Source organism: Cerasicoccus arenae (assembly GCF_014651635.1).
Taxonomy (GTDB): Bacteria; Verrucomicrobiota; Verrucomicrobiia; order Opitutales; family Cerasicoccaceae; genus Cerasicoccus; species Cerasicoccus arenae.
Genome location: NZ_BMXG01000002.1, coordinates 173,015 through 230,685 on the forward strand (window position 1 = coordinate 173,015; position 57,671 = coordinate 230,685).

The 57,671-nt window shown below is 54.2% G+C and carries 49 protein-coding genes, 2 tRNA genes and 1 pseudogene (2 of these 52 running past the window's edge); 30 read left to right on the plus strand and 22 right to left on the minus strand.

Annotated elements, in window-relative coordinates:
* From IE065_RS02395 to lpxK, 4 genes are all read right to left on the minus strand, one after another.
* Window positions 1–138, minus strand: the 5' end (the start) of a protein-coding gene (locus IE065_RS02395) for a hypothetical protein (RefSeq protein ID WP_189511466.1). It extends 192 nt beyond the left edge of the window; 138 of the gene's 330 nt are visible here — the first part of the coding sequence; it begins with the start codon at window positions 136–138; the stop codon falls past the left edge of the window.
* A gap of 113 nt (window positions 139–251) precedes the next feature.
* A complete protein-coding gene (locus IE065_RS02400; RefSeq protein WP_189511467.1) occupies window positions 252–1,373 on the minus strand; it encodes a calcium:cation antiporter in 1,122 nt (373 codons plus the stop codon).
* A 52-nt stretch (window positions 1,374–1,425) separates the two neighbouring features.
* Window positions 1,426–1,854: a hypothetical protein gene (locus IE065_RS02405; protein WP_189511468.1), complete on the minus strand. Its 429-nt coding sequence runs from the start codon at window positions 1,852–1,854 to the stop codon at window positions 1,426–1,428.
* Between the two features lie 46 nt (window positions 1,855–1,900).
* Complete coding sequence (gene lpxK / locus IE065_RS02410; RefSeq protein WP_189511469.1) at window positions 1,901–3,139, minus strand: tetraacyldisaccharide 4'-kinase; 1,239 nt, start codon at window positions 3,137–3,139, stop codon at window positions 1,901–1,903.
* A gap of 170 nt (window positions 3,140–3,309) precedes the next feature.
* Here lpxK and IE065_RS02415 point away from each other — a divergent pair, with 170 nt between their 5' ends.
* The 7 genes from IE065_RS02415 (at window position 3,310) to IE065_RS02445 (ending at window position 8,490) form a co-directional block, all read left to right on the plus strand.
* A complete protein-coding gene (locus IE065_RS02415) occupies window positions 3,310–4,554 on the plus strand; it encodes a nucleoside monophosphate kinase (RefSeq protein ID WP_189511470.1) in 1,245 nt (414 codons plus the stop codon).
* Between the two features lie 24 nt (window positions 4,555–4,578).
* Window positions 4,579–4,749, plus strand: coding sequence for a hypothetical protein (locus tag IE065_RS02420; protein WP_189511472.1), 171 nt, complete (start codon window positions 4,579–4,581; stop codon window positions 4,747–4,749).
* Window positions 4,750–4,756: 7 nt separating this feature from the next.
* The gene (locus IE065_RS02425; RefSeq protein WP_189511474.1) at window positions 4,757–5,344 is read left to right on the plus strand and encodes a hypothetical protein; all 588 of its coding nucleotides are present in this window, start codon (window positions 4,757–4,759) and stop codon (window positions 5,342–5,344) included.
* Between the two features lie 91 nt (window positions 5,345–5,435).
* The gene (locus IE065_RS02430) at window positions 5,436–6,215 is read left to right on the plus strand and encodes a hypothetical protein (RefSeq protein ID WP_189511476.1); all 780 of its coding nucleotides are present in this window, start codon (window positions 5,436–5,438) and stop codon (window positions 6,213–6,215) included.
* Window positions 6,216–6,312: 97 nt separating this feature from the next.
* Entirely contained in the window at window positions 6,313–7,428 is a 1,116-nt protein-coding gene (locus IE065_RS02435; RefSeq protein ID WP_189511477.1) for an aminopeptidase, read from the plus strand.
* Window positions 7,429–7,564: 136 nt separating this feature from the next.
* Complete coding sequence (locus IE065_RS02440) at window positions 7,565–7,723, plus strand: small basic protein (RefSeq protein WP_189511478.1); 159 nt, start codon at window positions 7,565–7,567, stop codon at window positions 7,721–7,723.
* 104 nt (window positions 7,724–7,827) lie between these two features.
* Window positions 7,828–8,490 (plus strand): YceH family protein, encoded by a 663-nt coding sequence (locus tag IE065_RS02445; protein ID WP_189511479.1) that lies wholly within the window; start codon window positions 7,828–7,830, stop codon window positions 8,488–8,490.
* Between the two features lie 34 nt (window positions 8,491–8,524).
* Here IE065_RS02445 and IE065_RS02450 read toward each other — a convergent pair whose 3' ends face one another.
* Window positions 8,525–9,313 (minus strand): ParA family protein, encoded by a 789-nt coding sequence (locus tag IE065_RS02450; protein ID WP_189511480.1) that lies wholly within the window; start codon window positions 9,311–9,313, stop codon window positions 8,525–8,527.
* A 139-nt stretch (window positions 9,314–9,452) separates the two neighbouring features.
* Between IE065_RS02450 and IE065_RS02455 the strand changes: the two genes are divergently transcribed.
* The 9 genes from IE065_RS02455 (at window position 9,453) to IE065_RS02495 (ending at window position 18,110) form a co-directional block, all read left to right on the plus strand.
* Window positions 9,453–9,527 (plus strand) — tRNA-Cys (locus IE065_RS02455).
* Between the two features lie 225 nt (window positions 9,528–9,752).
* Window positions 9,753–11,075, plus strand: a complete 1,323-nt coding sequence (locus IE065_RS02460; RefSeq protein ID WP_189511481.1) for an acetyl-CoA hydrolase/transferase family protein — start codon at window positions 9,753–9,755, stop codon at window positions 11,073–11,075.
* Between the two features lie 32 nt (window positions 11,076–11,107).
* Window positions 11,108–11,899, plus strand: coding sequence for a methylmalonyl-CoA decarboxylase (scpB, locus tag IE065_RS02465; RefSeq protein WP_189511482.1), 792 nt, complete (start codon window positions 11,108–11,110; stop codon window positions 11,897–11,899).
* Window positions 11,900–11,999: 100 nt separating this feature from the next.
* Window positions 12,000–12,965 carry a sensor histidine kinase gene (locus IE065_RS02470; protein WP_189511483.1) on the plus strand — a complete coding sequence of 322 codons (966 nt, stop codon included), beginning with the start codon at window positions 12,000–12,002 and terminating at the stop codon, window positions 12,963–12,965.
* 172 nt (window positions 12,966–13,137) lie between these two features.
* A complete protein-coding gene (gene galE / locus IE065_RS02475) occupies window positions 13,138–14,127 on the plus strand; it encodes a UDP-glucose 4-epimerase GalE (RefSeq protein ID WP_189511485.1) in 990 nt (329 codons plus the stop codon).
* 33 nt (window positions 14,128–14,160) lie between these two features.
* A complete protein-coding gene (locus tag IE065_RS02480) occupies window positions 14,161–15,099 on the plus strand; it encodes a UDP-glucuronic acid decarboxylase family protein (protein ID WP_189511487.1) in 939 nt (312 codons plus the stop codon).
* A gap of 464 nt (window positions 15,100–15,563) precedes the next feature.
* Window positions 15,564–15,884 carry an MFS transporter gene (locus IE065_RS02485; RefSeq protein ID WP_189511489.1) on the plus strand — a complete coding sequence of 107 codons (321 nt, stop codon included), beginning with the start codon at window positions 15,564–15,566 and terminating at the stop codon, window positions 15,882–15,884.
* Window positions 15,885–15,990: 106 nt separating this feature from the next.
* On the plus strand, window positions 15,991–17,307 hold the full coding sequence (gene argA, locus IE065_RS02490; protein ID WP_189511491.1) for an amino-acid N-acetyltransferase: 1,317 nt from the start codon (window positions 15,991–15,993) through the stop codon (window positions 17,305–17,307).
* Between the two features lie 2 nt (window positions 17,308–17,309).
* Complete coding sequence (locus IE065_RS02495) at window positions 17,310–18,110, plus strand: FkbM family methyltransferase (protein WP_189511493.1); 801 nt, start codon at window positions 17,310–17,312, stop codon at window positions 18,108–18,110.
* A 28-nt stretch (window positions 18,111–18,138) separates the two neighbouring features.
* On the opposite strand, the gene IE065_RS02500 is transcribed toward IE065_RS02495, so the two are convergent.
* The 4 genes from IE065_RS02500 to IE065_RS02515 form a co-directional block, all read right to left on the minus strand.
* Window positions 18,139–19,575, minus strand: coding sequence for a porin (locus IE065_RS02500; protein WP_189511495.1), 1,437 nt, complete (start codon window positions 19,573–19,575; stop codon window positions 18,139–18,141).
* Window positions 19,576–19,639: 64 nt separating this feature from the next.
* The gene (locus IE065_RS02505; RefSeq protein ID WP_189511497.1) at window positions 19,640–21,079 is read right to left on the minus strand and encodes a UDP-N-acetylmuramate--L-alanine ligase; all 1,440 of its coding nucleotides are present in this window, start codon (window positions 21,077–21,079) and stop codon (window positions 19,640–19,642) included.
* 144 nt (window positions 21,080–21,223) lie between these two features.
* Entirely contained in the window at window positions 21,224–24,079 is a 2,856-nt protein-coding gene (locus IE065_RS02510; protein ID WP_189511499.1) for an FAD-dependent oxidoreductase, read from the minus strand.
* Between the two features lie 129 nt (window positions 24,080–24,208).
* Window positions 24,209–24,763: a hypothetical protein gene (locus IE065_RS02515; RefSeq protein WP_189511501.1), complete on the minus strand. Its 555-nt coding sequence runs from the start codon at window positions 24,761–24,763 to the stop codon at window positions 24,209–24,211.
* Window positions 24,764–24,859: 96 nt separating this feature from the next.
* Between IE065_RS02515 and IE065_RS02520 the strand changes: the two genes are divergently transcribed.
* The 3 genes from IE065_RS02520 to metF all read left to right on the plus strand — a co-directional run bounded on the left by IE065_RS02520 (window position 24,860) and on the right by metF (window position 30,122).
* Entirely contained in the window at window positions 24,860–28,300 is a 3,441-nt protein-coding gene (locus IE065_RS02520) for a pyruvate carboxylase (RefSeq protein ID WP_189511503.1), read from the plus strand.
* 27 nt (window positions 28,301–28,327) lie between these two features.
* On the plus strand, window positions 28,328–29,170 hold the full coding sequence (locus IE065_RS02525) for an LpxL/LpxP family acyltransferase (RefSeq protein WP_189511505.1): 843 nt from the start codon (window positions 28,328–28,330) through the stop codon (window positions 29,168–29,170).
* Between the two features lie 70 nt (window positions 29,171–29,240).
* Window positions 29,241–30,122, plus strand: a complete 882-nt coding sequence (gene metF / locus IE065_RS02530; protein WP_200163162.1) for a methylenetetrahydrofolate reductase [NAD(P)H] — start codon at window positions 29,241–29,243, stop codon at window positions 30,120–30,122.
* 149 nt (window positions 30,123–30,271) lie between these two features.
* On the opposite strand, the gene IE065_RS02535 is transcribed toward metF, so the two are convergent.
* A complete protein-coding gene (locus IE065_RS02535) occupies window positions 30,272–30,763 on the minus strand; it encodes a L,D-transpeptidase (RefSeq protein ID WP_229792039.1) in 492 nt (163 codons plus the stop codon).
* A gap of 52 nt (window positions 30,764–30,815) precedes the next feature.
* Between IE065_RS02535 and IE065_RS02540 the strand changes: the two genes are divergently transcribed.
* Window positions 30,816–31,844 (plus strand): aspartate-semialdehyde dehydrogenase, encoded by a 1,029-nt coding sequence (locus IE065_RS02540; protein ID WP_189511511.1) that lies wholly within the window; start codon window positions 30,816–30,818, stop codon window positions 31,842–31,844.
* Here the strand turns inward: IE065_RS02540 and IE065_RS02545 are convergent.
* Both IE065_RS02545 and IE065_RS02550 read right to left on the minus strand, forming a co-directional pair.
* Window positions 31,822–32,118, minus strand: coding sequence for a GIY-YIG nuclease family protein (locus IE065_RS02545; protein WP_189511513.1), 297 nt, complete (start codon window positions 32,116–32,118; stop codon window positions 31,822–31,824). The two genes, IE065_RS02540 and IE065_RS02545, sit on opposite strands and share 23 nt — an antisense overlap.
* 346 nt (window positions 32,119–32,464) lie before the next feature.
* Window positions 32,465–33,295, minus strand: coding sequence for an AraC family transcriptional regulator (locus IE065_RS02550; protein WP_189511515.1), 831 nt, complete (start codon window positions 33,293–33,295; stop codon window positions 32,465–32,467).
* 83 nt (window positions 33,296–33,378) lie between these two features.
* On the opposite strand from IE065_RS02550, the pseudogene melA reads away from it, so the two are divergent.
* The 4 genes and pseudogenes from melA to IE065_RS02570 form a co-directional block, all read left to right on the plus strand.
* Window positions 33,379–34,656: pseudogene (melA, locus tag IE065_RS18465) on the plus strand (alpha-galactosidase); the annotation flags it as partial.
* 1,029 nt (window positions 34,657–35,685) lie between these two features.
* The gene (locus IE065_RS02560; RefSeq protein ID WP_189511520.1) at window positions 35,686–36,051 is read left to right on the plus strand and encodes a hypothetical protein; all 366 of its coding nucleotides are present in this window, start codon (window positions 35,686–35,688) and stop codon (window positions 36,049–36,051) included.
* Between the two features lie 40 nt (window positions 36,052–36,091).
* Complete coding sequence (gene ruvC, locus IE065_RS02565) at window positions 36,092–36,688, plus strand: crossover junction endodeoxyribonuclease RuvC (RefSeq protein ID WP_189511522.1); 597 nt, start codon at window positions 36,092–36,094, stop codon at window positions 36,686–36,688.
* 55 nt (window positions 36,689–36,743) lie between these two features.
* Complete coding sequence (locus IE065_RS02570; RefSeq protein ID WP_189511523.1) at window positions 36,744–37,682, plus strand: DUF975 family protein; 939 nt, start codon at window positions 36,744–36,746, stop codon at window positions 37,680–37,682.
* A 101-nt stretch (window positions 37,683–37,783) separates the two neighbouring features.
* Here IE065_RS02570 and rpmH read toward each other — a convergent pair whose 3' ends face one another.
* Both rpmH and IE065_RS02580 read right to left on the minus strand, forming a co-directional pair.
* Window positions 37,784–37,945, minus strand: coding sequence for a 50S ribosomal protein L34 (gene rpmH, locus IE065_RS02575; RefSeq protein ID WP_189511524.1), 162 nt, complete (start codon window positions 37,943–37,945; stop codon window positions 37,784–37,786).
* Window positions 37,946–37,966: 21 nt separating this feature from the next.
* Window positions 37,967–38,043: transfer RNA gene (locus tag IE065_RS02580), tRNA-Val, on the minus strand.
* 138 nt (window positions 38,044–38,181) lie between these two features.
* On the opposite strand from IE065_RS02580, the gene IE065_RS02585 reads away from it, so the two are divergent.
* A complete protein-coding gene (locus IE065_RS02585; protein WP_229792040.1) occupies window positions 38,182–39,849 on the plus strand; it encodes a DNA repair protein RecN in 1,668 nt (555 codons plus the stop codon).
* Window positions 39,850–39,951: 102 nt separating this feature from the next.
* Here the strand turns inward: IE065_RS02585 and IE065_RS02590 are convergent, their stop codons facing one another.
* Together IE065_RS02590 and IE065_RS02595 are read right to left on the minus strand one after the other, a co-directional pair.
* Window positions 39,952–40,449, minus strand: coding sequence for a dihydrofolate reductase (locus IE065_RS02590; protein ID WP_189511525.1), 498 nt, complete (start codon window positions 40,447–40,449; stop codon window positions 39,952–39,954).
* Window positions 40,446–40,991 (minus strand): MotA/TolQ/ExbB proton channel family protein, encoded by a 546-nt coding sequence (locus IE065_RS02595; RefSeq protein ID WP_229792041.1) that lies wholly within the window; start codon window positions 40,989–40,991, stop codon window positions 40,446–40,448. Before IE065_RS02595 ends, IE065_RS02590 begins: the two co-directional genes overlap by 4 nt.
* Window positions 40,992–41,019: 28 nt before the next feature.
* Between IE065_RS02595 and IE065_RS02600 the strand changes: the two genes are divergently transcribed.
* The 5 genes from IE065_RS02600 to IE065_RS18245 all read left to right on the plus strand — a co-directional run bounded on the left by IE065_RS02600 (window position 41,020) and on the right by IE065_RS18245 (window position 46,999).
* A complete protein-coding gene (locus IE065_RS02600; protein WP_189511527.1) occupies window positions 41,020–42,378 on the plus strand; it encodes a diadenylate cyclase in 1,359 nt (452 codons plus the stop codon).
* Window positions 42,379–42,490: 112 nt separating this feature from the next.
* The gene (locus IE065_RS02605) at window positions 42,491–43,894 is read left to right on the plus strand and encodes a carbohydrate porin (RefSeq protein WP_189511528.1); all 1,404 of its coding nucleotides are present in this window, start codon (window positions 42,491–42,493) and stop codon (window positions 43,892–43,894) included.
* A gap of 71 nt (window positions 43,895–43,965) precedes the next feature.
* On the plus strand, window positions 43,966–45,084 hold the full coding sequence (locus IE065_RS02610) for an LptF/LptG family permease (RefSeq protein ID WP_189511530.1): 1,119 nt from the start codon (window positions 43,966–43,968) through the stop codon (window positions 45,082–45,084).
* Window positions 45,085–45,155: 71 nt separating this feature from the next.
* A complete protein-coding gene (locus IE065_RS02615) occupies window positions 45,156–46,379 on the plus strand; it encodes a TolB-like translocation protein (protein ID WP_189511531.1) in 1,224 nt (407 codons plus the stop codon).
* On the plus strand, window positions 46,376–46,999 hold the full coding sequence (locus IE065_RS18245) for an acyltransferase (protein WP_189511534.1): 624 nt from the start codon (window positions 46,376–46,378) through the stop codon (window positions 46,997–46,999). The genes IE065_RS02615 and IE065_RS18245 overlap by 4 nt, the downstream gene beginning before the upstream one ends.
* Window positions 47,000–47,137: 138 nt before the next feature.
* On the opposite strand, the gene IE065_RS02625 is transcribed toward IE065_RS18245, so the two are convergent.
* The 6 genes from IE065_RS02625 to IE065_RS02650 form a co-directional block, all read right to left on the minus strand.
* Complete coding sequence (locus IE065_RS02625; protein WP_189511536.1) at window positions 47,138–48,625, minus strand: efflux transporter outer membrane subunit; 1,488 nt, start codon at window positions 48,623–48,625, stop codon at window positions 47,138–47,140.
* Window positions 48,622–51,732 carry an efflux RND transporter permease subunit gene (locus tag IE065_RS02630; protein ID WP_189511538.1) on the minus strand — a complete coding sequence of 1,037 codons (3,111 nt, stop codon included), beginning with the start codon at window positions 51,730–51,732 and terminating at the stop codon, window positions 48,622–48,624. The genes IE065_RS02625 and IE065_RS02630 overlap by 4 nt, the downstream gene beginning before the upstream one ends.
* A 12-nt stretch (window positions 51,733–51,744) precedes the next feature.
* Window positions 51,745–52,806 carry an efflux RND transporter periplasmic adaptor subunit gene (locus IE065_RS02635; RefSeq protein WP_189511540.1) on the minus strand — a complete coding sequence of 354 codons (1,062 nt, stop codon included), beginning with the start codon at window positions 52,804–52,806 and terminating at the stop codon, window positions 51,745–51,747.
* Between the two features lie 129 nt (window positions 52,807–52,935).
* Window positions 52,936–54,234: a sensor histidine kinase gene (locus IE065_RS02640; RefSeq protein WP_189511542.1), complete on the minus strand. Its 1,299-nt coding sequence runs from the start codon at window positions 54,232–54,234 to the stop codon at window positions 52,936–52,938.
* Between the two features lie 345 nt (window positions 54,235–54,579).
* Complete coding sequence (locus tag IE065_RS02645) at window positions 54,580–57,117, minus strand: vWA domain-containing protein (protein WP_189511544.1); 2,538 nt, start codon at window positions 57,115–57,117, stop codon at window positions 54,580–54,582.
* A gap of 36 nt (window positions 57,118–57,153) precedes the next feature.
* Window positions 57,154–57,671, minus strand: partial view of a BatA domain-containing protein gene (locus tag IE065_RS02650; protein ID WP_189511546.1) — the 3' portion only. Its footprint extends 1,231 nt past the window's final position; only the last 518 of its 1,749 coding nucleotides appear in the window; the start codon falls outside the window, past its right edge — the gene reads right to left on this strand; the stop codon is at window positions 57,154–57,156.

A 57,671-nucleotide genomic window follows, 5' to 3' on the forward strand; every position in this document is an offset into this window, starting at 1 on the left:
CCCAGATTCCAAAGCTTCATCAATTCTATCTCTGAGTTCCTTTAAGCCCTTTTCGTTTCCCATGATATGACCTTCTGGATCTCCATGCTTATCATGTATTGATACCCAAGGTTTATCATCTGTGGATTCGCGTTTCATTTAACCCTTAGAACGTGGAGGGGATGTGCGGAGAGTTGCGCGTAGCGCTACTCCAGATTGTCATTTTCAGACATGTTATGGCTTGTTTTGTTTATTTTGTCCAACGAAGTTTCTTAATCGAAGATCAGCAGGCAGTATGTTGCGAACAGGATGATGTGCACGAGGCCTTGGACGACGTTTGTCCGGCTGCTGTTGAAGTTGACCGCGGATACCGCCAGCGTCAGCACGAGTAGGACCTCCTCAGCGGGCGTGAGGCCCAGAACGACCGTCTTGGCAGTCACCATGCCGATGATCAGCACGGCGGGCACCGTCAGCCCGATGGTCGCCAAGGCCGAACCAAGGCAGATGTTCATGGAGCGCTGGAGCTTATTGAAATAGGCGGACTGGAGTGCGGCCATGCCCTCGGGTGCCAAGACCAAGATTGCCACGAGGAAGCCCCCCAAGGGCGCCGGGGCACCTGCGGTGGCGATGCCGTAGTCGATGATGACGGCGATTTTCTTGGACAGCAGAATAATCGGCAGCATCGAGAGCACGAGCAGGACGATGTGGTAAGGCACGCTGCGGATGTCGAGATCGCCGTGGTGATCATCGTCGTCTTCGTCGCCGCGAATGGCGGCCGGAGACATGAAAAACGGCTGATGCCGCATCGTTTGAATTGCTAGAAACGCGCCGTAGAGTGCGATGATCGCCACGATGATGAAGATGGCCTGAGCGGGGGAGAATGTTCCCGGAGCGGTTGCCTGGGTGAAGTTGGGTAGTATCAGCCCGAGCACCGAAAGCGGGATTAGCACCGTGAGGAAGGTGTTCGCTCCTTGCAGGTTAAACTCCTGCTGGTGGTGCTTGATGCCGCCGATAAACAGCGACAGACCAACGAGGCAGTTCAGCACAATCATGACCACGGCGAACATCATGTCCCGCCCAAGAGTCGGGTTCTCCGAGCCGGTGAGCATGACCGCGGAGACCATGATGACCTCGATGGTGATCACGGACAGGGTCAGGATCAGCGTGCCATAAGGCTCCCCCAGCTTGATCGCGAGGCAGTCCGCATGGCGCACGACGCCAAAGCTCGACCAGAGCATGATCCCGAACAACCACGCGAACAGCGCGATCGTCTTGGGCATGTTCGTGAGGTCATCGAGCCAGCCCTTGCCAAAGGCCATGAACAGCCCAGCGGTGACGAGTCCGATGATCAGGCTCAGCTCAGTGCGGTAGAATGGTTTGGTAGTAGTAGACATTTAGCGTGGAGGGGATGCGCGGAGTTTGTCATCGTCCGCCTGGTTCGCTTTCTTACTTTGGACGAACAGTGATAACCAGATTTTCTTTGAGGAAATTGGTGCTTACTGGTTCTGTTCCGTTGAAACGGATTTCTTTAATCGTCTTGGATGGTGAATCGGAATCTAGTGGATATTTGCATTCGATACGATACACGTCGTCCCCCTCCACATGGCGTAGGAACATAGGCGTAACTTCTGCTCTCTCTCCATTGGTGAAGCTTTTTGTAGCCCCCTCAGTTAATGTTGAGAGCCAGATTGTGAACGTAACTGAGGTGTCCTCAACGGTCGTAATATCCATCTCAGCCTCATATTGACGAACGTTCGCTGCACCTTTTTCAGCAAGCTTAGTCGTTTCGATCGTAGAGGTATTGTTGGCTGCTTCGTCCGACGTTTGGTCACAACCAGTAAAGAGAAGGCATAGGAGTAGGGCAATTGATTTCATGTTTTTGGAGGGCGTTGAGATGTGGCGCGTTGAGTTCCGGGGTTGGTTATCCCGCTTTTCTGCCCGTGAACGGCGAGCGGGTGCCGGTGTGGACGGATACCTTGGGGAAGCAGATGCGGGAGACGGCTTCGTCAAAGTCCTTTACGCCGCGGAGGATTTCCACCTCCAGCCGTAGGAAGTAAAAGGGTGCCTGCTCGGGGACCCAATCTTGCTTGATGCGGACGGCGTCCTTCTCGGTGGTGATGACGAGGTCGACTTGGGCTTCGTTGGCTTGGTCGAAATATTGCTCGATCTCCCAATAGGTGAAACGGTGATGGTCGAGGAAGCGGCGGTTATAGACGATCGTGGCACCTAGACGGGTCAGGAAAGCCTCGAAGCTCTCGGGCGTGGCAATGCCGCTAAAGGCCGCCACGCGCTTGCCGCGCAGCCACTCCAGCGGGTGTTGTTCGTCGCCAAAGACTGGCTGAATATACTTGGGCCGGTGGGTGCATTCGATGATTTCGGCGTCGGGCTTGTATTGGTGGATCAGGTCTTCGAGCTCCGGGTCGGGCACGCCGTCACTCTTGGTCAGGAAGACGTAGGAGGCGCGCTGGAGGTGCTTGACGGGCTCGCGGAGGATGCCGCGCGGAAGCAGGTTCTGGTTGCCGAAAGGGTTGTTTTTGTCGACCATCAGCAGGTTGAGCTGGCCGCGCAGCGGGAGGTATTGGAAGCCGTCATCGAGCAGAAGTGTGTCGGCCCCGAAATGGCGGATGGCGTACTCGCCGGCCTTGACGCGATTCTTGTCTACCAGCACGACGACGCCGGGCAGATTTCGGGCGAGCATGTAAGGCTCATCCCCGGCGACATGGGAGTCGAGGAGGATATTTTCGCCGTCGCTGACGATTTTTGGGGGCGGGGCTTGCCGATGGGTGATCCAGCGCATGAAGCGACGGTGCAGCGGTTCTTTTTTACTGCCATAACCCCGGCTGAGGATGGCCACCTTGCGCCCACGCTCTTGCAGGGAGCGGGCAAATTTTTCCACTACGGGCGTCTTACCAGTGCCGCCGACGGTCAGGTTACCCACGACGACGACGAGGCAGCCAAGGGGCTGGTCACGCATAACGCGTTTGTTGTAGAGGAAGTATCGGGTTTGGACGATGGCGCTGAAAATCATGGACAAGGCCCGGAGGAAGCCCCCGTATAACTTCTCAATGCGCCCATGTCGGCGGTCGAAGGCCACGTCGATGGTGAATTCTTCGAGCCGCTCAAGGCGATGTTTCCAGCGTTCTTTAAATGAGAGGTCCATGAGGAGTGCGCAATTATTACCATGAACGAACTGCCTCGTATGGGAAGCTGATTCCGCGACGGATTTTCCGGCACCAATCTCAAGGTTGACCAAAACCTTTTTCTCCGCTTTAAGCTGGCATGGAGCTGCCCATCTGTTACAACCACACTAACTTACCCCCCCATTTAGACATGCCTTCCGCTGACACCGCCCAGGAATCGGTTCCCGCTGCTAGCGGGGAGTCGCCTCCTCAGAAAGAGGTCAAACGCCCGCAAGACCTCGAAATTAAAGACGCCCCCATTATTTTTAATGCGGTATGGCAAGAACTTGTCGAAGAGCATGGCCAGGAGAATTTAATTTTCCCGCGCGAAATCCATTGGCTCAACGGTGCTCCCGGCGCTGGTAAGGGCACGCACACGCGCACCCTCATGGAGTATCGGGATTTGACGGAGCGTCCTATTGTCGTCAGCGAATTGCTCAATAGCCCCGAGGCGAGGAAACGCATCGACGCTGGCATGCTGGTGGGCGACAAGGAAGTGACCTCGTTGGTTTTCCATCGTCTGCTTGAACCGCGTTACCAAAGCGGCGTCGTCGTCGACGGTTTCCCGCGTTCCAAAGTGCAGGTAGAGTGTCTTAAACTGCTTTACCGCCGCCTCAATGAACTGCGCGCTGAGTATCGCGACACGTTGATCGGCACGCGCTTCCGCAAGCCGCAGTTTCACATTATTGTGCTGTTCATTGATGAGGAAGAGAGCGTCAAGCGTCAGCTTTTGCGTGGAGTTCAGGCTGCGGAGCACAACCGCGAGGTTGATGCTTCGGGCATGGGCGAGCTCAAGGAAATCCGCAAAACAGACCTTAACGACGACGCTGCCCGTCGCCGTTACCGAACCTTTAAGGACGTCACTTACGAGGCACTGAAGTCCCTGCGTGAAGTCTTCCACTACCATTATGTGAATGCGTATGGCACGATCCGCGAAGTCCGTGAACGTGTCATTAACGAGCTTAAATACCAGAGCACGCTGGAGCTTGAGCAAAAGACGTTCGACATCCTTTCGCATCTGCCGCTGGCCAGTGAGATCATCACGCATGCGCGGCAAGAGCTGGTCAAGCGGCTTGATGGCTATCAGCAGCAGGAGAGCGAGCTGTTCTGTGAAGTGGTAAAACTGGTCGCCGAAAAATTCATGCCGATTATTGAGCGGCATTCGATTTCGGGCTACGCAATCGTCAATAGCGAAAGCGACGTCTTCGCCCATCCGCTCGCCTCGGCTATGCTGTTGGACATCTTTTCGGAGCGGGGTTATCACGCCACGGTGGACATCCAGCGCGATGAAATTCCTTACAAGATCGACCCCAAGACCTTTAAGATTGAAACCAAATTGAAGCGCGTCGTCCGCGTCCACGTTCGTTACCCTGGTTCGGAGATCCGGCGCGGCTAAACTCCTGCTTTCAATACTCCGATCATGCGTGACCCCAACAATGTGATCGTACCAATGGGCCTTACGATAAGCCACCCCTCCGAGCGCAAGCGCCAGGAGCCGTCGGTTGTATTTTACCATCCGATCTGCGCGGTGAGTTTCTTGATTGGATTTTTAACGATCGGCGCTGGCCTGTCGTTGTATTTGGTGTCTTGATGACCGGATGAAGTTACTGGCGCTTTTTTTTATTTTTCTTGGACTCACCCTTTCTCATGCCGACATCCCGTTGCGCGAGTGCACGCTTCAGGCACCTGCCAGTGCCGTCAAGCTGTCGTCCGCGCAGCTTAAGCCCTATTTCAAAGGCAGCGAAGTAGTGCTCCAAGCACAGGGGTTTCTTTTCCCACGTGGCACGGATAAGAGCATCGACGCTGCGCCCACCGACAAGAACGACACCGCCTTTCGCGCGGCGATCAACTACCACCGCAGCCTGCGAACGCAGGGTGTCGACGAGATTGTTACCTATTGGCACCCAGCCTTGCAGGACAGTAAACGCCAGCAACTGAGCCAGCCAGCCGTCATGGCATCGACCAAGGAAATCTTCTCCAATTTGGAGCATGTCGAGTTGCTCGGAATGCTGGTGCTAAATGGCCGCGAAGTGGTCTTTATCCGCTACAACGGTAATACCTACGCCTACGTCACGGTGTCGATGGAGGGGGTGTATTATTTGGTCAGCGACCCCGGTCTGGAGCCACAGACGGCAATTGCCACGGCTGCCTTTGATTCCGGCAAGGCGACGATGGCTAGTCGTTAGCTCGTGGGCGGCATTCGATTATTGCATACTCGAAAAGATTAGCTTTTAAAGACGCCACTTATTCTGTGCTGCTCTAACTGACTTAAAAACCATGTCGAATTTCATTGCCATCTTTCGTGCGCGCTGGCGCAAACTACACGAGAACGTCGCTAATTTACAGAGGTCAAACGAGGAGCTTACTGCTCGTGTCGGACAGCTGAGTCACTGTATTAATGCTATTACAGGCAATCCGGAATATGTTAGTGGCCTAGATACTGGCTTTAATGGACAGGTGATTCGTAAGCAGGTTTTAGAGTCCCTTCACGAAATGATTTCGTTTCAAACCGTGCTCGAAACTGGGACTTTTACTGGTAATACGTCTGGTTATCTTGCAGAAGTTACCGGTGCGCCTATTTATACGGCGGAGGTGAATCTGAATTTCCATAACGTGTCGAAAAGTCGATTGAGGAAATTTCCCAATATACATTTTTTCAATACTGATTCTCGTTTGTTTTTGCGCTCCTTGATTGGAAATCAGGATATTAATTTCCCAATCTTTATCTACTTGGATGCTCATTGGCTGAAAGACCTTCCCTTGCGGGAAGAACTTGCGTTGGTGTGTCAGAATTGGCCCAAATCGGTCGTGCTCGTAGACGATTTTGCTGTCCCAAGTGATCCGGACTATGGTTATGACGACTACGGACCAGACAAGGTTCTCAATGTGGATCACATCCGAGATGAAATGAAGAAATATGGTCTCTCGGCATTTTTCCCGAATAAAAAGGCGTCCGAAGAGACAGGTGCGCGACGTGGATATATTGTGCTCGCCTCTGATGCTGAACTGATCGCCAAGATTGAGCAGTGTCCTTTGCTCGATAAGCATAATTTATAGTCTGTTCCTTTAGGAGAAGGAGACTGGAGGAGAAAAGGCTAACAGCACTAGGACGATTTTCCTTTTCCCAGTCAGTCGATTGTAGTTTTCTGGAAACATGGATCCCCGTTACATTGATCTGGCTAAGGTGCTCGCTTCCTTTTCGACCCGGCTTAAGCCGGGCGAACGTGTTCTTATTGACGCCTACGATATCCCGGACGAGTTCGTGCTCGCGCTGTGCCGCCAGGTGCGTGCGCGTAAGGCCGAGCCTTTCGTTGCCCTGCGCGATGCGCGCATCGTGCGTGAGCTAATTATAGATGGCACGCCCGAGCAATTTGAGGCCATCGCTGACTTCGAAATGCATCGCATGAAGCAGGTCTCGGCCTACATCGCAGTGCGCGGTAGTGACAATATTTTTGAAAGCTCCGATGTGCCGCCCGAGCAAATGAAGGCCTACATGAAGGCCATGCGTCCGGTGCTCAACCACCGCGTCAACAATACCAAGTGGGTTGTGCTGCGCTGGCCAACGGCATCCATGGCCCAGCAGGCGCTGATGCCCACCGAGGCGTTCGAAGACTTTTTCTTCCGGGTGTGCACACTCGACTACGCCCGGATGAAGCCCGGTATGAACGCGCTCAAGCGCTTGATGGATCGGACGGATAAGGTCCACCTCAAGGGCCCCAATGTAGACCTGCGTTTCTCGATCAAGGACATCCCGGCGGTCACTTGCGGCGGTCAGTATAACATACCTGATGGCGAGGTCTTCACTGCGCCAGTCAAGGACTCTGTCGAGGGCGAGATCACCTACAACGCGCCGACTGTTTACCAAGGCACATCGTTCGACAATGTTCACCTGAAGTTCAAGAAAGGGCGGATCGTCGAGGCTACGGCCAGTGGAAATGTCGACAAGCTCAACGCCATTTTTGACAGTGACGCCGGTGCTCGCTACATCGGCGAGTTCGCCATCGGCTTCAACCCGCATGTCCTCGAGCCGATGCGTGACATTCTCTTCGACGAGAAAATTGCCGGTTCGTTCCACTTCACGCCAGGGCAGGCTTATGAGCAGGCTGACAATGGGAATCGTTCGCAAGTGCACTGGGATCTCGTCAATATTCAGCGCCCGGATTGGGGGGGGGGAGAGATCCACTTTGACAACAAAGTCATTCGTGAGGACGGCATTTTCATCCCGAAGTCCTTACATAAGCTCAATCCCGAGTATTTGTTGGGCAAGTAAAACAGCGTTCTCGATCCAAAATAATCGGGCTACGCTCACGTTATTTGGCTTCTGGCAAGGTGCATTTTTTCCTTGCCAGCTAGCCTAGAAGCAGGATTATCAAGCGCTTTTTCAAATTCCTACAACCAAGAGAAACATGTCTCAGCATCCAAGTTTTAAGAAAGGCGCTTCTGCAGCGCTCAAGAAGCGTAGCGTCCTCAAGCGTTTTGAACGCGTTGATGTACTCCGTGAACGCGGTGAGTGGAAAGAAGGCGACCGAGTAATCGGTCTGCGCAAGACGCGCGCCGCTGACTAAGGAAAATTTCCTATCCTCCCCCTCTACGAGGCCCTTTGCGTAATTGCAGGGGCCTCGTTCTGTTGCGGCTTGTCACTTGCCAATGGATCGCATCCAATTAAGGCATGGAACTCGATTTTAGTCCTGAAGAAATCCGCGTGCTTGGCTGCCTCATCGAGAAAGAGCGCACCACGCCGGAGCATTATCCTCTTTCGCTGAATAGCTTGCGCCTGGCCTGTAACCAGAAGACAAGTCGTGAGCCAGTTGTTGATTTTGAGGAGGAGCAAGTGACCGCCGCGCTGGAGTCTCTGCGTGAGCGTAAACTGGTCTATTATGTGCGTCAGGCGGGTGCACGCGTTACGAAGTATCGGCACGATGTTACGGTGACGCTCCAGCTTCAGCCAGACGAGCTGACGGTGTTTGGCCTATTGCTCTTGCGCGGAGCGCAAACATTGGGCGAACTTCGCAACCGTAGCGACCGTATGTATGCTTTTGAGTCTATCGAAGAAGTCGAGCAGACCGTTCAGCGGCTGATCGAATACGAGGGCGACGGTTTGGCCCGCATCCAGCCCCGGCGTCCCGGCCAAAAAGAGAAGCGCATTGAGCACGCTCTGATGCCCGCCACGGAGCCATCTGAATATGAAGTGGATGCCATTGCCCTTGAGCCGTCTCCGCGCGTGTCTAGTGCGACGGAGGCTGCTTCATTGCGATCCGAGGTCGAGGCGCTTACGGCCCGTGTTGCCGAGTTGGAGGCCCGCTTTACTGCATTCCAGCAGCAGTTCGAATAAGGTTGGAATCGGGTAAGTGGACTTACGTAATGCGCTAGGACGCTTTTTCCAGCTTGAAACGCTCGATGACTTCCTTGGCGAACTTGCCGTAAGCGAAGGCACCGGGGTTCAGGCGGGCGTGCTCGAAGATCGACTTGCCGAAGCTCGGTGCCTCACTCAGGCGGACTGTGCGCGGGATGATCGTCTTGAAAATCAAGTCAGGCCGATAGTTACGGACCTCGTCGACGACTTCCTTGGAGAGTTTCGTGCGCGAGTCATACATGGTCATTAGGATGCCACCAACTGCGAGGTTTGGGTTAACCTCCGCTTCTTTGAGCTGCTCGACGACGCTGAGGATCTGGCCGAGGCCTTCCAGGGCGAGGTATTCGCATTGGAGCGCGACCAGTAAGTAGTCCGCCAACGCGAGGCTGTTCATGGAGATCATGCCAAGAGCCGGAGGGCAATCAAGGATGATTGCCGAAAATTTGCCACTGTCGATTACTGGCTGGAGCACCTGCTTGAGCTGGACGAGATAGTCCTCCTTCTGGCCGAGTTCCATCTCGATCGCAGCTAAGTCGACTTCCGAGGGGATGACCGAGAGATATTTTTCCCGGGTGCTTTGGATTTTGTCCATCGCAACTCCTTCGCCATGCAGAGGGTCGTAGAGGCTCCCTCCCGGGACCTTCTCGAAGCCGAGACCGCTCGTGGCGTTGGCCTGCGGATCAAGGTCAATGAGCAGCGTGGGAACTTTGCGGCGGGCGAGGCCCACAGACAAATTAATTGCGGTCGTGGTCTTGCCCACGCCGCCTTTTTGATTGGCGATAGAAAATACCTTGGTCGGCATTAGAATGGGTTTAGAGTAGATTGGCCTGCGGAGAAAGTAGAAAGTGTCAATAGGGGGCGAATTACTGCGATAAACATAAAAACGCAAAATGCGCTTGAAAGCGCGGCCAAATTACGTTCCCTTGCAATCTTCGATTAATGGTGCGGTAGCCAAGTGGTAAGGCCCGGGTCTGCAAAACCTGTATTCGGCGGTTCGATTCCGCCCCGCACCTCCATTTCCTACAACCCGCATCGTTATGCGGGTTTTCTTGTTTTTAAGGTGAGTTGAATGGGAGACGCCGCGCTTTATTTGTCCGTGACTGTCGTGCTGAAGCCGGGGATTTTACGTTGTTGGCAGCTATGGCAGCTGGTGTTGCCTTCCTGTTACGTTGTCGCCAGTGAGACCGATTTCCATACTATTTTACATTGACTAAGGATCTAGGTTGTTTTCTTTATTTCTAATGAGTGGTAACCCTTATTCTGCGGACTTTGATTCTAAACTTAAAGCCGCGGATCAAGCGGTTGCCCCCATTGCAAATGGGGAAACGATAGCGGTTGCTATGGCGATTGGCCAGCCACCGGCCTTGCTCGCCGCGCTGGCAGATCGCTTACGCAGCGATGACTTGAAATTCATCAAGCTCTATTACAAGATTGCGATGCAGCCTCTTGCTGAGACGCTGTTGGCACCGGATGTAATTGAGAAGGTTGATGCGCATACTTTTTTCGTTGCTGGTGCCGACCATGCGATGATCAAAGAACAAGTTGCGACGGGAAAGAAAGTTTTGAGCTTTTGCCCCGTTCACTTCAGTCAATTGCCACGTCTTGTTTCAGAGGTCATTCCGCTCGACACGTTTTTGGTCACGGTATCGCCGATGGACAACGGAGGCTATTTTTCTCTGGGGACCAACAATGATTTTGCATCGACGGCTGCTCGCCACTGCAAGCGTCTGATTGTAGAGGTCAACCCGAACATGCCGCGTGTCTTTGGCCAGTCCCAGATCCATGTGAGTCAGGTGGACACGATCATCCAGAATGACGTCCCATTGATGGATGTTCCAGCGGCTGCGTCCAATGAGGAAGGGAAAACAATTGGTAGTTTGGTCGCTCCGCTTGTGCCAAATGGTGCCACGATCCAGCTCGGCATTGGCCGGGTGCCATCTGGCATCGCGGAGTCCCTTGTGAACCACCAGGATTTGGGAATCCATACGGAGCTGTTTTCACCCAACATGGTGGAGCTGATTCGCAAGGGCGTTATCACCGGTCGTAAGAAAAGCCTTCACCCGGAAAAGCACGTTTTCACGATCGCGATTGGCTCCACCGACACCTATGGGTTTATGAATGAAAATAGCGCGTTCGAGAGCTATGCATCTTCATACGTCAACGACATTCGGGTGATCGCTCAACACGACAATTTTATCTCGATTAATACGGCGATCGAAATCGATCTCTACGGCCAGGTAAACTCGGAGTTTATCGGCAACCACGAATATAGTGGTTCAGGTGGGCAATATGATTTCGTAAAAGGTTCATCTTTGTCCAAGGGCGGTAAGTCGATTCTTGCGCTTCAGTCCACCGCGATGAAGGGGGCTACTTCGACAATCGTCCCGCGTGTGAGCATGGTGACAGATCTGCGGATGGACGTGGAATACGTCTGCACGGAATATGGCCTCGTTAACCTACGCGGTAAATCAACTAAGGAACGCGCGCTGGCGCTAATCAGCATTGCACATCCAAGTTTCCGTGAGGAATTGATAGCTGCCGCGCGTAAGGTGACTCTCATCTAGCTTGATTCAGAAACCACTAAAGAATTTATACAATGGCGCTTATCCAGACAACTTTTGCTGACTCCGTTGGCTCGATTTCATTAGACCACTATGAAAAACGGAATGCCCTGAGCGAGTCGATGGTCAACGAAATCATCGCTTCTCTGGACAAATTTAAATCTCAGGGGGCGCGGACGGTTATCCTTCGGTCAGCCAGCGCTGAAAAGGTTTGGTCTGCGGGCCACAGCGTCGATGAACTGCCTCGGGCGGATATCGACCCCCTGCCTTACGACGATCCGTTGGAGCGTTTATTGCAGGCGGTGCGAACTTTCCCGGCTCCAGTGATCGCTATGATCCAAGGGTCTGTCTGGGGCGGTGCCTGTGATTTGGTGATCAACTGCGATATTATCATTGGCGACGAAACGGCGGCGTTCGCGATCACTCCGGCTAAGCTTGGACTGCCATACAACGTTTCTGGCTTGTTGAATTTCATGAACCGTCTGCCTTTGGTGGTGGTTAAGGAAATGTTCTTCACGGCTGATCTGATTGGCGCTGAGCGGGCCGAGAACTTGAGCTTGGTCAACAAAATCGTGCCAGCGGCAGAGTTGGAAGCTGAGGTGAATAAAATGGCGCAAACCATTGTTTCCCGCTCCGCAACATCGATTTCGGTGGCCAAAGAGGCGCTGCACGCGTTGAGTGAGGCCAGCTCGATTAGCCCGATTCAATACGAGTACATTCAAAGCCTTCGCCGCAACGCCTACTTTGGCAGCGACTATTTGGAAGGGATCCAAGCTTTTACCGAGAAGCGTGCACCCAACTTTTCCAAACCAGCTCCCAAGGCCTAGCTAAAAGAAACGGGTGCTCACTTTTTAGGGGGGGGGGAGCGTGATGGGGAGTTTTTATGTTTTTTGCGTAAATACGATTGTCTCCAAAGCTTTTTAATAATTGCGTATCGATATTATTAAAGCGGAAACAACACCAAAGCTGACACACAGCCCATCATTTCTTGGACTGATCCTCGCCAGCTCGTATGTTGGGCTATCGGGAACTTACATCATTTTATCCACAATGATGGCGGGCAAGGCGGTGGAAGATGAAACCGCCCTTGTTCAGCTCGAATTAGCGAAGGGGCTGCTTTTCGTGTTGATCACTGGTATTGCGCTTTATTTTGGTGCGCGTTTTCTGTTGGCGCACATTGTTAAGAAAGATCGGAAAATCGAAGAGCAACGTCGATCGATTGAAGAACTTGATCGGCGAGCGGCGAGCGGTTTGCTTGCCAGCGCAATTGGCCATGACGCCAATAATTTGCTGACTGCGATTCGTATGTCGGTTGATATGCTTAAGCTCAATATTACGAATGAGAGGCGAGTAGAGATGACCCAATCTCTGAGCAAGATTGTGGACGAGCTAATGGTCTTGAATCGGCGCTTGGTCGAAGGTGGACGAGCTGATCAACCCGGTGAATTAAAGGTACTATGCCTCAAAAGTGAGTCCGAGCGGATCATGGTATTTCTCGACGAAAGCCATCCGGTTTCACGCCTTGATCTGTCTTTTACTGGTGATGACCGAGCGGAGACCTTGCTTAACCGACACCTTTATTTTCAGGTGTTACTTAATTTGCTGACCAATGTCGTTCGCCACGCAGGGGAATGTGCTAAAGTTTGCGTTCATATTGAGGATTTCGAGAACAAGGTGGAGGTGAGTGTCGAAGATAGCGGGCCCGGCGTGCCGAAGGAAATTCGCGAGCGTATTTTCGAGCCTTACTTTTCACGGCATGACGAAGGCTCTGGCTTGGGCTTGTCGTCTGTCCGCGCAATTATGCGTATGCACCAGGGGGAGGTTCGTTGTGAGGATTCCAGCTTGGGCGGTGCGAAGTTCTTGCTCATTTTTCCCAAGCGGTCATCAAATTGAGCAAAATTCGTCGATGAGCTAGCATGTGCGCTTATCAATGACAGCAAGAGGCAACAATTACGTAACAGGCGGTCTGGCCCCCGTATTTAGCGCCGTTTAAAAAGCTGATCCCAGTGCGAGGCGCTGCTTTGGGGTTGCCTTGAGGGCGGGCTTTGGCATTCACTCGCAGCTTATGAAAGTATTGGTCGTTGGAGGTGCCGGTTATATTGGTAGTCATTGTGTTCGTCAGTTGATCGCTGCGGGACATGAGCCGGTCGTTTTGGATAATTTGGTCTATGGCCATCGGGGCGCGCTGACGCCCGAAGTTCCCTTCTATGAGGGTGATCTGGGCGACAAGACCTTCGTCCGTTCGGTGCTCGACGGCGAGTCGATCGAGCTTGTTATGCACTTTGCTGCCTACTGTTACGTGGGCGAGTCCGTTACGGCACCGTTCAAATATTACGAGAACAACGTTGTCGCGACCCTGCGTTTGCTGGAGACAATGCACGAGGCCGGCGTCAGCAAGTTCGTCTTCTCCTCGACCTGCGCAACTTATGGTGTGCCTGAGAGTTTGCCGATGACTGAAGACCTGCCGCAAGCTCCGATCAATCCCTACGGCCAAACCAAGCTCGATGTTGAAAACATCCTCAAGGCCTTGAGCCACGCCCATGGGCTGTCATTTGCGGCCTTCCGCTACTTCAATGCGGCAGGCGCTTCGGTGGATGGTGTTATTGGCGAGGACCACAAGCCGGAAACGCACCTGATCCCGCTCATTGTTGACGCCGCCGTTGGCAAGCGTGCGAATATTAAGATTTTCGGCACGGACTACGATACGCCTGATGGCACTTGCCTACGTGATTACGTTCATGTGGACGACCTTTCACGCGCTCATATCGCCGTATTCGACAAGCTGGATAAGCCCGGTCAGTCGTTCTTCTACAACTTGGGGACCGGCACGCCGAACTCTGTCCGCGAAGTGATTTCAGCGGTGGAGCGTATTACCGGCAAAACGGTGCCAGTCATCGAAGATGAACGCCGACCTGGCGATCCGCCTGCGCTTTTTGCTGATTCCACGAAGGCAAAGACAGAGCTTGGCTGGACGGTGGAATTCGACACCATCGATAAGATTGTTGAAAGCGCTTGGCGTTGGCATTCCTCTCACCCCAATGGTTACGGCGACTAAGCCGAATTTTATTTCACTATTACTACCACGACTATGCGAGTACTTGTAACTGGAGGTGCCGGATTCCTCGGCAGTCATCTCTGCGAACGACTGATTAATGCGGACCACGATGTCATCTGTATGGACAACTGCTTCACTGGCCGGAAGAAGAACATCGACCATCTGCTGGGCAATAAGCGGTTCGAGTTCATGCGCCATGACGTAGTGGACCCTTTCAAGGCTGAGGTAGACCAGATCTATAATCTCGCCTGCCCGGCTTCGCCTGTGCACTACCAATATAACGCGATCAAGACGATTAAGACTTCGGTCATGGGCGCGATCAATTGCCTAGGCCTGGCGAAACGTGTGGGGGCTCGTGTGCTTCAAGCATCGACTTCGGAAATCTACGGTGATCCGTCGGTTCACCCTCAGCCGGAGTCCTATTGGGGGAACGTGAACCCGATCGGTATTCGTTCGTGCTATGACGAGGGTAAACGCTGCGCCGAGACGCTTTTCTTCGACTACCATCGTCAGAACCGGGTCGACATTCGCGTGATGCGAATCTTCAACACCTACGGTCCACGGATGGACCCGCAGGACGGCCGCGTTGTCTCGAACTTCATTTGCCAAGCCTTGCGCGATGAGGATATCACCATCTACGGCGATGGCTCGCAGACGCGCTCTTTCTGCTACGTTGATGACAACATCGAGGGCATGATGCGCTTGATGAACAAAGACGGGATTACCGGCCCGGTTAACATTGGAAACCCAGGCGAATTTACCATTCTTCAGCTCGCAGAGAAGGTCATCGAGTTGGTTGGTGGGAAGTCCAAGATCGTCAACAAACCGTTGCCGTCGGATGACCCCAGACAGCGTCGCCCGGACATCTCGCTTGCTAAGGAACTCCTTGATTGGGAGCCAGCCATCGCCCTTGAGGCAGGTCTCAAGAAGACGATTCCCTATTTCGATAAGCTCCTGAGTAAGGGGAAATAACGGGTCAGGGCCTTCATGGCCTATCTGATTTTTAGCAGGGCGGCGGAGTTTTCTTCGTCGGCCTTTTTGATGCCTTTTTGGGCACCCTTATTGCGCGAAATTTATGTGCGTCCTTCCGCGCCGGGGGGGGGGGGGGCACTGAATCGGGGAAATTTCATATGTCAAAGAACAAGATGGTTGCCCGTTCGTCAATGGCATGGCGCAGGTCAGGGGCAACGTCTGTATTACGGATAACAAATCATGGCTCTGGTAATACCCGGAGGCGCAGATTGACATCAGTTCAGATAAATGTAGCAAATGTCCGGCGTCTCACAAGAAAAAATAGTGCTATTTTGTATATTAATATTTTCCTGCAACAATTATTATCGTTTTGTTGATTGCCAAGGTCTACGCTTGGGCGTGTTTGACTAAATTATCCGTGCCGTCCTGTTCTCGTCACAGAGAAACTCTCGATTACTAGAGCTATGATTATCGAAAAACTAACTCCCATGAGGCCATTGTTCCTGATCGCTGCGATATTCGGATTCCTGGCAATCAATTGTCCGTTTCTCTACTTCGCGCTCATTGACAAAGAAACTTATGCGGTGGCGATGGGGAACGGCATGGCGTTACTTTTCATTGGTGAGGCATTCCTCTTGATGCTGTTTTTCGCCTACATCATTGCCAAAAGTGGCTGTCGGAAGCCGGGCTGGTTTTTCTTCATTGTAATGTCGATCCTAGGGAGTTTGGCGTTCAGCGTTCCCCTCCAGCTTTACTTGATGACCAAGCCGAAAGAGGGGCAGTGAGCCGATTCAGACAATGCGGATAGCTCCGGACTTGGAGGCGTTGTTCGCTTTCACCACGATTTTTATCGTTTACCGGAGTGTGTGGCGCGATAGTAGTTAGTTCATAATGAGTGACTTGCCACTGCCGCCTATCACCCCACTGAAACCCTCGGACCTCCGTGGCATTCTGGAATATGTCCCGATGTTTCGTGGACAGGTTTTCGTGGTGGCGATCGATGGCTCGGTGGTAGACGACGATAATTTCGGCAACGTGATCACTGATTTGGCCGTGATGAAGAGCCTGCACATTCGCATTGTGCTGGTGCACGGTATTGGGCGACAGCTCAAGACCTTATCCGAGGAGCGTGGTATTCCCATTAGTGACGCCTATGGCAGTGCGCCAACCGACGATGCCACCTTAAAGCTCGCGACGAAGGCCTCGGCTGAGGTCGGCCAAAGCCTCGTGCGGCAGCTCACCCGGCACAATCTGAAGTGCGCGTTGACCAACTCCATCCGCGCGACCGAGGTCGGCGTTCTTGGTGGCGTTAACCACCAGCACACGGGCAAGGTTGACAAGATCGACTTCGACGTCATCAAAAGCCTGCTGGAGCGCGACATTGTGCCCGTTTTCAGCCCGATTTGCTTCGATCGCGACGGCGACCCGCTACGGGTCAATTCCGACCTTTTGGCCACGGAGTTGGCGACGGGACTTCAGGCCTCGAAACTCATCTTTTTGACGCCTCATGCGGGTCTGATGATTAAGGGCGAAACGCTGGTCAATCTTCCCCTCGGCGAGCTCCAGAATACCTTGAAAAAGCATCCGCAAGATGTGGATACGCGGCTGCTCAGCAAGGCCAAGGAAGCTTGCATTGCATTGGAGGGTGGGGTGCCGCGGGCACACATTCTCGACGGACGCGTCTTCAGTGGCCTGCTCACGGAAATCTTTGATAAGGTCGGCCTGGGCACGATGATCCACGCCAATGACTATCAGCAAATCCGCGTTGCCCGCAAAAAAGACGCCCAAGGCATTTACCAGATTCTGCGCAACGCAGCCAACCGGACCGAGGCTGTCGTTCAGCGCACACGGCAGGAGATAGAGCAGCACATCGACACCTATTATGTTTACGTCGTGGACGAGAGTATTATCGGCTGTTGCTGCTTGCAGAAGCTTGCTGGTACGCAGTCCGTGGAACTCGCCGCGGTACTTGTGCAGCCATTTTATCAGGGCAAAGGCGTCGGCAAAAAATTAGCCGAATTTGCCGTTCAGGAAGCTCAACGGTTGGGCTATAAGAAGGTCATTGCCCTGAGCACTCAAAGCGCGCGTTTCTTCCAAGACGTTGCTGGCTTCGAGGAGGGTTCCCCGAAGGATTTACCCAAGACCCGTCGCGAGAAATACGAGAAAACGAAACGCGGTTCCAAGGTGCTGGTGCGCAAGCTGGTTTAGCCATGGGGACGCTCAAGAAATTTACCGATCCGATTCTACGAGCCATCAACGGCGTCCCATTCGTTAATCGGAAACTGGGCACACTTGCTTCGCACTATCTGGCCATTCACCAGGCACCCAACTACGATTCGGACATCAATGGCGAGCGCTGGTTACTGGAGACGATTCAAAAACAGACACCAATGGGCCTTTGCTTCGATGTCGGCGCTAATCGCGGTGGATGGGTTCAGATGATTTTATCGGTCGCTCCAGAAACGCGGGTGCATTGTTTTGAGCTTTCGTCACCGACGTATGAGTTTCTGGCCAAGCGCTTCGGCAACAATCCTCAAGTGGTTCTTAATGCGCATGGCTTGTCGAACCAGGCTGAAACGGTGACCTTTAAGCACTGTCACGATGGCGATGGGCTGACATCCATGATCGAGGTCGTGAGCTCTAAGAATACTGAGGAGATGACGGGCCGTGTCATGCGTGGTCTCGATTATTGCATGGGGCATAAGATTGAGAAGATTGATTTTCTCAAAATTGACGTTGAGGGTGCCGAAAATCTAGTTTTGGAAGGCTTTGGTGAATTGATCCGGCCTGAGCTGGTTCCAGTTATCCAGTTTGAATACGGTTACGTGAATATCGTTAGCAAGTTCTTGCTGCGGGATTTCTATGCCTACTTTGAGGGGAGGGGATACCGGATTGGTAAGCTCTGCCGTGACCATGTTGATTTCAGTCCATACGGTTTCCATCAGGAAGATTTCATTGGCCCGAATTATATCGCTGCCGCTCCTCAATACGCTGCTTGGCTAGGGGCCTGAGAGATTCATTGGTGGGTCAGCGGTGCGCTTAGAACACGATTTGGGCGCGGATGCGGATCACGTCTTCACTGGCGTCTGGGCCATCGAAGCCAGCGCCGTCCCAGCGACCACCAAACTGCACGCGCTCGTAGCCAGCGCTGATCTTGGCGTTGTTGCCGAGGATATACCAATTGAGGCCAAAGTAATAGGACTGAGCGGCATTGAAGAAGCCAATGCCCAACGGGGACAAGACCGGAGATGCCGTGCCAGGGGCCACGCCAGGAACCGCACCACCGAAGGCTGGGCCTTGGCTGACCACACTTGGGTTTACACCCGCTTGGTCAGAGTCAATCATGGAGAAGCGGAAGACTGGCTCGATGGTGTCGTTGAAGAGATACATCAGGAAGACGTTCGCGCCCAGAGGGGTCGCGCTACCGGAGTTGTAGCCACTGACTGAGAGGGGGCCACTGGTGCCAGTTGCGCGTCCGTTTTCTACATAGGCACCCAGAAATTCACCGATGGCTTGGAAATCGCCAACCTTCAATTGCACAAAGGGGTCGATGGCAGCAATGGCGTTGGACTTGTTCAAGAAGGTAACTGCGTTGCGGACTGCCAGGCTGTTGCCCTCGGGCATGTAGGTGCCATTGACGCCGACGGTCACCTTGCCGTCGTCCCACTTGGTGCTGTATTGCACGCCGCCGGAGTAGCCCAGCTGATTTTGCGTGCCGGTGGTTGCGGGGGCAGAGAAGTTTTGGAAGCCCTGCGTGATTTCTGCAAAATACTCCAACCCATCAACACCAGGGATTTCGCCCTCCCAGAAAACACCAAGACGGCGTGCACCCAACCCGAGGCGTGTGGTGCCGAGGCCACCAGTGCTCAGCGGAAACATGCCCGCGCCAATGCGGCTATAGCTGCTGGTAAAGTAACTCGTAGCAATGGAGCGGTCGGTCGCTGGGATGTAGCGCGAGGAGGTATATTGCTCCAGCCCAAAGTGCGCCTTGTTGTAGCCAATGCTAACGGCACCGATGTCATCAAATTTCTTTTCGATGAAGGCTTTGTCCAAGTAGTTACGCGACGAAAAGCCTGAGCCAAAATTTGCCGTAATGTTGGTGCTCCAACCAGAGCCTAAATCAGCGGCGACGCCAAACGCCAGATTTGGTACATAAAAGGTGCTGGTGCTGGCTGGGTTTGGCAACGCTTCGTCGTGCGGTGCAATGTAAGCGTAGGAAAATTGTGAAAAGCCGGAAATCGTCAGACTCTTGACGAAGGATTTGCTCTTAACCTGTGGTTCTATGCCAATGGCACCACCCTTGATCTTATTTGCCTGTTCCTGCGTGATGACGCCTTGGCGCACCAACTCAGAGAGCGGTACGACACCAGTAAACTCGTTGCTCAGGTCGGGCATCGGAGTTGGGGCTGCGTCCTGGGCCAGGAGAACGCCACCTATTAAAAAGGAGGAGAGGAAAAGAGTTGGGAGGAGTTTCATCGGGTTTTGAAGAAGACGAAAGGCTTTTGTTACAATCGTAACAATTCAAGCTCGAATGTGCCGCCTATGTTACGCTGGTGTTACTTTTTGCGCTTTTAGCGTAAGTGTGCTGGATTCCACCGAACCCGCCGTTGCTAAAAAAGACTACGCAGCGCGGTTTATCTGTTTTTGAATGAGTGGCTTCGAGTAATTCTGCGAGCAGGGAGTCAAAATCTGAAAAGGCAGCACTGCAGATCCCTTTTTCATTGAGTCGGGAGGCCATCTCACTGGTATTCAGGCGTTTGTCTTCGGCATAGCGTTCTCCGCGAAACACTGGCCCGAGATAAACTGCGTCGGCGAGCGCCAGTGCATCAGTAAAACGATCCTGGAAAATGTTTGTTGCGCCGGTGTTACTCCGTGGTTCGAAGCATGCAGTTAGCTGGTGTTCAGGATAGCGTCGGCGGAGGGATTCCAGCACCTGCGCGACCGCAGTTGGGTGATGCCCAAAGTCTTCCAGAATAACGAGTTCCGTCTCGTTGCAGAGGTTCTCTTGCCGGCGCTTCACGCCTTGATAATTGGCTAAGACACCAGGGCTGAGTGCGCAGAATGGGTCTTCAGGCTTGATCGCCAAACCTGCAGCGAGCAGAGCGATTGCCACATTGCGCGCATTGTAGAGACCGTGCATTGGCCAAGCAATTTCTTCCCACAATGCCCCGCGCCAACGCAGGCGGAATCGTGCGCCCGTCGGGCTTTCAGTAAAGCCTTCGATCCGCAAATCACAGCGCTCGCCCACGCCCACCGAAAAGCATGAACACCAGTTAACGGGTAGCAGTGGGGCGAGATTTTCGTCGTCTCCATTGTAGAGGATAAAGCCGTTCTGCGGCACTAGGCGGATTACGTGACTGAAGCTGCGCTGGATGTCTTGCAGGTCACGAAAGATGTCACCGTGATCAAACTCCAGATTGTTAACTGCTAGAATGCGCGGCTGGTAATGGATGAATTTGCTGCGCTTGTCGAAAAAGGCGGAGTCGTATTCGTCGCCTTCAATCACGAAGGGGCGACCAACTGCGCCAACATGCGCGCCGGTTGGCAAATCGCGTGGCACACCGCCAATTAGCCAACCTGGGTCAGCCCGATGCTCACGCAGCAGATAGGCAGTCAGCGCGGATGTGGTGGTCTTGCCGTGCGTGCCAGTGATCACGATTGGCTGGCGCGTTGAGAGCAGCGTTTCGGAGAGCAGAGCGGGCAGGGAAACGATTGGTAAGGCGCGTGTGGTCAGCAGCCATTCAATCTCAGGATTGCCTCGACTGATCGCATTGCCGACGACGACACGGTCAGGCTGGAGTTCAGCGAGACGCTCAGCATCCCAGCCGTCCAAGATTTCAACGCCTGCATCGATCAGCAAGTCGCTCATTGGCGGATAAATTCCGGTATCGGACCCGCTCACGCGATGACCGCTCTCCCGCAGCATCAGAGCAACATTGCCCATCGCGGTTCCGCAAATTCCCATGAAGTAAAGGTGCATCAGTGCGACCTATTGGGGCGAATTTCGACAGAAGTCGCAACCCCATATACGAAATGTCACGGTAGATTTACGTATGGGTATTTGCCGCCGCAATGGCACCTAGTCGTTGCTTTTAAATGGGGGGGGAGACGTTTTGTCCGCTGTTCAAATGTCGCCAGTTGAATCTACGACGAATTTGAAGAAGACTACTCTGGCGATCGGCAAATTCATCATTTGGATCATGGAGCGATCACCGTTGTCGGGTGACCAGCTAATGGTTTCTATAGGGGTGAGCAGTGGCTGCCAGGAATCGAAGGTTAGGTCGTTCGAATAATAAACCTGAAATGCCATATCACGGGCCGCACCTGGGCTGTGCCAGAGCAGCCCGATCGAGCTTTGGGTGCCCTCAATGTTCCACACAATTCGTGGTTCCTGGTTTGGTTGCCTCATACCGTTGTTGGGGTCTGTGCCAAAGTAGCGCTCCAGTCGGTTATTCCAAGAATCGCCATCGGGGTCGGCGTTTGGTGCGCTGAGGCTGGAGTTTTCTTCGCCAGTTGGTGAAAAGTGCTGGTAGCGCCATTGATCAGCGGGCTTATCCTCGATGGCAATGTCGAGGCTGTTGCTCGTGCCCAATTCGTAACCGATGACGGGCTCGATAGAAATGGTCAGTTGGCGAGTTCCTTGGGGCACGTCATCAACGATGGGGTATATCCAGATTTCGGCGCTCGATTTCCCTGTGGGAATGGTGACTATACTGGGAAAGGCCCTGTAATCCACGTCTGCGACGGCGTCACCTGCTATAGACAGGTTCACGTCGATTGCGGCTTGGTTGGATATGTTGTCACGTACGATCTGAATGCGGGCTGGTTTGCCATTTTGTTCGCGAGCAATTGGATTAGCTGCGACGAGACTAATGATGGGGGGAGTAGTGGAGGCGGTTGAGGCAAGCTTCACTGCATCAACAATCACGTAGCCGTTTGCTCCAGTGGTAGAGACCTTGATTGTGCCTGTGGAGCCAGCGTCGAAATACCATTCGCCTATCGCATACCAGGATCCGCCGTTGACCTGTTGGTTTACCGTTATCTGATCCACGCCGTTGGCATCGGTGACTTCAATGGGTACGTTGGTCGCCCGATTGGAATGAGAGGTCCAACGCAGGAAGACTTGATAACTATCGGATTTAGGAACGTCTGGTCGGAATATCACACTCTTTTCCTTTGCAGCGTTATCGTTGTGCAAATAGTCAGTACCGCTGTAGCCCGGTGTGCTTTGGCTGGATAGCCAGTCGCCATCGATTTCCACGTAGTCCGAGTCTAGATTATCAATGATTAGCGGATTTTCAGACGTTGGCCGATCGCCGAGTATTTGGCCGGCAGCCAGCAAACGCGGCCGTAGTTCTTCGTAGTCCACTTGTTGGACACTTTGTTTTTTGGCGATGGCGAGACCGGCGGCGATGGTTGCGGATTGAGACAACGCCATTAAGCAAGGCTCCATCCGGATGGAGCAAAAGGCGACATGCGATGCAGAGAGACACCACGGTACAAGCAAGTTCGATGCTGTTTTCTCAGGCGGAACGAGTGCCCGGTAGGGGATCTGCCAAGGCGTTGTGATATTACCGCCGGTGTCGCCTTCCACACGCACGGTTCCAGTGGTTGAGACAAAGCGTCGGTTATGGTGGGCGTCCGCCCGATAATTGGCCATGCCCACGCTGTCGACGACCGGCAATTCACGGTTGTAGTATTGTTGGGTGACGACGAAATCGGAGACCATACGTCGGGCTTCACGGACGTAGAGTTCGTGTGGCCAACCATCCGTTTCGGGATATTCGCCAAGAGGCAAGCCGAGCTGCTGGGACTTGCTAATTAAATTGGCAATATTGGTCTGTGTTGCGGCTGGTAACGAGTTGTCGGTGGCTAATGCGGCGTATCGTGGATCGTTCTGGATGTACCACAGCATGCCGAGTTGCCAGCCAACATGGCTCTGGTAAATTAGTTCACGAATGGCGTAGCTGGCCTCACACCAAGGGGTGTAGTTGAGGCCATCTTCTGTCCAGCGATTACCGCCAATATGGTCTGTCGAGACGCCACGGTTAAACATCTCATGGTTGTTGATGTCGTTGCCAACCTGCATTGACGTGCTGCCGCCGTTACGGTGATAACGGTAGAGAATCTCAAAATCGTCGGCGTTGTAGGTCGGGGGTTGCCAGAACGGTTGAAGCTTGGTCGGGTCCGTATTCTGCACAGTGTACATACGGAAATTATAGGCCTGTATATGTTCGTCGGCTTGGCCATGTGTGTCCTCAGTTTCATTTGGCAGAATGTTGGCAATCAGGCCGCTGGCTGAGTCGCCGGGGACGACATACGGGTCCACTCCTGGTAGCGAGACCGACGCTTCGCGGCCGGCCAGAGATTCTCCATACTGTGTCTTAGCTTCTCGGCCAAATGTGTAGGGTACATCCGCCATGGCCATCAGATCGCCTTCGTATGTGCAATCAATGAACATCCGGCCGCGAAAGACGCTGCCGTTCTCCATACGGAGTGAAATGATTCGCGGGCCATCTTTTTCGACTTCAGCGAGGCGTTGTTCGTAATAAGTTGGAATCGGCGTGTCCCAGTCTGCGCCGGGGACCGGGTCTGCGAGTAATTCCTCAAATGCAGCTTCGGCTTTGGAGGGCTTAAAACCGGTATTGCCTGTTTTATCAAAATACTCCCGAGTGATGCCGCCTTGAACGTTGGCGTCCACGCCATCGGTCGCCGTCAGTCCGCCAGAGGTTAGCCCGCCGACATGGCGCCCAAATACCACTAGAGCCACGGAGTTGCCTTGCCGGGCAGCTTGAACTGCCGCCGTGACGCCGCCTGAGGTTCCACCGTAGACAATGATGTCGGCTTCGACATCAACTATTGGGGCATCCGGGGCTGGGTAATAGTATTGGAGTCCTGGATTGGGGGTGTCAGCAGCGCCATAGGCGGAGCCACTGATTGCCAAAGAAAGAATTGATAGGGTTAGCTTACGAGAAATCATCAGTCTCTATGAAGACAGTTCGCCGCGATGAGTTAAAGGGGATAGTCTTGGATACATGATGCAAAAACTTGTAGATTTTGCAATTTTTGCCAATCGTTTCCGCTCTCAGGTCAGGGTGCCTCTGGTTAATCACTCCTTGGCTTTACTAGGATCGAACAGGACGAAGCCCTGCATTTCCTTGTAGATAAGCTCGGCTTCAGGCCAAGTGCTTTCTGGAGCACCGAACATACTGACCACGACCATGTCGGCGTCGTCGTTCCAGAAAAAGGAATAAATCACATGGTAATCGTCTGCGGCGTTGTGGGGGTTGGGCTGGATGGCTTCCAGACAGCGGACTCGGAATGGACCTTGATCATACTCATCGCAGACCTTAATGACGGATTTGGCGTTGGATTTAAATTTTTCCAGATTCTGCGCTGCTGCTTCGCTTGGCTTGAAGCCAGCTTCACTGACTTTGAAGAAACCCTGAATGCGGAAGCCCGTTTCGTAGCCTTCCCCCGTCATTTCTTCTTTGGAGAAGACATACATGAAGCCGTTATCCAGCCCACCACCCTCGTAATGCCAATCCTTGGGCATTAGTGCTTTGCCGCCCATGGGAAGCTTCTGCACGCGGAAGCCCTCCGGGATTTCCTGGGCGTGAAGGGCTGCGATGGCAGCAAAGAGAATCAAGGCTAGGCGAAGCATGCGCATAAGGTTTGATTCCCAAAATAACACCTGTTTGGCCAGCGAAAATGCCGGTAAGCCTTGACAGAAACAGCCTCGTATTAGTCTTTCTAACACATGGATAAGCTTCTTGTTGCCAACCGTAGTGAAATCGCCGTCCGTATTTTCCGTAGCGCCACCGAGCTGGATTTGCGCACGGTCGCCATTTACGCCGACGAGGACCGTTTCGGGGTCCACCGTTTTAAGGCGGATGAATCCTACAAGGTGGGTGCGGGTAAAGGCCCCGTCGCGGCCTACCTCGATATTGAGAGCATCGTCGCCCTAGCCAAGGAAAAGGGCGCGAAATACATTCACCCCGGTTATGGCTTCCTTTCGGAGAACGCCAGTTTTGCTCGTGCTGTTCAAGAGGCAGGGTTGATTTTTGTGGGGCCTCAGCCCGACATGCTTGAGCGTATGGGCGACAAAGTCGAGGCGCGCAAGATTGCCGATGAGGCAGGCGTCCCGACGTTGCCCGGCACGAAGGAGCCAATCAAAGACCCGAAAAAGGCGATGGCGGCAGCGAAAAAAGTCGGCTTCCCGTTGATCGTCAAAGCAGCTTTTGGCGGCGGTGGCCGTGGAATGCGCGTCGTCAAGAAGGAGGAAGATCTTCTGCCAATGCTTCAGGAAGCGCAGAACGAAGCGCAGACTGCTTTTGGCAATTCCGCAGTATTTCTTGAGCGCTACGTTGGTCGAGCGAAGCACCTCGAAGTGCAGATACTCGGTGACAAGCATGGCAACGTCATGCATCTGCATGAGCGAGATTGCTCGGTCCAGCGTCGTCACCAGAAGGTAGTCGAAGTCGCGCCGTCCATCGATTTGCCGGACGATACCCGCATCGCGCTTTGTGAGGCTGCCGTTCGCGTTGCCAAGACGGTCAATTACGAAAACGCTGGCACGGTGGAATTCCTCTACGACCTCGACACGAACGAGTGGTTCTTCATCGAGATGAACCCGCGCATTCAGGTCGAGCACACCGTCACGGAGGTCATCACCGGCATCGACATCGTCCGCTCGCAGATTCTCATCGCGCAGGGCAAAAAACTGACCGATCCCGAGCTTGCGCTGCCGAGTCAGGAAAATGTTCCTCGCAACGGCTTTGCGATGCAGGCCCGCATTACAACCGAGGACCCGGAAAAGAATTTTGCGCCGGATTACGGCAAGATCGTGAACTACCGCTCGGCGGCTGGTTTTGGTATTCGCCTTGACGGTGCTATGGGCGACACCGGATCGGTCATCACGCCGTTTTACGACTCGTTGCTGGTTAAGCTGACGGCGTCAGCTTCGAGCTTCCCCATCGCCTGCCGCCGTATGCACCGCGCTTTGCAGGAGATGCGCATTCGTGGTGTGAAGACGAATATTCCGTTCATTGAAAACGTCATCAGCCACCCGGAATTCGTTTCGGGCATGGCGACGACGACCATGATTGATCGCTCACCCGAGCTATTCCAGTTTAAGCGTCGCCGCGACCGCGCCACGAAGTTGCTCAAGCTCCTCGGCGATACCATTGTTAACGGTAATGATCAGGTGAAGGGCCGGGAAAAACCGCTCATGAACTTGCCCGTCATTGTGCCCGACTACGACCACAAGGAGGCGATCCCCAAGGGCACGCGCGACTACCTGCTGGAGCACGGTGCGACGAAATTTGCCGAGTGGACCAGCAAGCAGAAGCAACTGCTGATCACCGACACCACCTTCCGCGACGCCCACCAGAGCCTGCTCGCTGCCCGCGTGCGCACCTACGACATGCTCCAGGTCGCCGACGCAATGGCCCACCGTGCACCGCAACTTTACTCCATGGAAATGTGGGGTGGGGCGACCTTCGACACCTCGATGCGCTTCCTCAAGGAAGGCCCGTTCAAGCGCCTGCGCAAGCTCCGCGAGCGCATCCCGAACATCTGTTTCCAGATGCTGTTCCGTGGTTCGAATGCAGTCGGTTACTCAACGTATCCAGACAGTGTCATCAAGGGCTTCATCAAGCACTCGGCCGAGGCTGGGATGGATATTTTCCGCATCTTCGATTCGCTCAATTACCTGCCGAACCTGAAGGTCGCAATGGAGACCGTTGCTGGCCACACGCACGGCGTTTGCGAAGGCACGCTTTGTTATACGGGCAACATTCTTGACGCCAAGCGCGACAAATACGACCTCAAGTATTATGTGGAGCTGGCCAAGGAGTTGGAGAAGATGGGCGCACACATTTTGGCGATCAAGGACATGTCCGGTCTGTGTCATCCTTTCGCAGCGGAAAAGCTGGTCAAGACACTCAAGCAAGAGATTGGCATCCCCGTGCACTTCCACACGCACGACTCCAGCGGCATCGCGAGCGCGTCCGTGCTTAAGGCCGCCGAGGCAGGCGTCGACGTGGTGGACCTCGCGATTTCTTCGTTGTCCGGCCTGACCGCACAGCCGAATTTGAACTCGATTGTTTACGCGCTGGCGGGATCGCCACGCGACACCGGGCTCAACCAGACGTTCCTCGACGAGCTTTCGATCTATTGGGAAGCCGTTCGCCAGTACTACGGACCGTTCGACACGTCGCCCAAGTTTGGTAGCGCCGAAGTTTACGCCCACGAAATGCCCGGTGGCCAATACACCAACCTGCGTGAGCAGGCGTCGGCTCTCGGTCTTGGCGCTCGCTGGCCGGAAGTGGTCCGCTACTACGAGGAGGTCAACGAGCTCTTTGGCGACATCGTTAAGGTCACGCCGAGCTCGAAAGTTGTTGGCGACATGGCGATCTATCTGCTGACCCGCGGTATCGAGCCGAAAAATCTAGTTAACCTAGAACCTGGCAGCCAGCCCTTCCCGGCATCGGTCATCGACATGCTTTCCGGTGGCCTTGGGCAGCCCAAGGGCGGCTGGCCCAAGAAGGTGCAAAAGGTCGTCCTTGGCGACCGCAAAGCCCGCACGGGCCGCCCTGGTAGCTACGCGGAGAAAATCGATCTCGACGCGACGATGAAGAAGGTTGCCAAGATGCGCGGACGCGAAGCCAACGAAGACGATCTTTACACCTACCTGATGTATCCCGACGTCTACAAGCAACTCGTCGAATACGTCGAGGAATACGGCCATGCTCGTGTGTTGCCGACCCCGGCATACTTCTACGGACTTGAGCCCGGTGAAGAAATTTCGGTCGAGATCGAAGAAGGTAAGACGCTTTTCGTGAAGCTTATCTATGTGGGTGACCCGAATGCGGATGGTTTCCGAACAATTACCTTTGAGATGAACGGTCGCCCGCGTGAAACGGTTGTCCGCGACAAGTCAATCGTCTCCGAAGGCAAGCAACGAGCTCAGGCAGATCCCGCCGATGAAAAACAGGTCGGTGCGCCAATTCCGGCCATGATCAGCAGCGTTTCTGCAACGGTTGGCCACAAGGTAAAGAAGGGCGACAAGCTCGTGGTCCTCGAAGCCATGAAGATGCAGAGCACTGTCTATGCGCCTTGCGATGGCGTTATCGACGAGGTTACGGTCAAGGCCGGCGACCAAGTCGACTCGAAAGACTTGCTGGTGCGGCTGCGTTAAGCAAATCTGAGCCAGCATGAGAAAAGTATGAAGCTGGCGATATTTCATGCGGTGCGTGCGGTGGAGCGAGCCTTGCCTTTGCAAGTGCTCCGAGCGGCGCTTTGGCCGTTGGCTTGGGCGGCAACGCTACGGGAAAAGAATCTGCGCCGGGAACTCGCGGCGGGGTGGGGGCGTTTGTCGGAATCCTGTCGAGGGGGGGGGGATGTTGAGCGGGTTATTTTCCGTGAGCGGGTTCGCTTTAATTTATCGAGGTTCATAAATTTCTGGCCAGATCGGCTGACCGAGCGACATTGGTCAGTGCGGATTCAGTTTACGGGCTTGGATGCATTGGAGACGGCGCGGCAAGCAGGGACACCCGTCGTGCTGGCGACGCTTCATGCTGGCCGAATGCATATGCTGCATTACGCCTTGCGAGCGAAAGGCATCCCGGCGGCAATGCTGATCAATAAACCCATCAGAGTGCGATCAGCCGTGAAGCTGGCGAAGGATCAATTGAGCCCAGGGCAGGGGCCGACAGTTTTCCCCCGAGAGCAACTAAAGGCCTCGCAGCGCCATTTACGGGATGGCAATTGTTTGATTGTTGCGATGGACATGCCGTCGGAAGCCATGCGAGAGGCCTCATGGGGGGGGAGGGCAATTCGACTGTCAACTGGTGCCGTGCGGATGGCAGTTTCCACCCGGTCGCTGGTCGCAGCATGCATCGTTGTGGAGACCGCACCCTGGCGCTTCGAGGTGCAAATAGGTCAGCCGGTGTGTGCCTATTCACAAGGGTTGGAAGCCGCATTTGACCAAGTTGCCCAAGATCTGGAGCATCGGTTGCGTCCTTATTCAGAGCAGAGCTGTTGGGAGGTCTATAATTGCCTGGTTTAATTGCATTTCCGCACGATAAGCATTGACGCCGCTAAATAACATATCAACATATCGGAATAATTTGATGCGTATGTCTCGTGATATCCTTTCCAAGTTCGCTGACGGGCACAAAGTGTTCTCCGTCGAGTTTTTCCCACCCAAGACCGAGGAGGGGGCGCGGCAGATTCTGCGTACCGCTCATGCTCTGAAGGCCCACGAGCCGGATTTCGTGTCGATTACCTACGGTGCTGGAGGCTCCAGCCGTGAGCGCACCATTGAATACGGTGAGCTGCTTCGCGATCTGTTCGGCTTCGAGGTGATGCCTCACCTGACTTGCGTTGGGCATTCGCGCGACGAGCTGACCAGTATTTTGGAGCGTTTTCAGGAAAGTGATTTTCATAATATCATGACCCTGCGTGGCGATCCTCCTAAGGGGCAAACGAGCTTTGAGCCGCATCCCGACGGCTTGCGTTACGCATCCGATTTGGTGGCGTTTATCAAAGAGCGTTTCCCCAATTTCTGCCTCGGCGTGGGCGGATACCCAGAGAAACATCCTGAGGCGATGGACATGGACACGGACTTGGCCAACCTGCAAACCAAGGTCAATGCGGGGGCGGACTTCATCACGACGCAGCTGTTTTTCAACAATGCCGATTACTTCACGTTTGTGGAGCGGTGTCGCGGTTTGGGCATCGAAGTGCCTATCCTGCCGGGTGTCATGCCTGCGATGTCCTTTGACCAGGTGAACCGCTTTTGCGGCTTTTGCGGTGCCAGGGTGCCACGCGAATTAGCCGCCAAGTTGGAATGCGTCAAAGACGACCCGGAGGCCTCGGAAGCGGTGGGCGTGGAATGGGCTTTGCAGCAAATTCGAGGTCTGCTCGACCGCGGCGCACCAGGCGTCCACCTCTACATTATGAATCGTTCTGGTGCCGCTATTGCCCTGATGGAAAAGCTCCGCGCGGCCAAGGTGTAGCATCGGAGTTGAGTGATTGGACGGGTGTTTCTACTGAGGTCGAATCACCTATAATAGTGCCTGTAGCTGGAAATGTTCGTTTCTTTCGCTCGCTGCAACTGTTTACTGCGGAATAGCAGGGTCGGATGCGGTTACTTAAACCACATTGTCTAGACGTTTTCGATTAGCACGAGAGTTCCACAGGGAGTGGTGTCGAATAGTTCGATGGCGTCAACGTTGCTGAGGAGGATGCAGCCATGGCTGTTGGGCGTGCCCAGACGGTCCTCCTGATTTGTGCCGTGCAGGTAAATGTAGCGGTCGTGGGTGTCGATTCCTGAGCCGACATTGACACTGTTTTCCAGCCCGCGCAGCCAAAGGATACGCGTGGTAATCAGGTTTTCCTCGTTCTCTGAGGCGTCCTGCTGATAGCAGTTTTTTCCAGTGGGAACGCGACCTTTGAGGACGGTGCCAGTGGGGAGATTATCGCCGATTTTCTCGTCTATCTGGTGGAGTCCAGTCGGGGTGCCGAGGGAGTTTTCGACGCAGCTCGGCGGCTGGCGGGATGTTGAAACGGTGTAGGTTTTGCGATGCTTTTCATCGATGTAGGCGTAAAGTTTTTGCTCGCCAATCGAGACGTAAAACGCATGTTCGGTGGGTTTCACTTGGCGCTGTTTGCAAACTGCAAGAATGCGCTGATAATATGAGGTAACATCCATGAGCTATCGTGTAGGCATAGTCGGCGCAACAGGTGCCGTTGGTCAAGAATTGATCGATCTGCTTCACCGTCGGAATTTTCCGATGGCGGAGTTGGTCCTTTTGGCATCCAGTCGTTCGGCTGGCAAAACGATCACTTGGCAGGACAAATCTTGGACCGTGCAGGAAGCGACTCCGGAAGCCTTTGACGATCTTGATATCGCCATTTTCAGCGCGGGCGGATCGACCTCTACCGATCTATGCCCGGAGGCCGCCAAACGGGGTTGCGTCGCTGTGGACAATTCCTCGGCCTTCCGGATGGACCCTACCGTGCCACTCGTCGTGCCGGAGATTAATCCTGCCGCCGCGCGTAGCCATCAGGGCATCATTGCCAACCCAAATTGCTCGACCGCTGTCGCGTTGATGGGCCTGTATCCGCTGCACCGCGAGTTCGGACTCAAGCGCTTTACTGCCGCGACCTATCAAGCGGTTTCGGGCGCTGGTGCCGCTGCCATGGCTGAGCTGGAAGACCAACTTCGCGCTTGGGCTAAAGGCGAGCCAATGACCAGCAGTGAGTTTCCTTATCAGATTGCCTTCAATTTGATTCCTCACGTAGACGTCTTCTATGACGATGGCTACACCAAGGAAGAGCACAAGATGCTCAATGAGAGCCGCAAAATTCTTGGCCATCCAGAGCTGCGCGCCTCGACGACCTGCGTCCGTGTGCCCGTGCTCCGCGCGCACTCCATCGCAGTCAATGCCGAGTTTGAGCGCCCAGTAGATCTGGCGCGTGCCCGCGAAGTTGTTAGCCTGTTTGAAGGTGCTGAGCTGGTGGACGATACAGCGAGCAAGCGTTATCCGATGCCATTGGATTTCTCGGGCAAGGAAAAATGCGGCGTCGGTCGTATGCGGATCGACAGTGCTTTGGACAATGGTTTGGCGCTGTGGATTGTGGGTGACCAACTTTGGAAGGGGGCCGCGCTCAATGCCGTGCAAATCGCCGAACTCCTCGTTGCCGACAAGCTCGTTACACCGAAGACGACCGTTTAAAAGTGGTCAGTCCGTTGGCTTGGTAACTGGCGATGAGCTGGAGTTTAGCGGCTTTCGTCAATTGCTTCAGTTGATACTCGGCTTTGCTGGCGCTGTCGCGGTCTGGCATCGGTTGCTGATAGACCAGCTTGAGCGGACCTTTCCCGCGTAATGCTTTGGCACCGCCTGTAAGCTCGCCGTTGTGCTGACGCAGACGGCGCACGGTATCCGTGCTGATACCAGTATACAACTGCCCAGTCGCGGTTTCCACCATGTACAAATACCAGTTGTTCATCTCTTCAATTTCACTGAAGCCAATAGGCTTCCGGCGCGAGATTATTCCGCTGAGTGAGTGTGTTGGGATGCACGTATCTGTAAAGTGATGCGGGCCCTCGTATGGCTACGAAGGCCCGCTAGTTGACGGCGTCATGGGCGCGCGAATCCCGGCGTCAACTAATCTTCAGTAGGTGGTGTGTGACAGGAAGGCCTCTGCTTAGTATCCTTGATGCCGCCCAGCGAACAGGGTGTGCTGGTGGATTTATAATGCGTGGCGAAGGGCGTAAGAGTTCATGTAATTGGATTTGGTTTAATCCAATCATACTCGTTTTTGGCGTAAGCACCATTATAAGCCAGTCCCCTGTTTATAACACTATTCGATTATTTTTTGAAATCGATGCGTGTTCCAAAAACTGCTGGCGCATGCGGCTTGGCGAGATTTTGAACTTGCGGGAAAATGCGCGGGCAAAGGCGTCGGGGTCTAGATAGCCACAGTGTTGGCAGATGGCCTCGATCGGGGCCGTGGTGTTGCAGACCAAGTCCTTGCCGGCTTTAAGTCGAAGTTCCTGAATACGTTTGCCGGGCGACTGCCCCCATTTACGAGTGAGACGCCGCGTCAAATGCTCACGACTGATACCCGCTGCCTGGGCAACTTCGTCCATGGTAATTGGCAGATGATAGCGTCGTTCAATGTATTCTGAAGCGAAAGCAACGGGGTCTCGTTCCGCCGGAATCCTGGTCGCGTCTCGCCAGAGTGACGTGAGGAATTCGTAGAGCAATAGCGATTCGTGGAAGGGGTCCTTGAATTGGTGCTCTTTGAAGCGCCGGGATATTTCATCGAACAGTCGTGCGGCCTCGGATTGCTGAGGCATTGGTGCCACGCCGCCAGTCAGGCGCTGCAACTCAGTAAAAATATCTGCGCACTGTGGACCGGTTTGCGCGAGAAAATCGAGCACATAGGGGCCATCGCTTTCATCGGCGAATCCGTAGCGGGATTGGTCACCATGCCAGAAGAGCATTACGTGGTTTTTGGGTACGAGTGCGCGAACACCGTTTCGCTCAAGAAATCCGCATCCCCGGACGGTTCGTTGGATGACATACATCGGTTGGCCGCCTCTGGTCGTATTGTCATAAAAATACCGGCGCGAGTTGCGTATTTCACGGTCGGCCCAACTGACGCGGTATAATTCAGACATAAGGAAAGATCACAAATTGCCGGAATATTGTCAATATCGACTACTTGTTTTTTGCGTTAGAAATGTGTTCTAATAATTCTTATATGGCTTGTAAAATCACCCTCATCGGCGCTGGTTCCGTGGTCTTTGCGAAGACCCTGATCGGCGATATTCTTCAATTTCCTGAATTGTCTGACGCGGACATCTGTCTGATGGACATCGATCCGGATCGGCTTAAGGTGGCAGACGTGATGATGAAACGTGTGGCGGCGACACTTGGTGTAAAGGCGCGCATCACTTCTACCCAAAATCAGAAAGAAGCAATCCGTGGTGCTAAGTATGTAATCTGTACAATTCAGGTGGGCGGCTACCGTCCATCGACGATGCGCGATTTCGATATTCCGAAGAAATACGGGCTAGAACAAACCATCGCAGACACGCTCGGCGTCGGCGGCGTTTTCCGCGCATTGCGGACGATTCCGGTCATCAACAGCATTGCCCGCGACATTGCCGATGTTGGGCATCCAGACTGCCTGTTCCTGAATTACACGAACCCGATGGTGATGAATTGCATGGCGGTCGAACAGGCGGTGGGCATTCCACACGTTGGCCTCTGCCACTCAGTGTTTGGCACCGCGCGTATGCTCGCCAACCACGCGCACTTGCCATTTGAAGATGTGAGCTACCTCGTGGCTGGCATCAACCACATGGCCTTTTTTCTCAAGTTCCAGTACAAGGGCCAAGACGCATATCCTTTACTTTACAAGGTATTGGAAGATCCCAGCCGGAATTTCGAGTTGGTTCGCTACGAAATGATGCGTCGCACCGGATATTTTGTCACGGAATCGAGCGAGCACCAGAGCGAGTATGTCCCGTATTTTATCCATCATGGCCAAGAGGTTATCGACAAGTTCAAGATCCCTCTGGACGAGTATCCGCGCCGTTGCGAAGGGATCATGTCTACTTGGAAGGAAACCGAGGCCAAGCTACTTGGTGAGGGCGACGAGAAGATGACTGTCAATGCTCAGTCACATGAGTATGGCTCCTACATTATTCATTCGCGCGAGACGAACCAGCAGCGCACGGTTTACGGCAATGTGCCCAACAAGGGCTTGATCGAAAACTTGCCTGACGACTGCAATGTCGAAGTTCCATGTTTGGTCGATGCGGTCGGTTTGCAGCCAGTGCACATTGGTCGTTTGCCTGAGCAGCTCGCAGCAATCTGCATGACCAATGTGAATGTGCAACAGCTCGCCGTGAAGGCCGCATTGACAGGGAAGCGTGAACACATCTACCACTCGATCATGTTCGATCCGCATGCCTCATCGACGCTCACCCTCGATCAGATTTGGGCAATGTGTGACGAGCTGATTGAGGCGCACCAGAGCGATGGCTTCCTAGGCGAATTTTCTCCAGTTATCAAGAACACTGGTCGTGGCTATGCTGGCGTCGGCGATCAACTAATTGCACGTGCCAAGCCGCGCGGATTGCGTTTGGATCAACCCAATAGCGTGTTTGAGTTGGAGCTTGAAATCGATAACCCAAGCAATGCCGGGGCAGCGTTTACGGCCAATCTGGCCTACGAAACCACTGCAATTGAGTTGGATTCAACTAGCGTTTCGGTCAATGCGCCGGCGGGCCAAACAACCAAGGTTAGCATTCCGGCCCGTGTGCTGGAATCTGGAGCGAAGGAAATTTCTATCGAGCTGACTACCGACGCGAGCAACGTGCTTGCGATCAGCACGAAGCTACGGCCTTACCCGGTGTTGTCCACGAACGCCGAAGGTGCCGCCTCGTTCGAAATCGACCTTTCAGGGTTCCAATGTGCGACCGGTTCACTTCGCCAAGACGGCGAGCAATTCATCATTCAGGTTCGTGTCGAGGACTCCGACGTACAGAAATCAAAGCGGAAGTTTTCGCTTAGTTCCTGTGCCGAGTTTTATTTCTCTGACTCCAAGGCCGATGATGTCGCCCATTTCATTCTGTTGCCAGATGGCGAAGGCAATGCTCAGTTTGTCAATGACGGGCAGGATGTCATTGCTGAAGCGAACGTGGAATACTCGCAGAGCAAGATGTACTACGAGGCGATAATCACTGTGCCGACAAGCTTGTTGAAGATCGGGCAGGGGCCATTCTTCTTCGATTGCTCAGTCAACCTGATGGCCTTGGGCGACGCGCACTCGGGCGGTCGTTCCTCGATCAGCGGTGGTAAGAAAGTCTGGGAGGATATGACTCAAGCGCACCTCGTGGACCTTTCGCCGGCACCAGTGCCGGCCAGCGTTTAGTTTACGACTTTTTACTCAAAGTTTTCAGGCCGAGGAGTCCGGGGAAATATTCTCCGTGCTTCTTGGCCTGTCTCTTTTAAAAACCAGCGTTGCGCGGTGCGCGATTAATCTTCTAGTTAGCCGAGAATGAAAACAGTTTTCGTGATTTTTCAACTGATGGCATTTGCAGTATGTACCTGTATGCTGGTATTTTGCATCATCATTGGCGAAATGGTCAGTGGCACTTTCAATGAAGTACGAGGCGCTACGGCTATTGAATCCTGGAATGTTGAAATGAGCTCTTGGGTTGGCCAGACCTTTACGGAAGAACAAAAAAATACAACTTTAGACCGATGGTATTCTATCTACAGGGGAGATGAGGAATTCATCAGTAGTGTTAAGCGATTCTTCAAGACCGGCATATCTGTGTTTGGAGCAATCGTATTTTTTCAGATGCTCTCTTTCATATTTCTACTTATTAAACCAAAAATAAATGCCCACGAATCAGCTTAGGTGTCGCTGAGCTGCACATCTATCCTCTAGATTAGGGCGTATGGGACGCAAATCTGCACGGTCACTCTGGAGCGCCAAGCTGGCGGGGCAGGGCGTGGCATCACCGGAATCCAGTGATGCCGCTGTTGAGCAGCACTTTGCCGCACGGCGTGAACCTTTTGATGGCTTGGTGTTGGGAGTGGACCCAAGTCTTCGCGGTACTGGATTGGCTGTGGTAAGCTTCACTCCTGGTCAGCAAGCAAAACTCGTAGGCAGTCGTACACTCAAGTTTAAACCTGCGATCAGCAAGACCGAGTGCCTGGGCGAGATTGCCCGGGCGGTCACGGAGATACTTGACGCAGAGCCGATCACTTGTGTCGCGCTGGAGCAGACGATTTACGTGCAAAATTTTCAGACGGCACAGATACTCGGGATGGCGCGTGGTGCGGCGATCGCCGTCGCTGCGATGCGTGGTTTGCCTATCCATGAGTATGCTCCGTTGCGTATTAAGCAGGCTGTTGTCGGCTACGGTCGGGCGAGTAAGGAGCAGGTCGCAGCGATGGTGCGTCAACAGCTGGGATTGTTGGCGGATTTGCCATTGGACGAAGCAGACGCCGCCGCGACAGCCATTTGCCACGCGCTCACGGGCCCGCGTTAGTGGCGATGGAAATTAGCTTTACGCTGATCGGCTCTGTGGGCATTAATGAGCCTTCATGGAATGGTATTACGCCCTCAATAACCAGCAACAAGGACCTGTCAGTGAAGCTGACCTAAGAGGCATGGCGCAGGCAGGCGTTATTCAGCCGGATACGCTAGTCTGGCGACAAGGTATGGCGGACTGGCAGCCATATGGGCAGGTAGTGGGCGGCGCTCCGGCAAGTCCCGTAGCAGGAGCTTACGCAGAAATACCTTCGCGGATGGATCAATATATGCCACGAGAGTCAAGTGGTACGGGTGGGCAGACGCCGAATTCCGAGCTGCGCGCCATGGCGCGGCAAGCCCTGAGTGGAGGTTGGGGGCCAGCTGTTGGCTTCATTGTGGTTCTTTGGCTCATACACTTTGGGGTGAATATGGCTTCGGGCATATTGCCCATAGTGGGGGTTTTCGTCCCCATAGTTTTGGCCGGGCCTTTTACGCTGGGTATGATGACCAACTACCTGAATGTCTCACGAGGCGGCGAAACGGATTTCGCTAACCTGTTCAGTGGGTTCCAGGATTTTGGCCGGGCATTAGGTGTATATTTCCTAATTCTTTTGATGGCATTTGTCGTCATATTTATCGGCGCATTCGTAGTTGTCGCCGCGATGGGGGTCACTGGCGGAATCTCTGAAGCTCGTTTTCAAGAAGCGGATGGCGTACTGCTAGCCATTATTTTTATCGCAGTAGCTCTATGTGTTGCTTCAGGGTTTTACATTCAGCTCAAGTTTTCGCAAGTCTACTACATCATGGCGGATCATCGGGACATGGGCGTGATTGAAGTGCTGAGCACCAGCAGTCAAATGATGAAAGGTCAGCTATTGAAGTTATTCTTCTTGTACTTATCGTTCATTGGCTGGGCTTTTTTAGCCATCTTTACGTTCTTTATCGGTTATATATTCTTGGTCCCTTATATGATGGTCGCTCAGGCAAAGTTCTACGATGACATCCGCTGACATATGCTGGTGTGTCTCGGGAGCCATAAAAACCGGGGCATTAAAAAAAGCGGCCCTGTTGGGACCGCTTTCAAAAGCTGTGTGACTAGCTGATGGCTACGCTAGCGACAGAGTCGACGCGTGGTCTTGATCAGCGCGAGGCGCTTGCGGCCTTTGGCGCGGCGGGAAGCGATGACTTGACGTCCGCCTTTAGTCTTAGTGCGCGCACGGAAGCCGCACTTGCGAAGGCGCTTAACTTTATGTGGACGATAGGTAGGTTCCATGATGAAAAATACTGTTGAAAATGGTGGGAGTAACTGGGCTCGAACCAGTGACCTCATCGATGTCAACGATGCGCTCTAGCCAACTGAGCTATACCCCCGGTCTTGGGAAAGGGCAGAAAAAAGAGACTACTGGCACATTGAGCAAGGTTAATTTTCGCGTTTTTCTAGATTTTTTTTCAGAATGATACTTCTCGCAGATTGTATTGCGGTTTTTATTGCTCCTGATCGTGGACCCGTTGAAATGCAGAACCGTGCTTCAATACCTGCACATTTGTAACCTCGCATTGCTCGATGAAATCTCGTTGGACTTCGAGCCTGGCTTCACTGCGGTCACTGGCGAGACCGGCGCTGGCAAGAGTGTGCTACTCGGCGCACTGTCTCTTCTGGCGGGCAATCGCGCGGAGAAATCGATTATCCGCTCCGGAGCGGAGGAATGCGTAGTCGAGGCAGCATTACACGTCGGCGAAACATCTGGTTTGGGCCCATTATTGGCTGAGCTGGACCTCCCCCCCTGCGAGGACAATACGCTTATTCTACGCCGGAGCTTGCACCGCCAACGTGGCGGAAAAGTGATGATTAATGGCGTTTTGGCCACGGTTACCGCCCTTCAGCAACTCGGTGAGGTGTGGATCGATTTCCATGGCCCAGGCGAGCCTCAGAAGCTTTTTCACGAGAAAAACCAACTCTCGCTGCTCGATATATTTGCCCGGAACGGCAAGCCACTAGAGGCCTATCAGACCGATTTTGACGTCTGGCGCGGGATTTGGAAGGAGATGGAGAACCTACGCACGGCCGAGCGCATTTCGCCGGAGGAGGCGGAGTTTCTGCAAAGCCAGATCGACGCGATCAATGAAGTCAACCCGAACGAGGACTCCATCGAGGCCTTGGAGCGCGATTTTAAGCGTTTGGACAACGCCCGCGAGCTAAGCCAGCTATCTGAACAGACCAGAAATGGTGCCCGCCAAGCAGCTCGTGCAGGCTCCGCTGTGTTACGGGCTGCGCGTGAGTTGGCAGAAATTGACTCCGCCGCCGATGTGTTGGCAGGCCGCCTTGACGCATTAATCCTCGAGGCTGAGGACTTGGCGGACGAATACGACACATTGGCCAGCGGTGGTGATTTCGACCCCAATGAGGCAGAGCAAATTCAGCGCCGTATGCAGACTTGGCTTCAGATTCGCCGGAAATACGGGCCGACCACGGAAGCGGTTCGCGCCAAACGCGACGAACTCGTCCGTCGGATTGGTTCCCAGACGAATGTCGAAGGGCAGATTATCAAGCTTGAGCACCGAGCTAAGGAAATGGAGAAAGGGCTACGTCAGCAGGCTGATGAGCTACGTCGTCGTCGTTTAAAGGGGGCCAAGGAACTTTCGGCACAAGCACGTGAGCTATTGACTAAGCTGGGCTTTAAAAAAGCGGATTTTTCGATCGAGGTGGAGACCGAGGAGAAACTGAGCCGTCATGGGCACAGCAATTGCCGGTTCCTATTTTCCCCGAACGTTGGGCAGCCGCTGATGCAGCTCAACAAAATTGCCTCCAGTGGTGAAACCGCCCGCGTGATGCTGGCGCTCAAGGCCGTGCTTGCTAAAGCGGATTCGACTGCGCTCCTCGTCTTCGACGAAGTGGACGCCAATGTGGGTGGTGAAATTGGCGCTGCCGTGGGCAGGGAACTCGCGGCGCTGGCGGGTGATCACCAAGTCTTTTGCGTGACGCACTTGCCGCAAGTGGCCGCATTAGCGCGACAGCATTTTCTCGTTGAGAAAGGGCAGGACGAGAAAGAAACGACGGTTTCGATTCGCCGTATTGACCAGGACAAACAACTGCGTGAAAGCGAGCTCGCTCGCATGCTCGGTGACCGCGATTCTAACTCAGCCCGCGAGCACGCGCGACAACTGATGGCGCGCTAATTATTGGTTGATCGCCGTCTCTGAGGGGGGGGCTCATACATCGTCATTGGCTGATTTTACGCCCCTAAGTTGTAAATGTACCTCAACTTTAACCTTTAAACTTCAAGCTTTAACCTCCATTCGGCGAAGCCGGATGGTCTCAAACTCGGGGTAGTCCAGCAGGCGTTCGGTCGGCTCGAACAAGTCCTCGAAGACAGGCATCCAGGCGTCACCGGGGGGGGTGAGCTTGACGCGGGTTAGGAGTAACTCGGCGCAGCGGGGGAGGGTCTGGCGATAGATTTCTCCGCCACCAGCAATGAAGATTTGACGGTCGCCCGGGTCAAAGGCTTCCAATGCATCGAGGGAGCGAATGAGGGTGGCACCGGGGAGGTCGTCAGGCTGGGCGGTGCGGGAGATGACGATGGTTTCGCGGCCGGGGAGGGGGCGGCCAATGGAGTCCCAAGTCTTGCGCCCCATGACGAGGACATGCCCCATGGTTGTACGCTTGAAGAATTTGAAGTCCTCCGACAAGCGCCACGGGATGGTGTTGCCGTTGCCGATGACACGGTTTTCTGCCATGGCGGCGATGGCGATCCAGTTTGGAAAGGGGGGGGGGGTCATGTGCGGAATTCCGGAGGCTGAGAATGAAACTCTGCTTTTTTGCTTATTATATAGACCAGCAGCAAGACTCCGATGATGGTGCCAATGGGGAAATGAATGAGCCAAAAAATGGCGAACACGATCAGGAATTTAAAGAACCATGGGGCTCGGTAGCTTGAGTGAAAAAATGCGATGGCGAGGAAAATGAGGCCAATCAATCCCATGATTAATCCCATGGCGGTCGTTGTAATGGCAATACTGATATTGTTGGCTAATGCCTCGGGGTTTCCCATGCCAGACGCTTCAATATCCTGAAACGCGCACACCATGCCGTAGACAGTTCCCAAGAGGCCGAAAACTGGCCCGATCTGCAGCCAAGCTCCGATGAGGGCGAGAGTTTTGCCAGGTTGATGATTCATTGTGGTGTGCGGGAGATGATCATTAGGGTGTGGCCAGTGCTGGCAATGGAAATTACGATGCGGTGCATTTTTCCCCAGTTTTCGGGTGGTTCCGAAGTTAATAACTTGCTGAATACCAAACAAAAGGGTTGTCAGCTGGGCCATTCTGCCCCATTGTGTATAAAACTCCTTTATGCGACTCGACCGGTATATTTCCAAGTCCCGTATCATCGATATTGTGAGCGGGGACCTGGAGGGAGCGCTCAAAGAATTGCTCGAAGTTTGCAAGCTTCCTGAGGAAGTTGGTATGACTAAAAAGCAACTGCTCGGAGTGCTCATTGAGCGCGAGCAGACGATGACCACCTACTTGGGTAGTGGTATCGGTCTGCCGCATGTGCGCATACCGATGAAGCGACCCTATCAATTTGCGATTGGGCGTTGTCCGCGTGGGCTTGAGTTTGATGGGCATGACGAATATCGTGACCTACGGCTGGTTTTTCTGCTTTTGGCCTCGGAGAAGGAGAAGTCCTACCTGAATGTCCTGGCCTCATTAGCGCGCACATTCCAAGAGCCCGGTGTGGTCGAGAAAATGACGCACTCCAAGGACATTATTGCCCTGCGAGAGTCCGTCACCGCGACCTTTGGCGGTAGTGGCGCGAAACAGGGGACCAAGGACAACAAATTTAACCGTTTAATCCTCAAGGAGGCGGTCAAGGTGGCCAAGGGCTCACAGAGTTCGGCTATCATGGTCTTTGGTGACACTTTCATCGGTGGTGTTGATTTGACCGAGTCCTTTGACGGGATGAAGACGATCCTTGTCACTCAGTCGGCTACGGAGGCCTCCTTTGACAGTAAAACGGTGACGGCTATCATCCCCGCACGTTCTTTTGGGCACAACCGCTTATCGCAGTTGCGGAGCGCGATGTTGATCGGGCTGACGCGTGGTATTATCAAGCACAATGAGCGCCTTTGCTGTGTTGGTGGACTGCCGCAGAGCAACCAGTTCGACACGCTTGTGGTTGTGGATGTGGAGCGCGAATTTCAAAGCGTGCTGACGCGCCAGACTGATATGCTGCCCGCCGCAGTAAAACCAGAGGTTTTGGAGCGTGTGCTCGGAATTGCGACCGAGTTGTCGGTGGAAGGTCGTGAGGGTAAACCCGTCGGCGCGCTTTTTGTGCTCGGTGATTCCCAGCAAGTCCGCCCGCATACGAAGCAGCTCGTGCTAAACCCATTTTTTGGCTACGAAGAGGAAGAACGCAATATTCTGAACCCCTTCATGGACGAGACGGTGAAGGAGTTTTCCCTGTTGGATGGTGCTTTCATTATCCGAGGCGATGGTGTGCTGGAAGCTGCCGGTACGCTCATCCACGCTAACGAACTTCCCCAGCAACTACCCAGTGGGCTGGGCACGCGTCACGCCGCCGCTGCTTCGATCTCTATGGCCACAGATTGCATTGCGCTGGTGGTGTCCGCCAGCACTGGCCAGGTGACATTGTTTCGCCGCGGCCAGATGCTGCCGTTGATTGAGCGCAATGCCAGCCGCGACCTTTAGATTTTCTCAACCTGCTTGTTACCATAAAAATGCCCGATGCCGATTACCCAGTAGAGACATAGTGACGGTGCTATTTTTGTGGTCGTCAAGAAACCCCTACACAACACGATCCATGAAAAATTTTATCGCTTGGCGTCCCCTAAGACGTGTGAGTCTGCTATGTCTGATTTCGGCGGTTAGCCCCGCCTTTGCCGCCTATACTCAATATGCAGCGACTGCGGAAGAACGGCACGATGAGATGATGACGTATTTTGACGATCACATCGAGCCGACCATCCCCGATTCTCTCGATACATGGTGGAGCTATAAGTACATGCTGGGAGATGGCTACTATCGGGATGATCTCGCCAAAGAAGGCATTACGTTGTCCCTGAAGTTCGTGACAGATAGCATGGGGAATGTGTCAGGTGGTGCTCGGCAGGGCTTCACTTATACTGGTTCCATGGGCTTCGACATGGATGCCGATTTAGAGCGTTTGGTGGGGATTCCGGGGGCGGACTTTTACGTCTCGGCGGTCTGGCGCTCGGGGGTTAGTTTATCCAATCGCTATATCCACAACGTCTTCCAGACCCAGCAGGTGTACGGTGGGCAAAATCTCCGACTCTACGCGTTTTACTGGCGACAAGAACTCTTCGAGGACCAGTTAGAGGTCAAGCTGGGCCGCATTGCTCAAGGGGACGATTTTCTCTCTCGGCCGATTTACTGGAGCTACGTTCAGAACGCGTTCGACGGCAATCCGGTGTCGATCTTTCTGAATTCTCCAATGTATGCCTATCCGAATGCGACTTGGGGCGCGTTTTTTAAGTATACCCCGAAACAGGCACCTGTTTACGCACAGGTTGGCGTCTATGGCGGTGCCAAAAAGCCAGCCCAAAACCGTAACAGCGCCCACGGTCTGGACTGGAGTTTTGATTACGAAAACATCTTTATCATTGGGCAGGCTGGGTGGACGCCGGAGCTTACGATTGGGAATCAAGAAGGGCTGCCAGGCAATTACTCGATGGGCGGTTATCATGTAATCGATGATCACCCTACATTCCTACAACCGCCGACCATTGCAGGACTTCCGAAAACGGTTCGTAAGGCTGATGGACTCTGGGGCATGTACTGGATGGTCGACCAAATGGTCTACTCGAACGGCGTAAATTCGAGCGGCAATAAGACCGGTATTACGCCATGGTTTACAGTCAGTCTCGCTCCAGACGAGCGGGTCAACAAGATGCCTTTATCATTTTATGGTGGTATCCGCTTTGATGCGGTTTTACCAAGTCGTAAGGATGACTTCCTCGCACTGGGCTATGTCTATGGCAAGTTCAGTGACGATTTCCGAAAGTCTCAAGTAATCGCGGGCTTGTCACCGCAGAATTTCGAGTCAGTTGTCGAGCTAACCTATATGATTCAGGTTAACCAATGGCTAACGTTTCAACCCGACATTCAGTATATCATTAATCCTGGCGCAGCAGGCAAGTTTGGCGATGCCCTGGTGCTGGGTTTCCAGTCCTCCGTGCAGTTTTAAACCAACTGCCGAAAGGCGTATGAGATTGCTTTACTCAGGCTGATGGCTGTCGCAAGCTGTTGATTATCCGCTTGCACCGTTACATATTTGGCCAGCTGCTGCTGGCGGCCACGATGGCGATCGCTGTCTTCGTGTTCGTGCTCGTCGTCTTCAATGTGATCAAGGAAGTCGCGGGTCCGTTTGCGTCCGGGCAAATCACGGAGGGGATGTTCGTCTACCTGATCGCAATCACGATACCTGGTGTGCTGCCCTACGCTTTGCCGTTGGGGCTGCTGACCGCTATTTTGCTGGTGCTCGGGCGGCTCTCAGCGCAAAACGAAATTGTGGCGATGAAGGCTGCAGGCCTGAGCCTATGGCGGATTACTGCCCCGGTTTTCTTGTTGGCCCTGCTGGGCGTCGGGCTGTCTGCCGTGATCAATATCTACTACGCGCCGATTGCTGACACCGCATTTCGCTCGACGTTACAAAGCGCCGCGCGGGCTGATCCGCTGCGCTTCTTTTCCCCGCGTACTTTCGTTAAGAATTTCCCTGGCTACGTTATCTTCGCCGACCGGCGGGAAGGCAACGAACTGCGTCAATTACACGTCTGGGAATTGGATGACCAAAGTCGCGCCATTCGTCATCTCCAGGGTCAACGTGCCGAGCTGTCTTTTGACGAGGCTAACCCCGCAATTGTACTCACTGTACACGATGCTCATGGCCAAGTCATTAACCCAGACCTGCCACCGAGCGACCTCGATTCAACTTATATCGGTGAGTTTAAACGCTCGGAGTTCAGGCTGCCGCTGGACGACCTTTTGGGCGGAAACAAGAAGCAAACGAAGCTCGCTTTTATGACCCTCGATGAGCTTCTCCAGCGCCGCGCGGAGGCTATTGCCGATAAGGGAGAAGGGGCCTTCGAGCGTCGTATCGAGCTCCAGACTGCTATCCAGAAAAAGTTTTCATTCTCCTTTGCAGTGCTCTCTTTGGCGCTGGTCGCGATCCCGCTCGGTATCAAGGCCAGCCGGACGGAAACCTACGCGAATTTCGCCTTGGCCCTCGCCTTGGCGCTGGGCTATTTCATGGTTTTTATCCTCTGCTCTTGGTTGGAAAAAATGCCTGCGATGCGGCCCGATTTGATGATTTGGGTGCCTAACTTTCTCTTCCAAGCCTTGGGAGGAATTCTCTTCTGGCGCGCCTGTAAGCGTTAGCTCGGCGGTGGCAGGAAGCCCGTAGTTATTTTACAATCGACTGAAAATGGTGGCGGTCTAATTTTGAAGTCATGGCAGTATCTCGAGACTTATTAGGAGCGCGCACTTTGTCGGTGGAAGGACGTTGGTGTCTACACAGTTACTACAGCTTGTGCCCGTATGCGCCGGATGGTTCCGGGCGTATTCTCATTGCTGGTGTGGATCTAGAAAACGGGCAAGGCGAAGTGATGATTTTATCGCCTGATGCCAAGGTGCTTGATCGTTTTGGCCGTAATGATGTGACGCCGAGCTTTTGGCATACTGGATTTTGGCAAAGCTGGTCGCCCGACGCGCGCTTTGTTTACTTTCAGTCTGGCGACGAAATGAATCCGCAGGTCATTCGTCGCGAGCTTTCTACCGGAATCGAAGTTCAGGTTTCTGGAGATTTGGAAGGCATCCCCCCATCGGGTGAGCCCGGCTTATCTTGCCTGCACGGGCTGTTGTATGCCGCAGGTTATGGCCATCCTGAGCGGCTTTATCGTCCCGAGCTTGCCACGGTGCCATTTCAGGCGCGTGACAAGCATGGGATTTCCTCACTGGATTTTAAAAAAGCAACAACGTCGCTGTTACTTTCGACGAATGGAATTTTGGAAATACACCCAGACCGTGATCGACTCCATCGTGAGGATCACATCATACGTGAGCGTCTCGGCCCGGATGAGGGACTGACGTTGATGACTTACTGCGTGCGTTGGAACCGCCAAGGAACGCGCTGCCTATTTTATTTTGGGAACCACTGCGTGGACAAACGTCGAGGGGAGCCAAAGATAACCTATGTCTTCACCGCTGATCGAAATTTGCAAGACATCCACCTCGCTCTCGACTTAAGTTTCGGTCGGCCAGGCGTCCACTGGGCTTGGCAGCCTGATGGTGAGCGTCTCATCGGCTATGGCCCGCGCCTGGATGTCCCTGGTAAAATTGCCCTCGCCGAAGTTCGTTATGATGGTACGGGCTACCGAATTCTCAGTGATCATGCAAGTGGCGGGCACCCGACGGTTAGCCCCGTCAACGATGACCTGATTGTTACGGACGAAGGGACTCCGGAGGGCGGAGCGGTGCTCTTCATTTCTCGCCAAAGCGGCAAAGAAATCACTCGCGTTGCGCTACCAAAGTTTGTGGGAGAAAGAGAATTGCCCGGGCGGAACGCCAATCGAATTTGCCACCACCCGGTATTTTCGCAAGACGGTTCACGAGTGCTCTGCAATAGCCTACCAGGTCGTTTCGCGCAGTTATTTGAAATGGAGCCGCCTCAATGAGCCTCTGGAATTTCCTTGATGGCGGGCTTAGCCTACCACAAAAACCTCGAACTTGGAGACAACGTCTCCTGTACTGGATCGGGCGTCGATTGGCCCTGCGGCATCCGAATGTTTATGCCCCGAAATCTTGCCTGTTTCATCCTGGGGCAAAAATTAATCCGCGAAACGGAAAAATTGTCTTTGGTGAAAACTGCAACGTGGCCGAAGGAGCTATTATTCAAGGTAACGTAAGTTTCGGGGCAAATTGCTCCGTCCAAGCTTACACAATCATTACTGGCTATGGGTCGCTGGATAAGCCTGACGGCCAAATAACGTTTGGGCAGGGTGTCCGTGTCGCATCTCATGGGATGATGATCGCCGCGAATCATATCTTCGATGATCCCGGGAAGCCCATCCACGGACAAGGCCTTCAACAAATGCCCATCATCGTGGAGGATGATGTATGGATTGGCGGTCGGGTCAACCTCACCGCTGGAGTGACCATCGGCAGCGGTTCAGTGATTGGTGCGGGCTCGGTAGTCACGAAAGACATTCCTGCCGGCTCCATCGCAGTAGGCATCCCCGCGAAAGTCATTAAGAATCGAAATTGCGACAATCTCATCACGCCAAAATCCGATTGAGCATACTGAATGGTGCTGTCTTACCGCTTGGTTGTTCTGGCGGTCGCTTTTATTGGGGAGCTGAAAGGAAAGGTTGATTGAATTACGCAAACAAGTTCATAGACTTCGTTAGTCTAGCGCATTAGCGAGCTGTTTTCCTCAGCGCATTTCGTTCGCAGACGGTTTTGGTGGTGCTGTGTTTAGCGCACTGTCCAATAGGGCATTATTATCGTTCTGGTCGGGTAATATTGGAGGCTGCCAACCGCCGCCGAGGGCGCGAATTAGAGCCAATTGTTGGACATATTGTTCGTTCTCCAGCTCAACCAACGCCAACGCATTATTCAGTGCAGTACGCTCAGTGTCGACGACTTCCAAATAGTTGACCAAGCCGTTTTCGTAACGCTGTTGAGCAAGGTCTGCGGCCGCCCGCGCCGAGTAGGCGGCGTCCTGCTGGGCGGTCACTTGGACCTGTAGAAATTGTAGTGCTGCAAGTGAATCCTCGACCTCCTGAAAGGCCGTAAATACCTGACTGCGATAAAGCTGAAGAAGTTCAGCGTAGTCGGCTTTAGCCTCGTCAATCCGGCTAGCAACACGCCCTGCCGTAAAGACTGGCACGCTAACACTGGGTCCAAGCGACCCGAATAGGCTCGAACGGGTGAACCAGTTACCCGCGTCTGCCGCGGCAAAGCCGACGTCACCGGTAATTTGGATGCGAGGAAAATACTCAGCAATGCGCGCGCCGATGAGTTCACTCGCCGCTTTAACAAGGCTCTCGGCTTGCGCAATGTCTGGACGGCGCTCGAGGAGAGTTGAAGATACGGCAATGGGGGAGGGGGGGAGTAGCGGATGCCAATCAAGTTGCTGTGGCAAAGTGAAGGCAGAAGGATACTCACCCAATAAGATAGCTAGTGCGTTCTCGGCCAGAGCACGGCGGCGGCGGAAACCTTCCAAGCCTGAGCGGGCGATCGACCACTCGGTTCGCGCCTGGTAGTATTCGAGGTCGTCGGCCAAGCCACTGTCGCGCCGCACTTCGACCAGATCGAGGGACTTTTTGCGCCCGACCACGGTTTGTTCCAGAATGCCAATGCGCTCGTCGAGCGTGCGGATTTGGAAATACTGTTCGGCGACGAGCGTCTGCACCAAGACCATGGCGTAGCCGAAAGCGTCGGCTTCTGCCTGAGCTTCAGCTAGCGCGGATGCCGTTAGCCGCCGCACACGCCCCCATACATCCAGCTCCCAAGTTAGCCCGAGTGCAGAGTCAAAGTTGTTGCGTGTAGAGGCGTTGGTACCTGGATTGGTAAGGTTGCCGGAGGAGCGTTGGCGAACGGCTTCCGTGAAGAAGTCAACTTGCGGAAAAAGCTCACTGCGGGCAACACCGACAGAGGCAGCTGCGCGGTCTACGCGGGCTAGTGCAGCGGCAAGGTCCGGATTGGCGACTGTTGCGGTTTGGATGAGCGCGGCCAACTGTGGATCGCGGTAGGCTGTCCACCAACCGACAAGGGAAGTGGCCGCGGTACGGTTCTCGTACTTCAGCTCGGTGGGGACTTCAGGAGCGGGGGAAACGTAGTCTGGCCCGACCATGCAGCCGCTGAATCCCAGCGCTATCAGCGTGGCTAGGGCGGGCCTGAGAAATTGTGTACAGGTCATTCTTGGAAGGATTTCTGGGCGGCTTCGGCCTCAATGCGTTGAGCGCGGGCGTTTGGACCAGTGGTGAAGCGACCGAAAAGATTGTAGGCCCATGGCACGGAAAACAAAGTCAACACAGATGCAATTGATACGCCGAAGAAGATGACCACGCCAATCGTAATTCGGTTTTCTGAACCTGCTCCGGTTGCGATGACTAGCGGGATCGCGCCGAACACAGTCGAGATCGCAGTCATTGCAATCGGCCGTAGGCGTAGTTGTGATGCGCGCAGCACGGCCTCGCGCACGCTCATGCCCTCTTCGTCACGCAGTTGGTTGGCGAATTCCACGATAAGAATACCATTTTTTGCGGCGAGTCCGACCAGCATCACAATACCGATCTGCGAAAAGATATTGAGTGTGCCCGCGTACATAATCAGCCCCCAGAGTCCGCCGGCAATGGCGAGGGGAACTGTCAGCAAAATGGTGAATGGGTGGACCCAGCTTTCGAATTGCGCTGCTAACACGAGGAACACCATCACGAGTGAAAGCGAGAACACGAAGTAGATGGCTCCTTGTGAATCAATGAATTCACGGGACTCGCCCTTGTAGTCAACTTGGGCGCGTGGTGGGAGCTTTTCGCGGACGATTTCGCGTAGGTATTCCAGTGCTTCTCCAAGCGTGTAGCCCTCGGCGAGGCTTGCAGTGATCGTTACTGCGCGGAGGCGGTTAAAGCGATTAAGGGTCGAAGCTTCGGCAGTTTCTTCCAGCTTGATCAAGTTACTCAGCGGGATCAGGGTGCTGGTTTTTTCAGAGCGAACGTAAATATTGGTCAGGTCGGTGGCGGTCTGACGATCTGTATCACGGCCTTGGAGGATGACGTCGTATTCCTCGCCTCGCTCCAGAAACGTAGTCACGCGTCGAGAGCCAAAGAAGGTCTCTAGCGTCTGTCCGATTTGTCGTAGAGAGACACCGAGGTCCGCTGCACGCTCCTTGTCCACTCGGACTCGGAACTGCGGTTTGGTTTCCTTAAAGTCGGTGTCGACATTGAGGAGGCGGGGGTTTTCGCGGGCTGCCTCCATAACGATATCCTGCCACTCTTTTAGCTCAGAGTAAGTGTTTCCGCCGATCACGAACTGCACTGGTTCGCCGAGATTGCGAGTCAGTCCGCTGCGTTGGACGGGGAATGCGCGAATACCTGGCAGATTGCTGATTTTGGGAACGGTCTCGCCAATGATTTCTCCAATGGGACGTCGCTGTTCGAAGTCTTCCAAGACTACGATAGACATGCCGCCGTTAAAGGAATTGGGATTGCCGAAGCTGCGCGGGGTGCGGGTCAGCACACGCATGGCCTCGCCGTTATCAACCAGAGGGAGTAGCTCGGTTTCGATCTCTCGCATGTATTTCTGGGCATATTCGTAGCTAGAGCCTTCGGGAGCATTCATCATGATAAAGAATACTCCGCGGTCTTCCTTGGGGGCGAATTCTGCGGGCAATCGACGGAAGCAAAAGAGCATTAATCCAGCTGCGAGCACTATGATACTCCCGACCAGAAACGGGTGACCCAAGGCGACATCCAACATGCGACGATAACGACTCGCTGCGCCGTCGAGCACGGTGTCTACTAGCTTGGCGAAGCGTCCCTCGGTTTGGCCTGATGAGAGCAGGAACGAGCACATCATCGGCGAGAGCGTCAGTGCGATCAAGCTGGAGACGCCAACTGCCGCCGCCAAGGCAAAGGCGAATTCGCTGAACAAACGCCCGGTGTTGCCTGATAAAAAACCAATCGGCACGAAGACAGCGATTAGCACTAGTGTCGTTGCGATGACAGCAAAACTCACTTGTTTGGCTCCGCGGACAGAAGCCAGCGCTGGCGATTCGCCGAGGTGAATGCGACGATAAATATTTTCCAGCACCACGATGGCGTCGTCGACCACCAGACCGATGGCGAGCAAGAGCGCGAGCAGAGTAAGGAGGTTGAGCGAATAGCCCATTACACGGAGGAAAATCAGCGCGCCGATGAGCGAGATTGGTACTGTAACAGCGGGTACAAGCACGGCACGCACGCTGCCCAAGAAGGCGAAGATGACTAGTACGACCAGGATCAGCGCGATAATGAGTGAATTGTAAATTTCGTTGATCGACTGGTCGATGAACACCGTGCTGTCGAAGCTGTTGAATATGCGGGTGCCTTCGGGCAATGATTCTTGAATGGAAGTGACTTCGACCATCACAGCCTGGGCGACTTCCAACGTGTTCGCGGTGGACTGCGGGATAATACCGAGGCCGACCATGTCTTGACCATTGCCGCGCAATTCCTGACGGTGCTCAACCGCGCCGATCTGGGCGTCTGCCACTTCGCCGAGTCGGATTAGGTGGCCATCGCTGCCTTGCCCCACGACGAGCTTGGCAAAGTCTTCTTCTGTCTCGTAACCGCGCTGGGTTCGCACGGTGAAATAGCGGTCGGCGGAGTCAACTCGACCTGCTGGCAGTTCAACGTTTTCCGATCGCAAAGCTCCCTCGATGTCGGCCACGGTAATGCCACGTGCGGCCATGGCGTCACGGTCTAGCCAGACACGCAGGGAATACTCCCGTGCACCCCCAATACGGACGCGTGCGACACCACTGACAGTGGCGAGGCGGTCGACGAGGTAACGGTCAGCGTAGTCGGTCAATTCTAGGCCATTGAGGTTGTCGCTAGCCAAATTGAGCCACATGATGACGTCTCCGCCGGAGTCGACTTTGAAAATTTCCGGCGGGTCGGATTCGACTGGGAGATTGTCCACTGCGCGTCCCACACGCTCGCGCACATCGTTGGCGGCGGAGTCGATTTCGCGGCTCAGTTCAAATTCAATGGTAATCTCGGACTTGCCGTCTTCGCTGGTCGAAGTAATTGAGCGGATGCCCTCAATGCCGCTGATACGATCTTCGAGTAGTTGAGTGATTTTGGTGTCGACCACGGCCGCCGAAGCACCGGGGTAATTCGTTTCAACGGAAACGATGGGGGGATCGATGTCCGGATATTCGCGGACGGGTAACTGTCGGAACGACAAGTAGCCCACAACCATGAGTAATAGGCTAAGGACGGCCGCAAAGACGGGGCGTTTAACCGAGAGTTCAGAGATATGCACAGTGCGGTGGAGTTAGGATTTGGTCGAGTCCGTGAAGACCTCTTCCTCGGTTACCACTTGCACCTTTTGCCCCTCGCGGACGCGATGGCCGTGCGTGACGATTGGCTGGTCGATTTCTAGGCCTTCCAAGATTTCCACGACGCCTTTTTGCCGTCGGCCAATCTTAACTTTAATTCGTTCTGCGGTGCCCTCGTTGTTGATCCTGTAAACGAACTGCTGGTCGCCAATGGGGCTCAACGCGCTCTCGGGGATCGTCATTGCATGTTTTTCACCAAGGTTTAGTTCGACGATTAACAACATGCCAGGACGGAGCGCAAAGTCCTCGTTGGGCGTGATTGCACGGACTTGCGCAGCTCGGCTGATCGGATCGATCTGCGGCGAAATCGAGCGTACCTCCCCTAGAAAAACACGGTCCGGATAGGCCTCAGCACGAGCACGTATAGGCATACCAGTTTTGACCTGTGCAAAGTGCCGCTCGGGGATGGTGAAATCGACCTTAACCGGAGTCAGGTCAATAATGCTCACGAGCGGGTCGCCGGCTTCGACCAACTCGCCAGGGCTGACGTTTTTTAACCCGAGCACACCGTCGAACGGTGCGTAAATCGTGCGGTCTGCCAAGCGGGCTTTAGCCAACTCGACCTGGGCTTTAGCGACCGTGAATTTCGACACTTCTTCATCGATGACAGACTTGGACAACGCACCGCTGCCTTCGACAGACTTCACGCGATCAAGTTGCCGAGAACGTTCATCTAGGCTGGCCTGCATTTCCTCAAGCAATGCTTGTTGTTCGGCATCATTGAGCTCAATCAGCAAATCGCCCTTGGTCACGTGCTGGCCAGAATCAAAATTAACGGAGATGACGCGTTCAGTGATCTTTGGAGAAAGCATTGCCTGCTCGTTGGCACGAACAGTTCCCAGCGCTTCGACGGTTTCCTGCCAAATGGTTTCCTGGACAGGCTGCACGAATACGGGCGGATCGCTTTGCGGCTTATCCGGGATGGCGGAAGGGGGGGGGGGGGCTAGGAGAAAATATGCTGCCGCGCCCAGTGCGACGACTCCGAGCAGCACGGACACGATCCCAGCTAGGGGGTTCTTTGATTTTGGTTCAGTTGTTGATCCGGTAGACACAAACCCGAATGAAACATCCGTTTGAACTTATGCAACACGAAGCGGAAAAAAATATCTTATGAATTGAAGTGGTAATCAATTATCAATTGGTTGACTCGCCTTTGGAGGTATCGAAGTGAGGGGGGGGGCGGGCAAGATGAGATGGAATCGTGCTCCTTCTCCAGGAGAGGAGTCCACGTCAATTTTAATCCCTAAACGTTCAGCCAGTTCTGCTGTCAGCGCGAGACCGAGGCCATAGTTGGAATTGATAGACGATTTACGGCTACGGATTTTGTCGTCCTGATAAAAGGCGTCGAAGATATGGGGCAATATCTCGGGGCGGATACCGGGGCCTTCATCACAGACAGAGATCGAGGCTGGCCGATTGGTGGTTGCCGGGATGAAACGGATGATGACTGCCTTGTCGCGCGGCGTGTAGCGGATTGCGTTGCCGAGCAGGTTGTTGACCATAATCAAGAGCAGGTCCGTGTCGGTCTCAATCGACTGTTCGCCTTTGCAGACGAGCAGAAGATCGACGCCGTCATCATTGGCCAGTGGCGTGTGAAGATCAATCGAGGCCGAAAGTAAATCGCGGGGATCGATCAGCTTAAGATCCGGAGTCCAGGCGTCTGAGCCAGCTTTAGAGAGGTCTAGCATGCGGCGAATGAGCTGGCTCATACTGCGGGAGTTCCGCTCGCACAGCCGTAATGCCTGCTTGTATTTATCACTGCTGCGCTCATAACGAAGCATCGACTGCGCGGTGGTCAGGATTGCAGCAATTGGCGTTTTGAGTTCGTGGCTGAGGTTAGCAACGAGTTGCGCGCGAGATACGGAAAGCTGCTCTGCGCGTACCTTTTCCTGGATCGAGTTTTGCGCGAAGCAGTAAACCATCCACGCAGTCATTCCCACAAGGATCAGCAAGTTGAGGAGATTGAGGAACCCGAGCACGGTATGATCGAAAGCAAGGACGGGCTGGACATTGTGTAGCGTTGCAAAGAAAAATAGGTAAGCTGCTACTGGCAAGGCGGCTAGGCCAGTTCGCCGTCGGAGCGGCACGAAGTCGAGCAGCAACATGAACGGTGACAGCAACAGCAGCAGAAGCTGAAAATCCGACTCCCAACCCCATTCGAGCACCCATGTGCGCACCTGCAATACCCATTCGAGTGAGGCGAGCACGATGCCCCAGCCCCACCAGTGGCACTTGAGCAGCAGGTAAACGCCACCATATATAATGAAGCCGACCCCAGCCATCATCAGGATGCCTGGTCGGTCACCTAAATAGCCAAACAGTGCAAAACACAGCCGTAACACCACATTGCCAACTAATAGTCGCCAAAGGAGCCGCTGTAATAGCGTGCTGGGGACCACGAATGACTGTGTTATCGGATAGCTCAAAAGTTACAATTAGTTATCGGCGCTGTTTTCTGTCTCATAACCGTTCATGTGCAGAGAGTGGACAAAATTTTCGCCACCAGATACCAACTGACGACGTACCCTACTTCTCGTAGCATTTTGACAAGGCTTCCGCCGAAATCTCTCTCTCGTTTTCAATCAGCAAAAAAAGCATTCGGTCCTGCGAGGCGCGTGCCCGCAGCATAGTTCAGGGTTTGGAAAACGTCTGCGGCAAAAAAATGAGATGCCCGCTTTCGCTTTTATCGTAGCAGCTCTAATTCTGCCAGAATTCCCTTAGACTTCAATCCGATAAGTTTGGTTACGGCGGGTAGCCACGTGAGTGCGTCGTCAGATTCTTTGCTTACGAGAAAAGAAGTCTTGGAAGCTGGATGACGCTAGCCCTAAGCGAGTTTGCAAAATTTCCAGTAGGAATAGTGGAGTAAGCAGAAAGAGAATCCAGAGGCGGAGGCTTTGCTTGATGTCAGTGTCCGGTGCCTGCCAGGATTCAGCCAAGTTAACACGTTCCTCGCCGCCGGTAGTCTTGCTCAGTTGGATTAAGTCATTGAGTGCGACCGGGCTGGTTTGCCATTCGACATTTTCTCCAGCGATGATGGGGCCGAAGGGCAGAGAATGGTCACCCACTTGGACGGCACCGCGGTAGGATTGGCCGAAATCAAGTGTGAGCTTAGCGCGAAAAAGTCCCGGCTCGATACGTTCCCAGACGCCAGTCAGGGCCTCGTTAGCACTTTGTGTCGTGTAGAGGAGCTTGGGTAGCCCAGCTTCGGGCAAGTCGGCTTGGGTGTCGTCGTAAAAGAAATCCAGCGTCAGCTCGTTACCTTGCAAATGGGTCGACAGGCCAAGGCCGCGAGGGATGTCTTGCCCGATGAGCCAGCGGGTCAGCGTTTGCATGAAGTCACCATAGGCGGGCCAGGTGCGTGTTGCCGCGCTATAGTCTCCCGAGACGGCAAAGGATACCGCAGCGGCCCGGCCAGAGCCGCGGTTCCAGAAGGCGACTAGTGGCGCGTTGTATTCGTCGCGGGTATTTGCGGCGGCGGTCGCACCTTCCTTGAGGTAGCTCAGATTGTAGCCGTCGAAATAGGCTGGCCAGTCGAGTGCGCCTGCGGCGATTTGCAGCCAGCCTGCGGTAGGCTCAACGCCAGTCTGTTCTTCGACAAAGGCTGATCGGGCGACCGCGACCGTTTCCTGGGCGAAGACGGCGGGGAGGTTTGCGGGGTTGTCGTTAAAAAACATCCGGCCGTTACCGAGCTTGGCGATGTCCTCGATGAAGGCCGCATCGCTGTCGGTGGACGATCCGAGGCCAATGACACTGACGGAGGCACCTTCTTTGACCATCTCTGCGATGAGGCTTTTGTAGTTGCCGGGCTCCTCGGAGTCTGCCGCATCAGAGAACAGGATGATGTGCTTTTGACCGACGGGTGATTTTTTCAATTCTTGCCATGCGGCCTTGAGGCCAGTGTAAACATAGATGCCGCCGCCCATGCTTTGGATGCTGCGGACTCGATTTTCGATTGTGGGAAGGTTCGGGCCGACGCTAGTGAGCGGCACGATGATATGGGGCTCGCTGTCGACCGCAAAGACGGTCAGTAAGTCATTGGGTCCGAGCAGGCGCGCGGCCTCGGCGACGCCGGAGTTCGCCAGATCCATCTTCGACATGCCGCCTGGGACGGTTGTGGCCATGCTGCCGGATCGGTCAACCACGATAGCCATTGCCACGGCCAGTTTTCGGTGTTCCTCCTTGAGCTCCAAGCTGACGGGCAGAATGTTCTCTACCGGCGATTCGAAATATCCACCTGACCCGAAGCTGAACTTGCCACCCAGCATCACGAAACCGCCGCCCTGACCGCGGACGTAGAAATCGATGGCCTCCAGCGTGTCGGCGGGGATTTCGTTCGCCGGAATATCATTGAAGATCACGGCTTGCGCACCGGTCAAACGGCCTTCGTGAAATTGGCGTGCGTTGGTGATGACCTCCAGCTCGAAGCCTAGCCGCCGTAAGGTTGTGGCCACGGGGTCGTCCTGGTAACGCGTGACTAGAATGATGCGCGGCCCGCCTGAAATCTCGATCCATCGCTCGGCGGAATTGTTGCCGGGACGGGGGTCATTGACATTGCTCAGTGTGGCCTCATAGCGATAGGCACCGGGTGTGAGAATACGGTCTTTCAGGCGAATTCGCCCGCGCCCCGCTGGCGTGGAAACGGTTCCCTGTGCCACGGTCTTGTCGTCGCGTTTGATATGATATTCCGTGGAGCCGCCCGCTGGGCCAGTGACAAGCAGTTCGATGAGGAAAGGCTCGGCGGTCTGATTGCGATTCGGCATATCCAGTCGCTCGACCTGAAAGTCCGCTGTGGCGTCGAAAATGGCTAGCCTGTAGTCCACGGGCGTTTTTGCGTTTTGGAGGGACTTGGCGATATTGGCGAGGGGCTCGGTACTGTAGCCGTCGGTCAAGATGAGCACCCGGGCGGCGCGATTGTTTGCCCGGCGGGCCTCGGCGATGTGCAGCGCGGTGGCGAGATTGGTCTGATTTAAGGAATCCTCAAAGCGTAGAATATCGGAACTGCGCTCCGTTGCACCACGCGCGAAGTCCACGAAGTGTAAGGTGTCGTCGGGGCCGCGGCTGTCGCTAATGAGGGCCTCCCATTCGGTCAGGCGGGGGCCGAGGACATCTTTTGCGGAGTCGGATTGGTCGACCAGCACCCAGAGATCGAGACCGGGCTTGAGCAATCGCCATTGCGGATCAGCCAGAAAGATGGTGGCCAGCAGCAGGCAGATGACGCGGAGTGGTCGCCAGAGCTGAAGCCCGCGCGCATACCAGCCCAGAAAAGCGAGGACGGGCAGGAGGAAGAACCATTCAGGTTGGCGAAACATTAGTTAATGAAATTGCTTGTTTTGGAGCGCTCGTAATTACGTGTTTCTTCCAGTGAAGTGGTAATTGGCCAGCATGGTGCCGATCAGGAGAAGCGCCCACAACGGCGTGAGCAGGTCGTCTTCCAGATTTTGGCGGATGACTTTGTTGTTGCCAGTGGTCAGGTCGTAGGCGGTGCGGGCTTGGCGCAAATCCGCCTCGCGAATGTCGGCAAAACGGGCCGCGCCTTGAAGCAAATCATCGCCGCCGTGTATAACGGTGAAGAGTGTGGGCTTCGTGGGCGCGTTCCAGGTTTTCAGCGGTAGAGGCTCGGTTTGATTATGCTGAATGGTGTAGGGCTGAATCGGGTTGCTGGGCAAGGGCAAGGCTTGGTGTGTTTCAAAGTTTTCACGCCAAGGCGAGCGCCGCTGCTGTCGTGCTGTGGCGATGAATCGATTGAGCAAAATTACGTAGGCGGGAAGGCGGTCGAGGTTGGATTGCGCTGGATCGAAGCGGAAGACCAGCACGCGGCCTTGGGCAGTGCTTTCCAGATAGATCAGTGGTTCGTTGGCGGACC

Excerpts from the sequence above, each read along its gene's own strand:
- IE065_RS02400 (WP_189511467.1), bottom strand. The coding sequence starts at position 1,373 with ATGTCTACTACTACCAAACCATTCTACCGCACTGAGCTGAGCCTGATC.
- IE065_RS02405 (WP_189511468.1), bottom strand. The coding sequence starts at position 1,854 with ATGAAATCAATTGCCCTACTCCTATGCCTTCTCTTTACTGGTTGTGAC.
- lpxK (WP_189511469.1), bottom strand. The coding sequence starts at position 3,139 with ATGGACCTCTCATTTAAAGAACGCTGGAAACATCGCCTTGAGCGGCTC.
- IE065_RS02415 (WP_189511470.1), top strand. The coding sequence starts at position 3,310 with ATGCCTTCCGCTGACACCGCCCAGGAATCGGTTCCCGCTGCTAGCGGG.
- IE065_RS02420 (WP_189511472.1), top strand. The coding sequence starts at position 4,579 with ATGCGTGACCCCAACAATGTGATCGTACCAATGGGCCTTACGATAAGC.
- IE065_RS02425 (WP_189511474.1), top strand. The coding sequence starts at position 4,757 with ATGAAGTTACTGGCGCTTTTTTTTATTTTTCTTGGACTCACCCTTTCT.
- IE065_RS02430 (WP_189511476.1), top strand. The coding sequence starts at position 5,436 with ATGTCGAATTTCATTGCCATCTTTCGTGCGCGCTGGCGCAAACTACAC.
- IE065_RS02435 (WP_189511477.1), top strand. The coding sequence starts at position 6,313 with ATGGATCCCCGTTACATTGATCTGGCTAAGGTGCTCGCTTCCTTTTCG.
- IE065_RS02440 (WP_189511478.1), top strand. The coding sequence starts at position 7,565 with ATGTCTCAGCATCCAAGTTTTAAGAAAGGCGCTTCTGCAGCGCTCAAG.
- IE065_RS02445 (WP_189511479.1), top strand. The coding sequence starts at position 7,828 with ATGGAACTCGATTTTAGTCCTGAAGAAATCCGCGTGCTTGGCTGCCTC.
- IE065_RS02450 (WP_189511480.1), bottom strand. The coding sequence starts at position 9,313 with ATGCCGACCAAGGTATTTTCTATCGCCAATCAAAAAGGCGGCGTGGGC.
- IE065_RS02460 (WP_189511481.1), top strand. The coding sequence starts at position 9,753 with ATGAGTGGTAACCCTTATTCTGCGGACTTTGATTCTAAACTTAAAGCC.
- scpB (WP_189511482.1), top strand. The coding sequence starts at position 11,108 with ATGGCGCTTATCCAGACAACTTTTGCTGACTCCGTTGGCTCGATTTCA.
- galE (WP_189511485.1), top strand. The coding sequence starts at position 13,138 with ATGAAAGTATTGGTCGTTGGAGGTGCCGGTTATATTGGTAGTCATTGT.
- IE065_RS02480 (WP_189511487.1), top strand. The coding sequence starts at position 14,161 with ATGCGAGTACTTGTAACTGGAGGTGCCGGATTCCTCGGCAGTCATCTC.
- IE065_RS02485 (WP_189511489.1), top strand. The coding sequence starts at position 15,564 with ATGATTATCGAAAAACTAACTCCCATGAGGCCATTGTTCCTGATCGCT.
- argA (WP_189511491.1), top strand. The coding sequence starts at position 15,991 with ATGAGTGACTTGCCACTGCCGCCTATCACCCCACTGAAACCCTCGGAC.
- IE065_RS02495 (WP_189511493.1), top strand. The coding sequence starts at position 17,310 with ATGGGGACGCTCAAGAAATTTACCGATCCGATTCTACGAGCCATCAAC.
- IE065_RS02500 (WP_189511495.1), bottom strand. The coding sequence starts at position 19,575 with ATGAAACTCCTCCCAACTCTTTTCCTCTCCTCCTTTTTAATAGGTGGC.
- IE065_RS02505 (WP_189511497.1), bottom strand. The coding sequence starts at position 21,079 with ATGCACCTTTACTTCATGGGAATTTGCGGAACCGCGATGGGCAATGTT.
- IE065_RS02510 (WP_189511499.1), bottom strand. The coding sequence starts at position 24,079 with ATGATTTCTCGTAAGCTAACCCTATCAATTCTTTCTTTGGCAATCAGT.
- IE065_RS02515 (WP_189511501.1), bottom strand. The coding sequence starts at position 24,763 with ATGCTTCGCCTAGCCTTGATTCTCTTTGCTGCCATCGCAGCCCTTCAC.
- IE065_RS02520 (WP_189511503.1), top strand. The coding sequence starts at position 24,860 with ATGGATAAGCTTCTTGTTGCCAACCGTAGTGAAATCGCCGTCCGTATT.
- IE065_RS02525 (WP_189511505.1), top strand. The coding sequence starts at position 28,328 with ATGAAGCTGGCGATATTTCATGCGGTGCGTGCGGTGGAGCGAGCCTTG.
- metF (WP_200163162.1), top strand. The coding sequence starts at position 29,241 with ATGTCTCGTGATATCCTTTCCAAGTTCGCTGACGGGCACAAAGTGTTC.
- IE065_RS02540 (WP_189511511.1), top strand. The coding sequence starts at position 30,816 with ATGAGCTATCGTGTAGGCATAGTCGGCGCAACAGGTGCCGTTGGTCAA.
- IE065_RS02545 (WP_189511513.1), bottom strand. The coding sequence starts at position 32,118 with ATGAACAACTGGTATTTGTACATGGTGGAAACCGCGACTGGGCAGTTG.
- IE065_RS02550 (WP_189511515.1), bottom strand. The coding sequence starts at position 33,295 with ATGTCTGAATTATACCGCGTCAGTTGGGCCGACCGTGAAATACGCAAC.
- IE065_RS02560 (WP_189511520.1), top strand. The coding sequence starts at position 35,686 with ATGAAAACAGTTTTCGTGATTTTTCAACTGATGGCATTTGCAGTATGT.
- ruvC (WP_189511522.1), top strand. The coding sequence starts at position 36,092 with ATGGGACGCAAATCTGCACGGTCACTCTGGAGCGCCAAGCTGGCGGGG.
- IE065_RS02570 (WP_189511523.1), top strand. The coding sequence starts at position 36,744 with ATGGAATGGTATTACGCCCTCAATAACCAGCAACAAGGACCTGTCAGT.
- rpmH (WP_189511524.1), bottom strand. The coding sequence starts at position 37,945 with ATGGAACCTACCTATCGTCCACATAAAGTTAAGCGCCTTCGCAAGTGC.
- IE065_RS02590 (WP_189511525.1), bottom strand. The coding sequence starts at position 40,449 with ATGACCCCCCCCCCCTTTCCAAACTGGATCGCCATCGCCGCCATGGCA.
- IE065_RS02595 (WP_229792041.1), bottom strand. The coding sequence starts at position 40,991 with ATGGCCCAGCTGACAACCCTTTTGTTTGGTATTCAGCAAGTTATTAAC.
- IE065_RS02600 (WP_189511527.1), top strand. The coding sequence starts at position 41,020 with ATGCGACTCGACCGGTATATTTCCAAGTCCCGTATCATCGATATTGTG.
- IE065_RS02605 (WP_189511528.1), top strand. The coding sequence starts at position 42,491 with ATGAAAAATTTTATCGCTTGGCGTCCCCTAAGACGTGTGAGTCTGCTA.
- IE065_RS02615 (WP_189511531.1), top strand. The coding sequence starts at position 45,156 with ATGGCAGTATCTCGAGACTTATTAGGAGCGCGCACTTTGTCGGTGGAA.
- IE065_RS18245 (WP_189511534.1), top strand. The coding sequence starts at position 46,376 with ATGAGCCTCTGGAATTTCCTTGATGGCGGGCTTAGCCTACCACAAAAA.
- IE065_RS02625 (WP_189511536.1), bottom strand. The coding sequence starts at position 48,625 with ATGACCTGTACACAATTTCTCAGGCCCGCCCTAGCCACGCTGATAGCG.
- IE065_RS02645 (WP_189511544.1), bottom strand. The coding sequence starts at position 57,117 with ATGTTTCGCCAACCTGAATGGTTCTTCCTCCTGCCCGTCCTCGCTTTT.